Below are 44,935 nucleotides of genomic sequence, written 5' to 3' on the forward strand. Positions count from 1 at the left end.
AAAAATTCGTTTTTCTAACATTTTTTTCCACCTACAATAAAACACAAAAAAAAAACCCCGGCCGCACCACACCCCCCCCCCGCGGGCCCGCGCCCCGCGGCCCCCCCCCCCGCCGCATGGAAGGAAGTGCCGTGGCCTCCCCACGACTGCTGCGCAGATGTCTGTTCGCCGCCCTGTCCGCCGTGCTGGTCGCGTCCGCCGCGACCGGTGCGGCGCACGCGGACCCGCCCGAGGCCGCCGCCGCGGTGGCCTTTTCCGACACGTTCGACGGGCCCGCCGGTGCCGCCGTCGACCCCTCCAAGTGGCAGACCGAGACCGGCGACAACGTCAACAACCATGAGCGGCAGTACTACACGCCCGGCACCCGCAACGCCGCCCTGGACGGCCAGGGCCATCTGGTGATCACCGCCCGGCGCGAGAACCCGGCCAACTACCAGTGCTGGTACGGCACCTGCCAGTACACCTCGGCCCGGCTCAACACCTCCGGCAGGTTCACCGCCCAGTACGGGCACGTCGAGGCACGGATGAAGATCCCGCGCGGGCAGGGCATGTGGCCCGCGTTCTGGATGCTGGGCACGCCGGTGAACTGGCCGGACTCGGGCGAGATCGACGTCATGGAGAACGTCGGCTTCGAGCCCTCCACCGTGCACGGCACCATCCACGGGCCCGGCTACTCCGGCTCGGGCGGTATCGGCGCCGCCTACTCCCTGCCGGGCGGCCAGGCCTTCGCAGACGCCTTCCACACCTTCGCCGTCGACTGGGCACCGGACTCGATCACCTGGTCCGTGGACGGCACCGTCTACCAGCGGCGCACCCCCGCCGATCTCGGCGGCAGGACCTGGGTGTTCAACAAGCCGTTCTTCCTGATCCTGAACCTGGCCGTGGGCGGCTACTGGCCGGGCGACCCGGACGGCTCGACCTCCTTCCCGCAGGCGCTGGTCGTCGACTCGGTGTCCGTCACGACCGGCGACACCCCCACGGGGACGGCGATCAGGGGCCTGGCCGACAAGTGCGTGGACGTCGCCGGCGCGAACCCCGCCAACGGCACGCCCGTTCAGCTCTACGACTGCAACGGCACCGCCGCGCAGCAGTGGACCGTCGGCTCCGACGGCACCGTCCGCGCGCTCGGCAAGTGCCTGGACATCACCGGCAACGGCACCGCGGACGGCTCGACCGTCCAGCTGTGGGACTGCACCGGCGGCCCCAACCAGAAGTGGACCGTCACCGGGGCGCACGACATCGTCAACCCGCAGGCGAACAAGTGCCTGGACGTCACCGGCAACGACGCGGCCAACGGCACCCGGCTGCAGATCTGGACGTGCACGGGCGGCGCCAACCAGAAGTGGACGGTCGGCTGAGCCGTCGGCTCAGTGCTTCGTCCAGGTGTACTTGTCGCCTCCCACCCAGCGGATCAGGTCCGGGTCGTCGAGGTCGTGGATGGGGATGCCGTACGAGGCGGCGGCCTCCAGTACGTCGGTGACGGCCCGGGCCTCGCCGATGACCTGACCGTCGATCTCCACGATCCGGAAGGGGGCCTCGCCCGGCCTGCCCGGGCACACCCCGAGCACCAGAACCCGTGGATGGGCGATATGCGGAACTCCTTGTTCGGTCATGCCATAGAGCGTAGAACGCGAGACGGACGGTGACCCGTCAACGCCCGCTCTCCAGCAGATCCAGCACCGGCCGCTCGACGGCGCCTTGCGTGGCCGGACGGCCGAAGTCGCCGTGCTCGCCCAGCCGGGTGAGCGCGTCGGCGATCGTGACGTCCCGCTCGAACAGCTCGAGCACCTTCGGGTCGATGTAGGAGGCCCGGCACACGGCAGGCGTGTTGCCCAGGTAGTGGCTGACCTCGCGGACCGCGCGGGCGATCTGCCGGCGCCGGGCCGCGGGGGTGGCACGAGCCTGCGCGGTGGGGACGGACAGCGCGACGGCGGCGAGGACCGTGGCGTGCCAGGTGCGGAAGTCCTTCGCGGTGATCTCCGTCCCGGACAGCCGCCTCAGCGCCTCGTTCAGGTCGTCGCCGTGCAGATCGTGCCAGGCGCCCCGGTCCCGGTACACGAACAGCCGCTCCGCACGACGCCGGCGACGCGCCAGGGACCGTACGACGGCGTGCGCCTGTTCGTCGACGAGGGCCCGTACGAGCTCGACGCCCCCCTTGGCCGGGTAACCGAACTCGATCTCACCACGGCGGCAGGTGACATGCTCGCGCAGCATCGTCGTCAGGCCGTAGGTCTCACTCTGCCTGGTGTGCCGGTCGCTGCCGATGCGGAAGAAGCCCAGGTCCAGCAGACGCACGGCGCAGGCGGTGACCCGGGCCCGGCTCAGTCCGCGTCCGGCGAGGTCGATCGCCACCTTGGCGCGCAGTTCGGGCAGGGTACGGGCGACCTCGCGGACGTGTTCGTGCTTGGCCTGCTCCTGCCGCGCGCGGAACGCCTCGTGGTAGAGGTACTGGCGGCGTCCGGCGTCGTCGGTGCCGACGGCCTGCAGATGCCCGTTGGGCCAGGGGCAGATCCACACGTCCCGCCAGGCCGGCGGGATGACCAGGCCGCGGATGCGGTCGAGATGGGCGGGGTCCTTCAGGGGCGCGCCGGTCTCGTCCCGGTAACGGAAGCCGCGCCCGCAGCGGACGCGGCTGAAGCCGGGACGGTCGCAGTGGCTGGTGCGCAGTCTCACGGCCGCCCGCTCAGGGTCGCCGCCAGTCGTCACTGCCGAGATGCGAACCCGCCTGCGGCCCCATCCGCAGCATGCCGCCGTCCACGCTCCAGGACGCGCCGGTGACATACCCGGCGTCGGGCCCGGCCAGGAAGGCGATCACCGCGGCCACCTCGCGGGCGTCACCGGGCCGGCCGAGCGGAATGCCCGGACGGGGCTCGGTGCGCACGTCGCCGTCCTCCTGGCCGGTCATCGGCGTGGCGATCTCACCCGGCGCGACGGCGTTGACGGTGATGCCGTACTCGGCGAGCTCCAGGGCCATCACCTGGGTGAGCAGTCCCAGACCGCCCTTGGCCGCGCAGTACGGGGCCGCGCCGACCCTCGGCTGATGCTCGTGGACGGAGGTGACATTGACGATGCGGCCGCCGTCGCCCTGCCGGATCATGTGCCGAGCCGCCCGCTGCCCGCACAGGAACGGGCCGACCAGATCGACGTCGAGGACCTCGCGCACGGTGTCGAGGTCCAGATCGAGGAACGGGGTCATGGTGCCCGTACCGGAGTTGTTGACCAGGACGTCGAGGCGGCCGAGCCGTTCGCACAGCTCGTCGACCGTGTCGGCGGCCTCGGGCAGGCCGGTCAGGTCCAGGTGGGCCACCTCGGCCCGCCGCCGGTGGGCGCGCACCTCGTCGGCGGTCTCCTCGGCGCCCTTGCGGTCGGTGTTCCAGGTGATGCCGATGTCCATGCCCGCCTCGGCCAGCCGGACGGCCGTGGCGCGGCCGATCCCCGAGTCGGAGCCGGTGACCACTGCCACCTTGCCGGAAGCTGATGGGGACATCGCCGACCTCCTGATCGTCGCTGCGGGTGGGGCATCGCAGTACCCCGGGTGAGCGGGCACAAACCGTGCGAGATCCGTGCGGCCGGGGAACCCTGGAGCCATGGATCCCGTCGAGGCACTGGACCGGATCGCCTTCCTGCTGGAGCGGTCCCTGGCGCCGACCTACCGTGTCCGCGCCTTCCGTACGGCCTCCCGCGTGCTGGCGAAGCTGCCCGCGGACGAGGTGCGCGACCGGGCCGCCGCCGGGTCGCTGGAGTCGCTGAAGGGGGTCGGCCCGAAGACGGCCCAGGTCGTCCAGGAGGCACTGGCCGGGCAGGTGCCCGGCTATCTGCGCAAACTGGAGGACGAGGCCGGGGCGGCGGACGAGGACCGGGCGGGCGCGGAGCTGCGGGCGCGGCTGCGCGGGGACTGCCATCTGCATTCGGACTGGTCGGACGGCGGCAGCCCGATAGAGGAGATGGGACGGGCCGCCGCGGCGCTCGGGCACGAGTGGGCTGCCCTGACCGACCATTCGCCGCGGCTGACGGTGGCGCGCGGGCTGTCGCCGGAACGGCTGAGGGAGCAACTGGACGTGGTGGCACGGCTGAACGAGACCTGGGCGCCGTTCCGGCTGCTGACCGGCATCGAATGCGACATCCTCGAGGACGGCTCCCTGGACCAGGAACCCGAACTGCTCGAACGGCTGGACGTGGTCGTGGTCTCGGTGCACTCCAAGCTGCGCATGGACGCCCGCTCGATGACCCGGCGCATGGTGGCCGCCGTCCGCGACGAGCACTCCGACGTGCTCGGGCACTGCACCGGCAGGCTGGTGACCGGGCGGGGGCGGCCCGAGTCGGAGTTCGACGCGGACGAGGTGTTCGCCGCGTGCGCCGAGACGGGCACCGCCGTGGAGATCAACAGCCGGCCCGAGCGGCTGGACCCGCCTCGGCGGCTGCTGCGCCGCGCGGTTCAGGCGGGCGTGCTCTTCTCGATCGACACCGACGCGCACGCGCCCGGCCAGCTGGACTGGCAGATCCTCGGCTGCGCCCGCGCCGAGGAGTGCGGGGTGCCGGCCGAGCGGGTGGTGAACACCTGGGCGCTCGACGACCTGCTCGCCTGGACCCGCAGGCGGCGCACGCCGACGGGCGTGACGGGCCCGTGACGTGGTACTCGAGCGGAGAGCGAGCAAGGGAGAGCGCATGGAACGGGCGGCCGTGTTCGACGTCGACGGAACCCTCGTGGACACCAACCACCTGCACGTGGCGACCTGGTGGGAGGCGTTCCGGCAGGCGGGCCACCAGGTGCCCATGCATGCCATCCACCGGTCCGTCGGCCTGCCCTCGGAGGATCTGATCGCCCGGGTGCTGGGCGAGGAGCGGGACAAGGACCACGACGGCGAGCTGAGCGCCGCGCACAAGACGCTGTACGCGCAGTACTTCGAGCGGCTGCCCGCGCTGGAGGACGCCGGCCGGCTGCTGCGACGGCTCGATCACGACGGTTGGCGGGTCGTGCTGGCCACCTCCGCGAGCGGCCCGGAACTGTCCGCGCTGCGGCGCGCGCTCTCCGCCGACGAGCCGATCCACGCGACGGCCAGCGCCGACGACGTCGAGGAGGGCAAGCCGGCCCCCGAGCCCGTCGAACACGCCCTGGAGCTCGTCGGGGTGCCCGCCGAACGGGCGGTCTTCGTCGGCGACACCGTGTGGGACATGCGCGCGGCCACCCGGGCCGGCGTGCGCTGCGTCGGCGTGCTGTGCGGCGGAATCCCGCGCGCCGACCTGGAGGAGGCGGGCGCCGAGGCCGTGTACGACGATCCCGCGCACCTCCTGGCCGACCTGGACGGCAGCCCGCTGGCCTGAGTACGGCACGTCACTGTGCCCGGCCTGCTGTGGTCCGCCGGTCTTCGGTTACCCGCACCGGATGTTGCGAGTGAGTGAAGCGATACGACGATCAGTACAGGGCGCGCAGTGGACCGGCGTCGGACGGAACGTGCGGGCGGCCTGGCGCTCGCCGGGCCGGGAGCGGGATCTGGTCGTGCAGTCGCTGAAGGCCGCGGGGGCGGCGGTGCTGGCGTGGTTCGTGGCGAGCGACGGCATGGGCGACCCGATGGCCCTGATGGCTCCCTGGGCGGCGGTGGTCCTGGTGCAGGCCACCGTGTTCAGCTCCCTGCGGCGCGGGGCCCAGCAGCTCGCGGCGATCTGCACCGGCACGGTGTGCGCCTCACTCGCCCACGCCGTCATCGGGAACACGCTGGGCGCGCTGGCGCTGTGTCTGCCGGTGCTCATGCTGATGTCCAACTGGTCCCGCTTCGGCGACCAGGGGATCTACGGCGCCACCACCGCGCTGTTCACGCTCGCCGCCGGCAGCGTCACCGCGGCCACGGTCGGGCATCGGGTGGGGCAGGCGGCGCTGGGCGCGGTGATCGGGATCGCCGTCAACGCGCTGGTGCTGCCGCCGATCCATCTCCGGGACGTACGGGAGAACCTCGCCGCCCTCGCCGAGGAGGCGGGGGACGTGCTGCGGACGATCGCCGACGACATGCGGCACGAGCGCCGGGACACGGCGACCGTGTGCGGCTGGGAGCACGGCGCCGCCCGGCTCGAACGCCGGCTGGAGGCGGTGCGCTCGGCCCGCCGCTGGAGCCGGGAGAGCGTGCGCCTGACCAGCAGGCCGCTGCGCAGACTGCGCCGGCTGCCCTCGGACATACCGCCCGTCAGCGAGGACGAGCGCTGGAGCCGGATCACCGGACACGTGGCGACACTCACTCGCACCCTCGCGGTCGCCGCCGAGGACGAACGGACGCCCACGGCGCCCGACGCCCCGGTGCTGCACACCTACGGGCGGCTGCTGGAGCTGATCGCGCGGGCCTGCCACGCACAGGGGCGCCGACTCCTCGACGGGCCCGGAGAGGAGGAAGTGGACGAGCGGGTCGAGGACACCCGGCGGGAGCTGCACCGGCGGCTGCAGGAGGGGCTGCGGGCGCAGGCCCGATACGGGGCGGACCGCACGACGGTCCTCGGGTCGCTGCTGCTGCAGGCGGAGAACCTGTGGGCGGACACCGTTCCGGCCACCGCGCGCGGGTGACTCAGATCACCGTGAAAGGATCCCAACGGCGGAACACCACACGGTAGTTCGCCGTTGAACAAGCCGTGGGTGCGGATGGGACAGTGTCCCCGGGCCTCACCATTCGCCCACAGGGACGATCGTTCGGCTGAAGCCCTGTGGAGCCCTTCGCCGAGAGGCGACCGCCATCCGTGCCCACCCTTCGACGGCCCCGACCGAGATTCCCCCGTCCGGTCGGGGCCCTTCCGCATCCGGCCCCGGTCCCGGCTTGACTTCGAGCGCACTTCACTTCGTAGCGTTCACGGCATGACCACTGCACAGCACAAGATCGGATCCGGATTCGGCGCGACCAGCACCGCGGACGACGTCCTGCGGGGCGTCGATCTCACGGGGAAGCTCGCGCTGGTCACCGGCGGCTACTCGGGCCTCGGCCTGGAGACGACCCGGGCCCTGACCGGGGCGGGCGCCCATGTCGTCGTCCCGGCACGGCGCCGGGCCACCGCCGAGGAGGCGCTGGCCGGGATGACCGGCGTCGAGGTGGACGAGCTGGACCTCGGGGACCTGGAGAGCGTGCGTTCCTTCGCCGACCGGTTCCTGGCCTCCGGACGGACCGTCGACATCGTGATCAACAGCGCCGGGATCATGGCGTGCCCGGAGACACGGGTGGGTCCGGGCTGGGAGGCGCAGTTCGCCACCAACCACCTCGGTCACTTCGCCCTCGTCAACCGGCTGTGGCCGGCGATCGCGGCGGGCGGCGCCCGCGTCGTCTCCGTCTCCTCCCGCGCCCACCACTTCTCCGGCATGCGCTGGGACGACGTGCAGTGGACGAGTGGCTACGACAAGTGGGAGGCCTACGGCCAGGCCAAGACCGCGAACGTCCTCTTCGCCGTCCACCTCGACCGGCTGGCCCGTGACGCCGGTGTCCGCGCCTTCTCCCTGCACCCCGGCGGCATCCTCACGCCCCTCCAACGGCACATCCCCAAGGAGGAGATGATCGAACGCGGCTGGATCGACGCGGACGGCAACATCCTCAACCCGCAGGGCTTCAAGACCCCGGAACAGGGCGCCGCCACCCAGGTGTGGGCGGCGACCTCCCCCCAACTGGACGGCCTGGGCGGCGTCTACCTGGAGGACTGCGAGATCGCCGAGATCGCCCCGCCGGACGAGTCGACCACAACGGGCGTCCAGCAGTGGGCCGTCGACCCGGCCCAGGCATCCCGCCTGTGGGACCTGTCGGCACAACTGACGGGCGTGAACGCCTTCGCCGCGTAGGGGAAGGAGCGGCGCCCGGGGGGCGGACTCAGTCCGTCATGAACTGCCTCAGATCCGCGGTGAGTTGCTCGGCGTGGGTGGCGAAGAGGCCGTGGCCGGCGTTCTCGTAGACCTTGAGGGTGGCCTCGGGCAGGAGGCGGGCGGCCCGGTGGGCTGTCGTCTCCAGGGGGGCCGAGGTGTCGTGGGTGCCGTGGATCACCAGGGCCGGCAGGTCGAGCTTGGGGAGTTCGGCGGTGACGTCGACGACGGCGATCAGCGCCTGGACCGCGGCCGTGGAGCGAGGCGTGGAGATCAGGGCGCGGTCGACGATGTGGTCCCGGTACGCCGGGGACACGTCGTTGCCGGGGCGGTCGACGGCGAAGAAGGCGTCGACGCCGTCACGGAAGAACGCCGCCCGGTCGCGCCGGCAGACCTCGTTCGCGGCCCGCACCACGTCCTGGTCCACGCCGTCCGGGTTGTCGGCGGTGCGCACCACGCCCGGCGCGATCCCGGCGACGAAGACGACCCGGGCCACCCGCTCCGTGCCGTGCCGGGTGAGGCAGCGGGTGATCTCGACGCTGCCCATCGAGTGACCGATCAGGGTCGCCTCCCGCAGGTCCAGGTGGTCCAGAAGCCCGTGCAGGTCGTCGGCGAGGGTGTCGAGATCGAACCCGCCCCACACGTCGTCGGAGCGGCCGTGCCCCCGACGGTCCAGGCCCACGCAGCGCTGGCCTTCCTCGGCGAGCCGGGGCAGCTGGAACTCCCACATCTCCGAGCCCAGGTAAGCGCTGTTGACGAAGACGGCCACCGGTCCGTCGGCCGGTCCGTAGTCGACGTAGTGCAGCCGCGTACCGTCGGCGGGGCTGGCGAAGTACGGCATGGGACGTCCTCCTGGGATCCGGTGCGGTGGGTACGTCCCTCATGCTTCCGCGCGGCACCGAGCGGGTCGATTACCTCCGACGTCATGAACCCCGCACCGGCCGGGTACTCGGTCCCTCCCCCCTGGAAGGGAGTCGATCGTGAGCGGCACGACGGGCAGCAGGATCGTGGTCACGGGCGCCACCGGCAACGTCGGTACCAGCGTGGTGCGCGCCCTGGCCGAGGAATCGGACGTCGGCTCCGTGCTGGGGCTGGCCCGGCGGATACCCGAGTGGTCCCCGCCCCGGACGGACTGGTCCCCGGTCGACCTGGCGTCGGAGCGCACGGATCTGGCCAAGGTGTTCGCGGACGCCGACGCGGTGGTGCATCTGGCCTGGGCCTTCCAGCCCACGCACGATCCGGCGGTGACGTGGCGCACCAATGTCCTCGGCAGTATCCGGGTGTTCGAGGCGGTGGCGAGGGCGGGGGTGCCGACCTTGGTGCACGCCTCGTCGGTCGGGGCGTACTCGCCGGGGCCGAAAGGACGCGCGGTCGACGAGTCCTGGCCGACGCACGGGTGGCCGGACGCGGCGTACTGCCGGGAGAAGGCGTATCTGGAGCGCGCCCTGGACACCTTCGAGCGGGAGCATCCCGAGGTGCGGGTGGTGCGGATGCGGCCGGCGTTCCTGTTCAAACGGGAGTCGGCGAGCGAGCAGCGCCGGATCTTCGGCGGACGGTTCGTGCCGGGGCCGCTGGCGCGTCCGGAGATGCTGCCGTTCCTCCCGGACATCCCGGGACTGCGGGTGCAGGCACTGCACACCGACGACGCGGCCAGGGCGTACGTCCTGGCGCTCGCCGAAGAGGTCCGCGGCGCCTTCAACCTGGCCGCGGAACCGCCGGTCGACGCGGAGATGCTGGGCGAGATGCTGGGCACGCGCCAGGTGCGGCTCCCCCGCGCCGCGGCCCGCAGGGCGATCGCCGCCGCCTGGGGACTGCACCTGCTGCCCGCCTCGCCCCACCTCTTCGACGCGGTCCTGCGGCTGCCCCTGATGGACTGCACCCGCGCCCGCACGGAGCTGGGCTGGCAGCCCGAGCACACGGCGACGGAGGTCCTTCAGGAGTTCCTGCACGGTCTGCAGCACGGGGCGGGAGCCGACACGGAGCCACTGCGCGGACGCAAGGTCGGATGAGGCCCAAGACCCGGGTGTGAGCCGAGGGCTCACACCCCTTCTTCTCCGACCTCTTCGTCGTCGAGCCTCTCCCTCTGGGGCACCACCGTGTACTTCGGGTCCTTCGCCGAGGCCACGCCCGCCGCGAACACGCCGAAGCGGGTGCAGGCCGAGCCGGCGAGGAGGGCGAGACCCGAGGCGATCGCCGGACCGCGGCGGCCGCCGAAGGCCACCGCGCCGAGACCGCCGGCCGCCGTCAGCACCCGGGCCGCCCGTAGCAGGTTTCCGGCCCTGCCCTCCTTCCAGGTCTCCGCGACCATCCCCAGCCGCCGCTCCCCGGCCTTCTCCACCGCCGCGTCGGCCAGCGCGGCCAGCCCCGCGGCGCAGCGCGCCGGCGCGTTCTCGCCGGTGGGACCGACCGCCAGGGCCATCCCCGCCGCCGCGGCCGTCGCGGAGGCGCCGAAGAGGTACGGCAGCTCACGGTGGGCCCCGTGCCAGGCCGGTACGGCGGTGTCCGCGGCCAGCACCCCGGTGTACGTGGCGACCGCGGGCCCCAGCAGTGCCGCGGCGCCGGTTGCCGCGCCCCCGAGCCGCGGCAGCCGGCCGGTCACGGCGCTCGCCGCCGCCGCGCCCGCCGCCGGTCCGTAGACCGACAGCAGCCAGGACCCCACGCTCATGGGCGAGGTCGGCTTGAACACCCGCAGCATGTTCGCGAACCGGCCGGGCCGGCCCAGGTCATGGATCAGCGCGGCCGCGGACAGCGAGATCGCGCCGAGCGAGGACACCTTCAGCGCCGTGGCGGTCGTCGTACGGCCGGTCAGGTGCGCACCCGCCGCGAGCACCGACCCGGCGCCCGCGAGCCCGCCCAGGAAGAAGTACCCGGCGATGTCGGGGGCGGCCCAGGACGGCGCCTTGATGACGGGACGGCCGTAGTACGACTGGAATTCCGCGCGCGGCACCATCACCTGCTCGCCCCGCCGGCGCCTGCGCCCCGAGCGCTGCGGGCGTTGCGAAACGGTCATCGTCGGCCCCTTCCCGCGAGCGCGAAGCAGGCCGCGACCCCGCCCAGCAGGGACAGGGCGGCCGCGCCCGCGTGCTTCCACATGGCCGGCAGGTCCCGGGTGGTGACGACGGGGTCCGGCGGCAGCCCGTACACCTCCGGCTGGTCCAGCAGCAGGAAGAACGCGCCGTCGCCGCCCACGCCGTTGTCGGGGTCGTCGCCGTAGAGCCGGGCCTCGGCGACGCCGGCCTCGTGCAACTGGTCGACCCGCAGCGCGGCTCGCTCGCGCAGTTCGTCCAGCGGCCCGAACTGGATGGACTCGGTGGGGCAGGCCTTGGCGCAGGCCGGTTCCTGTCCCGCGCCAAGGCGGTCGTAGCACATCGTGCACTTGAACGCCCGTCCGTCGTGCGGGCGTTGCTCGATGACGCCGTACGGACAGGCCGGCACGCAGTAGCCGCAGCCGTTGCAGATGTCCTCCTGCACGACGACCGTGCCGAACTCGGTGCGGAACAGCGAGCCGGTGGGGCACACGTCGAGGCAGGCCGCGTGGGTGCAGTGCTTGCACACGTCGGAGGACATCAGCCAGCGCAGTTCCCCCGAGTCGTCGACGGCCGTCTCCTGGGCGGTCGCCCCGCCCTCGACGACGGGGAGTTCGGTCCGGCCGTCGGGGCGCGGCTGCTCGATGAAGGCGACGTGCCGCCAGGTGGAGGCGCCGAGCGCCTGGGTGTTGTCGTAGGACATGCCGGTCAGGGACAGGCCGTCCTCGGGGATGGCGTTCCACTCCTTGCAGGCCACCTCGCAGGCCTTGCAGCCGATGCAGACGGAGGTGTCGGTGAAGAACCCGACGCGTTCCTGGCTCACTTGCGCACCTCCGTCCCGGTGGTCTCGGTGATGCCGGCCCGCCGCCGGTACTCGGCGACCAGTTTCGGCAGGTCCGGTCCGCGCGGCCGGCGGCCGGGAAGGATGTCGGCGGACAGCGCCTTGTCCTCCTGGATGTGGGCGTTGGGGTCGAGGGAGATGGAGGTCAGCTCGTTGGCCGCGTCGCCCGGGGAGACCCCGTTGGGCCCCCAGTGGAAGGGCAGCCCGATCTGGTGGACCGTGCGGCCCTGCACCCGCAGCGGGCGGATCCGCTCCGTCACCAGCACGCGCGCCTCCACGGCGTTGCGGGCGGTGACGACGGTGGCCCAGCCGCCGTTCTCCAGGCCGCGTTCGCGGGCCAGTTGGGGCGAGACCTCGCAGAAGAACTCCGGCTGCAGCTCGGACAGGTACTCGGACCAGCGGCTCATGCCGCCCGCCGTGAAGTGCTCGGTCAGCCGGTGCGTGGTGACGACGTACGGGAAGACGTCGGCGCCCTTCTCGTCGCCGCTGGGGTGGTAGCGGTTGCCCTCGCGGGGCATCAGCCGGCGCACGGGGCTGCGCGGGGTCGACGGGTACAGGGCGTTGGGGAAGGGCGAGTCCTGGGGCTCGTAGTGGGTCGGCAGCGGACCGTCCTCGAGACCCGCCGGGGTGTAGAGCCAGCCCTTGCCGTCGGCCTGCATGATGAACGGGTCGTCGCCGCGCAGCGCGTCGGGGCCTTCGGCGTCCTCGTCGGGCACGTGGTCGGGGGCCCGGTCGGGCACGAAGTCCGGGACGTCATGGCCGGTCCACTTCCCGGCCTCCGCGTCCCACCAGAGGTACTTCTTGCGTTCGCTCCACGGGGTGCCGTCGGGGGCGGCGGAGGCGCGGTTGTAGAGGATGCGCCGGTTGGCGGGCCAGGCCCAGGCCCATTCGGCGGCCACCCAGTCCTGCTCCGAGCCGGGCTTCTTGCGGGCGGCCTGGTTGACGCCGTCGGCGTAGACACCGCAGTAGATCCAGCAGCCGCAGCGGGTGGAGCCGTCGTCCTTCAGCTCGGTGTAGGCGCTGAGGGGGCCGTTGTCGGGGCCGTGGCCGCTGATCTCGGCGAGGACGGCGTCGGCGACCGGTTCCTCGAACTCGCCGGTGACCGGGTAGTCCCAGGCGAGGTCCTGGATCGGCCGGTCCATGGGGTCGGTGGAGTCGGCCAGCCGTTCCTTGACGCGGCGACCCAGGTGGTACATGAACCACAGGTCGCTGCGCGCGTCGCCCTCCGGTTCCACGGCCGCGTAGTGCCACTGCACCCAGCGGTTGGTGTTGGTGAAGGAGCCGGACTTCTCGGTGTGGGCGGCCGCCGGGAAGAAGAACACCTCGGTGCCGATGTCCTCGGTGCGCAGCTCGCCGCTCTCGATCTCGGGACCGTCCTTCCACCAGGTCGCCGACTCGATGAGGGAGAAGTCGCGTACCACCAGCCACTCCAGGTTGGCCATGCCCAGGCGCTGCAACCGCGTGTTGGCGGAGCCGACGGCCGGGTTCTCACCGAGCAGGAAGTAGCCCTTGCAGTCGCCGTCGAGCTGGGCCATCACCGTGTCGTAGGTGGAGTGGGAGCCGGTCAGGCGCGGCAGGTGGTCGAAGCAGAAGTCGTTGTCGGGGGTGGCGGCATCGCCGTAATAGGCCTTCAGCAGGCTCACGAGGTAGGCCCGCATCTCCGACCAGAAGCCCTTCACCGTGCGGGTCGTCTCGATGAAGTTGTCGAGGTTCATGTCCTGGTGCGCGTGCGGCATCGGGATGTAGCCGGGCAGCAGGTTGAACAGGGTCGGGATGTCGCTGGAACCCTGGATGGAGGCGTGGCCGCGCAGCGCCTGGATGCCGCCGCCGGGGCGGCCGATGTTGCCGAGCAGCAGCTGCAGGACGCACGCGGCCCGGATGAACTGGGAGCCGGTGGTGTGCTGGGTCCAGCCGACGGCGTAGCAGAAGGCGCTGGTGCGCTCGGGGCCGGAGTTGCGGGTCAGCTCGTCGCACACGCGCCGGAAGGTCTCGCGGGGGATGCCGCAGACGTCCTCGACCATCTCGGGGGTGTAGCGGGCGTAGTGGCGCTTGAGGACCTGGTAGACGCAGCGCGGGTGCTGAAGGGTCTCGTCGGCGGGGGCGCGGTGCCCGGTGCGGGCGCCGCCGGAGCCGTGCGCCTCGGCGCCGGCGGCCTTGCGAGTGCGATCGTCGTACTGCTCGTCGGCCTCGCCCGCGGGCTGCTGGATCTCCACGCCCTCGTACTGCCAGGTGCTGGGGTCGTAGTGGGCCTTGTCCGCGTCGAGTCCGGAGAACACGCCGTCGAGGTCCTCGGTGTCCTGGAAGTCCTCGCTGACCAGGGTGGCGGCGTTGGTGTACTTCAGGACGTACTCGCGGAAGTCCTTCTCCTCGGTCAGGACGTGGTTGATGATGCCGCCGAGGAAGGCGATGTCGGTGCCCGCGCGGATCGGGACGTAGAGGTCGGCGAGGGCGCTGGTGCGGTTGTAGCGGGGGTCGACGTCGATGATGCGGGCGCCGCGCTTCTTGGCCTCCATCACCCACTGGAAGCCGACCGGGTGGCACTCGGCGAAGTTGGAGCCCTCGATGACGATGCAGTCGGCGTGCTGCAGGTCCTGCATGAAGGTGGTGGCGCCGCCGCGGCCGAAGCTCGTGCCGAGTCCGGCGACCGTCGAGCTGTGACAGACCCGGGCCTGGTTCTCCACCTGGACCACGCCGAGGCCGGTCAGCAGCTTCTTGATGAGGTAGTTCTCCTCATTGTCCAGCGTCGCGCCGCCGAGGCTGGCGATGCCCATGGTGCGGGCGGTGCGCATCCCGTCGCGCTCCCACTCCCAGGTCTCGCGCCGGGTGCGGATCACGCGCTCGGCGACCATGTCCATCGCCGTGTCCAGGTCGAGGGTCTCCCAGTCGCCGGAGTACGGACGGCGGTACAGCACCTGGTGCTCACGGGCCGGTCCGGTGGTCAGCTGGAGCGTCGCCGAGCCCTTGGGGCACAGACGGCCGCGGCTGACCGGGGAATCGGGGTCGCCCTCGATCTGGACGACCTTCTCGTCCTTCACGTACACCTGCTGGCCGCAGCCGACCGCGCAGTACGGGCAGACGGACTGCACCACCCGGTCCGCGCGGTCGGTGCGCGGGCGCAGGCTCTCGGTGTACGGCGATTTCGCGGCGGCACCCCGGCCCGTGCGGTCGGTGCCGGTGAGCTGACGGTAGACGGGCCAGGAGCGGACCCGGTCGCCCATACCCATGATGGCTCCCTGTCGCGGTCAGGCGGAGGACTCGTCCGGCGCGGGATGTTCGGGGTGGACGGTGGCCGAGCGGGGGCCGTCCTGGCGTCCCGTGCCGGCCTCGTCGGTGTCGGGCGTCTCCGACTCGTTCTCCGCGCCGGCGGGAAGCGGGATGTCCAGGGGATCCTCGCCGTCACGCACCTGCTGGTCCGGCAGATCCCTCGGCACGGGCTCGCCGCCCCGGCCTGTGTCACGCCGATCGGCCACGGCGCACTCCCTTCACCTCGTCGGGCGAGACGCGAGTACCTCCGGCCGCGACCGGCGAAACGTGCGTATGCGCGGATGAGTGCGGTGCAGGAACCGGGCGACGGCCTCGGACCCGTGCCTGTCGGCCGGCTTCGCCGTCTCACAGAGCCTCGCCTGGCAGGTGACCGGCCGGGCGTGGGTGCTGCGCCAGTGGGAGCGGCACGGCGTCCCACCACGAGCGTCGGGTCGAGCAGGACGATCTGCGGCGCGTCCGATCCCGGTGCGGAGCGCCGTCCGCTGCGAGCGCCGGCCCGCGACCAGGAGGAGGGCAACGGCCCACCGGCGCGTCGCGGCGCCCTCAGTGGGGAGCGCGCTCCTCCAGTGCCGTCCGCCAGGCCGGGACCGGCCCCTCGGGAGCCGGCTCCAGGCGCCGCCCGCCACGGGCGAAGAAGTCGGCGAGCGGCAGGATCGCCGCACCGACGGTGACCGCGTCCGGACCGAGCCGGCCCAGGTCGATCGTGACCTTCTCGGCCGGGTGCCGCAGCGCGTACGAGGCCGCGTGCCGGCGCACCGCGGGCAGGAACCGCGTACCGAGCTGGAGCCCCGCCCAGCCGCCGATGAGGATCCGCTCGGGCTGGAAGAGGTTGATCAGGTCGGACAGTCCGGCGCCCAGGTACTCGGCCGTCTCCTCCAGTACGGCGAGAGCGACCGGGTCGGCCGTGCCTCCCTCGGCCGGGTACGCGGCGGCCAGCATCGCGGTCAGTGCCGTCTCCTCGTCGGTGCCCTCCGGCGGCCGTCCGCCCTCCTCGCGCCAGCGCTCCAGCAGGGACTCGGCCCCGGCGTAGGCCTCCAGGCAGCCGAGCGCGCCGCACCGGCAGCGGCGCCCCCTGACCCGTACCGTCAGATGCCCCCACTCCACGGCCCGGCCGTGCTCCACCTCGGGGGTGACCAGGCAGGCGCCGACGCCGGAGCCGAACAGGACGACGATCGCGTTGTGGGCCCCGCGTCCGGCGCCGAACCACATCTCGGCCTGGCCGAGGGTCTTGGCGCCGTTGTCGATGAAGTAGCGGACGGTGTCCGGGAGTCCGGACGTCGAGCGGAGCAGCGCCTCCAGCGGGACCGCGTCCCAGCCGATGGTCTGCCCGTGCACGACGGCGCCGCGGTCGGGGGTGTGCTCGACGATGCCGGGGACGCCGATGCCGACGCCCAGCAGCCGGCCGGCGTCGACTCCGGTGCCGGCGAGCACCTCGGCGATTCCGTCGCGGATGTGGCCGACGATGACCTCGACCTCGTACCGCTGCTGGATGAGGGGCCGTTCGGCGCGGGCGAGTTCGGTGAGGGTGAGGTCGAACAGCTCGACGCGGACGCGGGTCTCGCCGACGTCGACGCCGATCATGTGGCCGGCGCCGGGTGCCACGCGCAGCAGGGTGCGGGGGCGGCCACCGTCGGAGTCGACGCTGCCGGCCTCCTCGACCAGCCCGTCGGCGACCAGGTCCGCGACGACGTTGCTCACCGAGCCGGAGCTCAGCCCGGTGACCGGGCCGAGCTCGAAGCGGCTCAGCGGCCCGTCGAAGTAGAGCCGCTGCAGCACGGCCGTGCGGTTGGCCCGCCTGAGGTCCCGTACCGTGCGCCCGTTCCGCCCCGCCATGTGGCTCCTTCCGAACCCTGTCCGAGCTGCAACATACCTCTGCGGGCGGGCCCGGCGCGACATTCCCCCAACCCTTAGTTCACGTTGTGAGCTAAGAGACGGGGCTCTGCGGCGAGCTACGCGGCGGAGCTGGCGGCCAGGTCCTCGATCTCGTCCAGGGCCGCGACGAGTTCGGGGGCGACCCGTTCCTGACGCCACTCCTCGTTCTCCAGTCCACGCGGGACGACCTCGGTCAGCATGATCAGGTAGAGGTAGGCCCGGTAGAGGGCGAGTCGCAGGAGAGCCCCCCGGTCGAACTCGGTCCGGCCGCCGGCCTCGCGGTAGCCCGCCAGGAATGCCTCGTCCTTCCTGATGTCCCCGAGCAGCGCCAGGGAGACGAAGTCGGCCAGCGGGTCGCCCCAGAACATGCGCTCGCCGTCGATCAGGCCGCCGATGCGGGGCTCCCGCGCCGAGCGGTCGAGCAGGATGTTGCCCTGCCACAGGTCGAAGTGGACGAGGCGCGGGACGGTGACCGCGTCGAGCGCGCCGTAGGCGCGGCGGACGGCCCGGGCCACCTCGTCGACGGGGCGGGGCAGCCGGGCCCGGTACTCGCGGGCGTCGTCCAGGACGGCGTCCAGCATGCCGGCGAACGCCGTGCGCCAGTCGGCGGTGAGCGGACCGAGCGCCCCGGACGGATATCCGAACGCCGTCCCGGTCACCCGGTGCAGACGCGCCACCTGGCGTGCCAACTCGGTCCGCAGCGGCGGCCGTTCGACCGGCGGCAGCGAGTCGTCCCAGGGGTCGCCGGGGCACGCGGTCATCAGCAGCACCTCACGCTCGACGTCGTGCGCGATCACCCGCGGTGCGGGCACGCCGGCCTGCTCGGCGCCCCGGTAGAACTCCGCCTCCGCGACGAGCAGCCGGCGCTCGTGGCGCAGGCCGGGGGTGTTCGGCGCGACCTTGAGCACATAGCGGACGCCGTCGGTCAGCCGCAGTTCCTCGACCGTGTTGTAGGTGCCGCCGCTCAGGGGGCGCAGCTGGGCGAGTCGGCCGGGCGGGATGTCCGCGCCCGCCAGGATGCTTCGGGCCCGCTCCCAGGAGTCCACCACCGTGCGCCCACCTCTCCCTGCCGGTCAGCCCGCGGCGTACACGTCCTCGACGTAACGCCCGTCCATCACGAGTGCGTCGATCCACTCCTCGGCCGCCACCGTGTCCGCGCCCGCCGTGCGATCACGGAACAGGGTACGGAACGCCTCCGGCACGCCGGGCGCCTTTCTCGAACCGTCGCCGCAGGCGCGCACACCCCGGCCCCGGTGGCGAGCGACGCCCACACCTCGTCGGCCTCGCCGGCGATGCGGTGCCGCACGAAGGTCCCCGCGGCGGCGAAGGCGGGGCGGAGCGAGACGGCACCGGCCCTGTCCGCGCGGCACGGAGCTCGTCGGCGTGCGGGAAGTCGACGTCGGGTGCGTCACGGCCGAAGCAGCAGAGAACAGGGGCGAGTTCGGCGCCCGCCGCGCTCGCCGCGGTGCGGTCGGCGACGGCACCCCGGAAGGGGGCGAGGCCCGTTCCCGACGGGATCGTGATCACCGGGTGACGTGGCCGGCGATGCGGAAGGCCTCCCAGCAGGGCGGGATGTTCGCGGTCAGTTCGCGTTCTCCGGCTCGGGCGGGGCGGCGGTCGTGGCCCGTGGGATGAGCCGGGTCGGCAGGACGACGTGCCGGCGGTGGTCGGTGTCGGCCTCGCCGATCAGCTCCAGGGCGAGTTCACCGGCCAGCCGGCCCATGCGCGCCGGGGACTGGGCGACCGTGGTCAGGTCGAGCCAGTCGGCCACCGGCTGGTCGTCGAAGCCGAGGACGGACATCCCCTCCGGCACCGCGATCCGGGCCCTGCGCAGGGTCGCGATCAGGGCGGCGGCGAGTTCGTCCTGCTCGGCGAAGACGGCGGTCGGCGGCTCGCGCAGGCTCAGCAGCTCCCCGAGCGCCTCGGCGACGCCACGTCCGTCGGCGACCCGGGCCGCCACCACCAGGGAGTCGTCCAGCGGGACGCCCGCCTCGGTGAGCGCCCGCTGGTAGCCGAGCAGCCGCTCGTGCGAGCTGAAGGCGAACCCGGTGGCGCCCACGGTCTGCATGAAGGCGATCCGGCGGTGACCCAGGTTCAGCAGGTGCCGGGTGCCGTTGCGGGCGCCGGCCACATCGTCGACGTACACGCTCGGGCGACCCTCGGCGTGCTGGCTGACGTAGATCACGGGCATCCCGAGGGCGTCCAGGCGCGTGCTCTCCTCCTCGGTGAGGTCGAAGGAGAACACCAGCAGCGCGTCGGCGTTGCGCCGGGCCGGCAACCGCTCGAAGAACGCGGCCCGTTCGGCGAGGTCGGGTATGACGTAGACGGTCAGCTCCATGTCGGCCGCGCGCAGCAGCGGGCCCAGGCTGGACAGGGCCGAGCCCATGAACCAGGAGTTGAGGGTGGGCACCAGCGCCGCGACCACTCCGGTCCTGCCGGTCACCAGGCTGGAGGCGTGCCGGGAGACGGCGAACTCCAGCTCCCGCGCGGCCCGTTCGACGCGGGCGCGGACCTGCGGCGACACGTTGGTCAGGCCCCGCAGGGTGCGGGAGACGGTGGAGACGGAGACCCCGGCCCGTTCGGCGACGTCGGCCATCGTGGGGTGCCGTCGATCGGCTGGCATGCGCGGACGCTAGCACAGGCGTACGGAAGCCGTGGCAGCGCTGTCACGGGCGTTACCGGCACGTAGCGCATTGACGGTGCGGCCCTTCAGACCTCAAGCTTGCAAGCGTTGTCACAGCCGAGGAGTGCGCACCTTATGTCCACCCACCACGCACCCTGGTGGCGCGACGCCGTCATCTACCAGGTCTACATCCGCAGCTTCGCCGACGGGAACGGCGACGGTGTCGGCGACATCGCCGGCATCCGCTCCCGGCTGCCGTATCTGAAGTGGCTCGGCGTCGACGCCGTCTGGATCAATCCGTGGTACCGGTCTCCGATGGCGGACCACGGTTACGACGTGGCGGACTTCCGTGAGATCGACCCGTTGTTCGGCACGGTCGCCGAGGCGGAACAGCTCATCGAGGAGGCGCACCGGCACGGGATCCGGGTCATCCCGGACATCGTGCCCAATCACACCTCGGATCGGCACGTCTGGTTCCAGGCGGCGCTGGCGGCCGGTCCGGGCAGCCCGGAGCGGGAGCGCTACGTCTTCCGGCCGGGCCGCGGACCGGACGGTGCCGAGCCGCCCAACGACTGGGCCTCCGCCTTCGGCGGCCCGGCCTGGACCCGGCTGCCCGACGGCGAGTGGTATCTGCACCTGTTCGCCCCGGAGCAGCCGGACCTCAACTGGCAGCACCCGCAGGTCCGCGCCGAGTTCGAGTCGATCCTGCGCTTCTGGTTCGCCCGGGGCGTGGACGGTTTCCGCATCGACGTCGCCCATGGACTGATCAAGCATCCGGAACTGCCCGACCTGCCGCCGCGCCGGGCGGACGACGGGCCGCGGGAGCACGTCGACCATCCGCACTGGGACCGCGACGAGGTGCACGACATCTACCGGGCCTGGCGCCGGGTGGCCGACGAGTTCCCCGGCGACCGGTGCTTCGTCGCCGAGGCATGGGCGGACACACCGGAGCGGCTGGCCGCCTACGTCCGCCGGGACGGCCTGCACACCGCGTTCAACTTCGACTTCCTGATGTCGAGTTGGGACGCGAAGGACCTGCGCTCCGTCATCGACGACTCCCTCGCGATGCTCGGGGCGGTGGGCGCGCCGGCCACCTGGGTGCTCTCCAACCACGACGTCGTACGCCATCCAAGCCGCTACGGCCGCAAGGTCGTTCGGCGGTGGACGGTGAACGAGCCCTACCGGCCCGAGGGCCCCCTGGACCTGGAGCTGGGCACCCGTCGGGCCCGCGCGGCGGCCCTGCTGATGCTGGCGCTGCCCGGTGGTGCCTACGTCTACCAGGGCGAGGAGCTGGGGCTGCCGGAGGTGGAGGACCTGCCGGAGCAGGTGCTGCAGGACCCTGTCTGGGAGCGGTCCGGGCACACCGACCGGGGCCGCGACGGCTGCCGGGTGCCGATTCCGTGGTCGGGTCGGAGTGCGCCGTACGGTTTCAGCCCTGACGGCGCGCGGGGCGAGCCGTGGTTGCCGCAGCCGGAGGTGTGGGCCGAGCTGAGCGTGGAGAAACAGAAGCGGGACGAGCGCTCCGTGCTGGCGCTGTACCGCGCGGCGCTGCGGCTGCGGCACGAGCATCCCGCGCTCGGCGACGGCGACCTGGAGTGGCTCGACGCCCCCGCCGGGGTGCTGGTCTTCCGCCGGGAACCCGGATTCGTGTGCGCGGTCAACCTCTCCGCTGAGCCCTGTCCGCTGCCCGAGCACTCGTCGGTGCTGCTGGCCAGCGGCCCGGTGGAGGACGGTGTGCTGGGGCCTGACCAGGCGGTCTGGCTCGCCACCGACGCATTCACACCCGTGCCCGCCGCATGATCGTGTAATGCGGCGGGTTGCGCCGGGTGAACGGGAGCCGTGCGATGTGTACGGCGTGGTCGTCCTGGCCGATCCGGCAATGGCGGCCGAGCGCGGTACGGCGAGCTCACCGCCGCCCGGTCATCGACTCCGTCGAGGACGCACCGGCGCCGCTGGTGATGCGAACCGCCCCGAACTGGCGTCCAGGGCCTATGCGCTGGGCGTGCCGGCACCCGGGGCGTGGCCGCCCGGAGCGCAGGCCGTGCCCGCTCCCTCCGGTGCGCCGAAGCGGGCGAGGGTGTGCCACACCATCTTCAGGTCCTGCGGTTCGTGGCGGCCGGTGCGGGCGCCGTCCCCGATGATCCGTGGATCGACCACGCCGTCCTGAGCGATGAGGGCGCCCAGCTCCACGAACTCCCGTCCGCGGTAGTCCGCGTGCTCGCGCAGCTCTGCCACCGTCAGCCGGTAACCGGGGTGCCACTCGACGGGGCCGGGCAGCAGGCGGGCCGCGGCCTCGACCGGCGTGCCGCGGTAGCTCGCGTCCAGGACCAGGGCCTCCACGTGCCCGGCGAGGGTGACACCGCCGTGGACCTGGGCCTCGATGTAGTCGTTCAGGGCGTCCTGCTCGTCGGCCTCGGCGAGCGCGACGAGGGACATGCCGGCGGCCACCCCGAAGTCGGTCGGCTCGGCCGCGCTGTCGGGATAGCAGAAGGTGGCGCGGGCCAGGGCGTCGCCGGTGAGCCGGAAGTGCGAGGAGCCGAACCGCGGGGCGGCACCGACCACTTGGCGGCGAAAGTTCAGGGCGCCGTAGACGGGCCGCTCGTGCGGGTCGGCCTCGTCGTAGGCGCCGCCGAAGATCCGGCTCTCCCAGCGCCGGCGGTCGCCGCCGGGGTGCGCGGTCAGGCCGCCGTTGCTGGTGCCGGTGACGAACTGCGAGTGGTAGGCGCCGTCCTGGGCCAGCGCCCGGAGGATGGGCAGCCCGCCGATCAGCCGGTCGGGATGGAAGTTCAGCGTGATCCGCACCTCGGCACCGACGGCCGGGCCCGTCGAGCGAGACGCGACATGGCGCAGCGCCTGCCGCGCCCGCTCGGACAGGACGTTCGTGCGTTCCACCGTCGGCTCCTCCCCCGGGCCGCCCGTTCTCGGCCGGAGCTCAGAGGTCGGCCACGGCAAGCACGATCTTGCCACGGTTGTCGCGCCGCTCCAGCGATTTATGGGCCCTGCGGGCCTCGTCGAGGGGTACGACGGTCTCGACCGGGACCCGGAACGCTCCGGAGGCGACGCGTTCGGCCAGTTCGCGCAGGTCGGGACGGGGGTCGTAGCCGTGGATCTGGAGGTTGGTGAGCTGGAAGCCGAGGATGGAGACGTTCTTGGGGTAGAAGTCGCGGGTGTCGATGGTGCTGGGCTCCAGGGCCACGTTGGCGAGCGCGACGACCCGGCCGCCGTCTCCGACCTCGCGCAGACTCCGCTCGAACGCCGGGCCGCCGACCGTGTCGAGGACGACGTCGGCACCGCGCCCGTCGGTCAGCCGCAGCACCTCCTCGACCTCCGCCTCCCCGGAGTGGGCCGATGTGTCGACGACGTCGTGGGCGCCGAACTCCCCCGCCCAGGCGGCCTTTTCGGCCGACCCGGCGAGCGCGACGACCCGCGCGCCGGTCTCGGCGGCGATCTGCACGGCCGCGCTGCCGACCCCGCTGGCGGCGGCCTTCACCACCACCGTGTCGTCCTTGCCCGCCCGGGCGAGCCGCCGCACGCAGTACCAGGCCGACAGAGAGGCGACAGGCAGCGCGGCCGCCTCGACGAGTCCCACGCCCTCGGGCAGGGCGGTGACCTGAGTGGCGGGCACGACGGCCAGCTCGGCGTAGAAACCGGGGGCGTTGACACCGTCCAGCGCCATGACCCGCTGTCCCACCGCGAGTTCGGTCACCCCTTCCCCCACCGCCGCGACGACACCCGCCGCCTCCACACCCGGGATCAGCGGCGGCCGGCCGGCCCGGTGGTACTTGCCCGCCCTGATCAGCGCGTCCGCACGGTTCACCCCCGCGGCCACGACCCGCACCAGGACCTCACCGGGACCCGCCACCGGGTCGGACACCTCGACCGGCACCAGCACCTCGGGCCCGCCGAACTCGTCGATCCGTACCGCACGCATTACGCACCTGCTTCCTGTCACAGCCGCACACCCGACTGACACCGGTTGAAGTGGTGTCACTCTCCGACACCTGTTCAACTGGTGTCAAGAGGCTCTGCCGACATGACGACACCTCATGAAGCGGTGTACGCTCCGCTCATGACCGGCACCTCGCCCGCCGATCCGGCGCTCGCGTTCCCCTTCATCGGCGGCCGCCCCTGCCTGGACTTCGTGGCGACGCTGGGCCGACGGCACGCCACCCCGCTGGAACGGCTCCCGGATCCGGCCGCGCTCGCCCGCTGGTTCGCCGAGGCGGGGCTGGCGGTGGGCGACGAGCCCGCGCGCGTCACCGCCCGGGAGCTGGCGGACGCCCGCCTCCTGCGCGAGGCGCTGTACCGGGTCGTACGAGCCTCGATGGCCGGGCGGCAGCCCGAGGCCGCGGACGTCGAGCTGGTCAACGCGGCGGCGGCCCGACCCGACCTCGCGCCTCAGCTGGGCCCCGAGCCCTGGTCGGCGCGGCAGCCGGTCCGGGCGACGCTGGCGACGGTGGCCCGGGACGCCGTACTCCTGGTGCGCGGTCCCCTGCTGGAGCGGGTCAAGAAGTGCGAGAACCCGGACTGTTCCCTGCTGTTCCTCGACGACTCCCAGGCGCGACGGCGCCGTTGGTGCTCCATGGAGCGGTGCGGCAACCTCGCGAAGGTGGCCGGATACCGGTCCCGCAGCCGGGCCGCCCCCGCGCAGTGAAGGCCGACCGGTCGTGGACCATCCGGGGCTCGGCAGTTCTCGGGGTGCGGGTGACGATCCGCGGCTGGTGAGCCCGTGGCCGGTGCGGTTGTCGCGCTTCAGGAGGAAGCAGGCGTCCAGTGCGGATCCCGGCCGAGGAAGGCCAGCAGCGCCTCGGCCCTGTCGTAGTCCGGCGCAACCGTGAGGGCGGGCGCGAACACCCGGTACGCGTCACGCAGCCGATCGACGAGGTGGTCCGCGGCCGGCCAGATCCCCTCCGCCAGTTCCGCGCTCAGCGGCCGGTCCTGGCCGGTGGCGACGGCGACGTCCCAGGCGTGCACGGCCGCGTCCATGGCGGCCGCCCCGGCGGCGAGCGGCAGGGGCAGCGGGCCCAGGGGCGTCGGCACCCGGCCGGCGTCGGACGGCAACCCGGCGTAGGCGTCGGCCACCTGACGCAGCGCCTTGTCGAGTTCGCCCGTCGGGTCACCGTCGAGAGCGTCCGCGGGGTGGAAGGGGTCCGAGTCGGGCCGGCCGCCGGTGATCGCCAGGCCGTAACCCTGCTGGTCGATGCGCGCGTGGTTGAGGACCTGCCGGACCGTCCAGTCGCCGCACGGCGTCGCCGCTCCCCAGGCCGACGCCGGCACCCCGGCGACCACCTCACCGAGATAGGCGTGCGCGCGTGTGAGAACCTCGAAACTCCGGGTGTCCGCCATCACCGTTCTCCCCTCTTGCCGTCCTTCGACCGTTGCCAACAATCTAGGTCTCCTTGCGGACAGTTACGGTCCGCAACGAGCACGAGCGCCGAGGAAGCCAAGAAGCCAAGAAGCCAAGAAGCCAAGGAAAGAGGATCAGCGCCAGGTGCCAGATGTACGTGCGTGGACGGCGCCGCTCGTCGAGTTCGTGAAGCGGCGCCGGGACCCCGTGGTGGTGCAGACACTGCGGTCGGCCGTCGCGGCGACGGTCGCCTACGTCGTCGCCCTGCGCCTGAGTCCCGAGGCCGCACCGCTGACCGCGCCACTCACCGCGCTGCTGGTCGTCCAGGTCACCCTGTACGCCACCCTCACCAACGGCATCCGCCGGGTCAACGCGGTCGTGGCCGGTGTCCTGGTCGCGATCGCGTTCAGCCTGCTGGTGGGCCTGACGTGGTGGAGTCTCGCCCTGCTGATCGTGGCCTCGCTCGCGGTCGGACGGCTGGTCCGGGTCGACGAGTACGTGCCGGAGGTCGCGATCAGCGCGATGCTGGTGCTCGGCGTCACCACCGTCGGCGACACCGCCTGGGCCCGGATCGTCGAGACGCTGATCGGCGCGGTGGTCGGGATGGCCTGCAATCTGCTGCTGGCGCCGCCGGTGTGGGTGGACGAGGCCGGCGAGTCGATCGAGGGGCTGGCCCGCCGGGTGCGGCGCCTGATGCTGCGGATGGGTGAGGAGGCCGCGGGCCGTACTCCGGTCGAGCACGCGACCGAGCGGCTGTACGAGGCACGCCGGCTCGACCACGACATCGTCGAGGTGGACGCGGCCCTCCGACAGGCCGAGGACAGTCTGCGGCTCAACCCACGCGTACGCGAGGGCCTGCTGCACCGGGTGGTGTTGCGCACGGGGCTGGACACGCTGGAGATCTGCACGGTCGTCCTGCGGGTGCTGGCGCGCACGCTCACCGACCTCGCCAAGCAGCGTGATCCGGAGCCGCTGTTCGCGCCGGAGACGGGGGCCGCGGTGGAGCGGCTGCTGTCCGAGATCGCGGACGCGGTGGTCAGTTTCGCGGTCCTGGTCACCACCAGCGTGAGTGTCAGCGCCGAGTCGGCCGAGGCTCGGCTGACCGCCGAGCTGCGGCAGGCCGCGGCCACCCGGGACAAGCTCGCCCAGCTGCTCCTCGAGGAGGTGCAGCGCGACGCCCGCACCTGGCACCTCTACGGGGCCGTGCTGACCGAGGTCAACCGGATCCTGGACGAGATGGACACCGAGCACCGCTCCCGCCGGCTGCTGGAGGAGCTGGACCGCACCTCCCGTGAACAGCGCGAGCGTATGCCGCGGCTGACCAGGCTGCGGGAGAGCCTGCGCGACAGCGGGCGGCTGCGAGTGCCGGAAGTGCTGCGCCGGAACCATGACGAGGACGCCCGTCGTTCTAGGTGACGTGACCGGATACGAGGGGGCTGGCGGATGAGCGGTGAGGCCGTGCGGATCGACGGGGACGTGCTGCGGCTGCCGGGCGGGGCGGCGGTGCGGTTCATGCGCACGCTGCGGCTGCCCGAGACGGGCACCCATCCGCTGCCGCCGGGGCTCGGTCAGTTCCCGGTGCGCCGGATCGCCGACTACCCCGACACGGTGCCCGAGCAGTGGCGCGCGCGGGGCGGTGTGATGCTGCCGGTGTATCTGCGCGAGGCGATGTGGCTGAGCTTCTCCGGCACCGCCGAGCCGGCCGCCCTGCAGGTCGGGGTGGGCAAGGTGTGCGCGGTCTCGGGCGAGCCGTGGAGCGACCGGCTGTCCCGGAACCCGCAGAACTACCTCGTACTGCCGCGCCAGCCCTGGCTGGACGGCATCAACTCCGGCAAGGGCACGGTCCGCCAGTTCGTGGCCGTGCCGCTGGGCCTCGGGGCGACCGTCGAGGGCCAGGTCACCGGCGAGGAGGTGTGGGGCGGCGTACAGCTGCAGTCCTTCCCGCTGAGCGGGCCGAAGCTCGCCGAGTGGCGGGAGGCGGAGCGGCGCCGGGCGCGGGCGTCGCGCAGGATGACGGCGATGGGCGGCTACGACGCGGCGATGCCGATGGCGGCGGCACCGCCTCCCGCCCCGGGCGCGGCCCCGGCCGCCGCGGCGATGGGGCTGGGTGTCGGCGGCTCGATGCGGCAGGAGGTCTACGAGGACGACCGGCCGTTGTCGGACTGGGCCGAGGAGCCGGCGGGGCGCGTGTTCGTGCACCTGGTGACGCCGCCGGAGTGGCGCCGTATCACCGGCGAGGCGCCTCCGCCGTCGCCGGTGGACCGCGCGGCGTACACGCGCGCGGGCCTGCCCTGGTTCGACTACTACGACCAGGACGCGGCCGATCTCGATCCGACGGACACGCTGGAGGCGGTGAAGCCGGTCGGCGACTGGCTCGGCGACGACCACGATCCCTGGCAGCCCCCGACGCCGCACCAGGTGCAGCAGTTGGGTGACGCCCCGGGCAAGCCGGTGCAGGACGGCGACTGGTAGAGCACCGGTCCGCCCCGGCGACGGTCGGGACGAGCCGGACACCCGCCCGCCCCACCTCGGCCGACCCGGCGACCAGGCCCGGCTGCGCCTGCGGCACGTGCGGCAGGGCAGGCAGCTGCGGAATCCGTCCGGCAGGCGCGGGACATCCGGGACGTCCGGCACGTCCGGCTGGTGGGACTTGCCCCGGCCGGGTCCGGCCGGGGCGGCGCGCGGCGGGAGTTCGGGTTGCGCCCCGCGCAACGAAGGGTGCCGGTGTTGCACGGGCCGGGGCGTCCGGGTCATGGTGGCTAGTCACGATCGGGCGAGTTACCGGCTGAGGTGCGGGCATGGGCAGTGGGACAGGAGCGGCGGGCGGCGGCTGGAGCAGGCGTCGCTTCGTCGGCGCGCTCGCGGGAGCCGCCGCGATCACGGCACTGCCCGCGCCCGCCCCGCCCAAGGGCACCCCGGACGCCGAACCCGCGGCCGCCGTCACCACACCGAGGCCGTCGGCCAAGCCCTCCACACCCCGCCCCACGCCCCGGAAGTCCGGGCCGCGCCCCCTCTACATCGGCACCTACACCTCCGTCGAGGGCGGCGGCAGGGGCGTCGGACTCGCCACCTACGACCCCACGAGCGGCCGTGTCACCGGCGCCGGCACCCTCACCGGAGTGCCCGATCCGTCCTATCTGGCCGCGCATCCGGACGGCCGCACGCTGTACGCGGTGGACGAGCGGGACGACGGCGCCGTGACCGCCGTACGCCTCGCCGACCGCAAGGTCCTCGGCAGCCGCGCCACCGGCGGGTCCGGGCCCTGCCATCTGTCGGTGCATCCGAGCGGCCGCTGGCTGCTGAGCGCCAACTACGGCTCCGGCAGCGTGGCCGTGCACCCCGTCGACGGCTCGGGCGCCCTGGGCAAGCGCGCCGACCTGGTCGTGCACTCCGATCCGGCGCCGGGTCCCGGCCAGCAGGGACCGCACGCCCACCAGTTCATCACCAGCCCCGACGGCGGCCATGTCCTCGCGGTCGACCTGGGCACGGACACCGTCTACACCTACCGCCTCGACGAGCGCACGGGCCGGCTCACCGAGGTCGCGCAGGCACATACCCGGCCCGGCGCGGGTCCGCGCCATCTCACCTTCCACCCGGGCGGCAGGCACGCCTATCTGGCCAACGAGGTCGACGACACGATCACGGTCTGCGCCTACGACCCGTCCAGCGGGCGGCTGACCATCGGCGCACCGCAGTCCACGGGCTCCGGTCCGGGCACCAATTACCCGGCGCAGATCCTGGTGACCCGCAACGGCTCGTTCGCCTACCTCGCCAACCGCGGCGACAACACCCTGGCGCGCTACGCCGTCGAGGCGGACGGCGCCCGGCTGCGGCTGCTCGGCACGGTCCCGGTGTCGGGCGACTTCCCCCGACAGATCGCCTTCTCGACGGACGGCGGGCTGCTCTTCGCGGCGAACCAGAAGTCCGGCACGGTCAGCGTGTTCCACGTCGACGACAACAGCGGTGAACTGCGGCTCGCGGGCGCCCCGTTCGCCTCACCGGTCGCGGTCTGTGCGCTGCCGCTGTAGGGCACGCGGGCAGGAGGCGGCGCTCGCCTGGGAGAGCAGGGCGTGCATGCGCTCGGTGAGCTGACCGACGTCGTCGGCGGGGGTGTGGAAGGGCAGGCGTACGTCGCCGTGGGCGCGGTTGCGTTCGATGCGCAGGGTCAACCCGTGCCGGTCGACGGCGAGGGGCTGGACGCGGAGGGCGCCGTGCAGACTGGCGTGGTCGACGAGGCGGGTGAGCCGTTCGACCGCGTCGGCGTGGCAGTCGGCGAGGTGGGTCAGCAGATGCGCCTCGGCGAGGGCGAGCGGGTCGGGCGCCGCGGCGGCGAACTCGTCGAGGTCGACCACCACCGTGCCGGCGGGCTGCCGCAGCACGATCCGGGTGGGGCGGAAGGCCAGTCGGTCGTCGTCGGGGACGAGGCATCCCGCGAGCCAGAGCCGGGCGCGGATCCGGCTGCGCACCGGGACGGGCGCCGCGTCGGCGAACTCCAGCACGGCGGACGGCTCGCCACGAGGTGCGCAGATCGCGGCCGTGAGCAGCGCGCCGTCCTCGGGCACGCTCAGCAGGACCCTGCCGTCCTCGGCCACGGTGTGCGCGCCGACGAGCTCCTCGCGCCCGCCCTCGGCGGTCACCGCGCAGGACCACGCGGTGGCGACCACCGAACGGGCCCGTTCGGCCGCGGAAGGCGCGGCCGTCCAGCTCTGGCTGTCACCCATCCCGAAATCCTCCTTAGGTAAGCCTTGCCTAACCTATCGAAGATCGAGGTGCACGCCAACCAATCGGGGTGCACGCCAACCACGGGAGGGCCCGAGCGGCAGATCGTCAGGGCGCGATGACGCCCAGCAACGCCCGGGCACACAGATCACGGACCTGCTCGCGGCTCAGCTCCGAGCCGCGCAGCCACTCCAGGCAGACGGCCGTGGTGAAGGCCAGCCAACCCCGGACCGCGAGCTGCAGATCGGGACGCGCCCCGGCGACCGGGCCGAACTCGGGGTCCGCCTCCAGCGCCGCGAGGATCTGACGCTCCTGCGCGGCCAGCGCCCGTTGATAGACCCGGCGTACGGCCTGGTCCCCGGCGGCGTCGGCACGGTGGAAGGCCCGGAAGCCGTGCGCGTGGGCCTCGACGTACTCGAGATACGTCTCCAGCCCCGCCGCGAGCTGCTCGCGCAGCGGGACGCCGGGCACGGCCGCCGTCATCCGCAGCATGCGCTCGCTCTCACGCTCGACGACGGCCGCGAAGAACTCCCGCTTGGTCGGGAAGTAGTGGTAGAGCAGCCCCCGGGAGACACCGGCGATCTCGGCGACCTGCTCGATCCAGACGTCGTCGTACGGACTCTCCGAGAACAGCCGCGCCCCCACCGACAGCAGCTGCTCCCGGCGCTCACCGGTGCTGAGCCGGCGGCGCGTGCGCCCGCCCTGGTTCGCGGCCATGTCCGCACTTTACTTGACGCCGGTTCAACAGCGGGACCAGACTGGGCACGCTATTGAACCCACGTACAACGAGCTCAGTCGCCGCTGGATCAAGGGAGATCGCGTCATGGCGCAGACCACGACAGGGGCGGCGCTGCCGGGCGGGTTCCGCAGTGCCGAGCAGGGCTGGCCGGAGCTGCACCGCATCCCGCATCCGCCGCGCCGGCTCCCGCTGCTCGGTGACGTGCTGGGCGCCAACCGGGCCACCCCGCTCCAGGACTCCCTGCGCTTCGCCCGCCAACTGGGGCCGATCTACCGGCGCAAGGCCTTCGACCGGGAGTTCGTGTTCGTCTGGGGCGCCGATCTGGTGGCCGACCTCGCCGACGAGTCGCGGTTCGCCAAGCACGTGGGCCTCGGCGTCGCCAATCTGCGGCCCGTCGCCGGAGACGGACTGTTCACGGCGTACAACCACGAGCCGAACTGGCAGCTGGCCCACGACGTGCTGGCCCCGGGGTTCAGCCGGGAGGCCATGGAGGCGTACCACCCGATGATGCTGGCCGTCGCCGGGCGGCTGACGGACCACTGGGACCGGGAGCAGGCGGCGGGGCGGGCGGTGGACGTGCCCGGGGACATGACCAAGCTGACCCTGGAGACCATCGCGCGGACCGGGTTCGGCCACGACTTCGGCTCCTTCGAGCGCTCCCGGCCGCACCCCTTCATCACCGCGATGGTGGGCACGCTCACCTACGCCCAGCGGCTGAACTCCGTTCCCTTCCCCGGGCTGCTCCGGCGGGCCGCCCAGCGCAACGCGGCCGACATCGCCTTCCTCAACCGCACGGTCGACGATCTGGTCCGCGCGCGGCGCACGGCGGGCGGTGACGGCGACCTGCTGGACCGGATGCTGGAGACCGTCCACCCCGAGACGGGTGAACGTCTCGCCCCCGAGAACGTCCGCCGGCAGGTCATCACCTTCCTGGTGGCGGGCCACGAGACCACCTCCGGCGCCCTCTCCTTCGCCCTGCACTACCTCTCCCGCCACCCCGAGGTCGCCGCCCGGGCCCGAGCGGAGGTCGACCGCGTCTGGGGCGAGACTCCGACGCCCGGCTACGACCAGGTGGCCAAGCTCCGGTATGTACGCCGGGTCCTGGACGAGTCGCTGCGGTTGTGGCCGACCGCGCCCGCGTTCGCCCGCGAGGCCGTCCAGGACACCGTGCTGGCCGGACAGCACCCGATGCGCCGGGGTGCCTGGACGCTGGTGCTCACCCCGATGCTGCATCGGGACCCCGCGGCTTGGGGCGCCGACGCCGAGCACTTCGACCCGGACCGCTTCGACCCGAAGGCGGTACGCTCCCGCCCCGCGCACACCTTCAAGCCGTTCGGCACCGGAGCGCGGGCGTGCATCGGCCGGCAGTTCGCGCTGCACGAGGCGACCCTGGTGCTGGGCCTGCTGCTGCGCCGCTACGCGTTCGTCCCCGAGCCGGAGTATCGGCTGCGGGTGACCGAGCGGCTCACCCTGATGCCGGACGGGCTGCGGCTGCACCTGGACCGCCGTACAGTGACCGCCGGTGCGGCGACCACGGTCGAGGAGGCTCCGTCAGAGCTGCGCTGCCCAGTGCACCGGGCGGGTGACTGAGCCCGGCAGCCGGGTGCCTGCGCTCCCCCGGGCCGCGTTGAGCTGGGGCTGGGTCAGGAAGAACGCGCCGGTCAGATCGGCGCCGGTGAGTTCGGCGTCCCGCAGGTCGGCGCCGATCAGGTCGGCGCCCCGCAGGTCGGCGCCCGTGAGGTCGGCGGCTATCAGATAGGCGCCGCGCAGATTCGCCCCGCGCAGGTCGGCGCCCTTGAGGCGGGCGCCGATGAGATCGGCCCCGCGGCGGTCCTTCCTACGGCCCCGGACACCCGCCCGCGTCAGCTCGCTCGCCTCCAGCAGCAGGACGTTCACCGTCTGCCGGTGCGCGCCGACGTCCAGCACGGCCAACCGGTCCGGGGTCTGACCGGCAAGGCTCTCGGTCTCCTCCAGGAGGCGGCGCAGCTCTGCGTGGAGGGGGCGGGCGGCCGGCAGGGTGAGCGCCTCGCTGAGGTACCACAGCAGCTCGTGCAGCTGCCGTACGACCGGGAAGACGTCGAACATCAGCCGGGCCTGCTCCCGCGAGCCGGTGCGCCAGTCCTGTCCGCCGAAGGTGATCTGCGAGACCTGCTGCCCGGCGCCGAAGCAGTCGTAGACCGTGCAGCCGGTGAACCCCTTCTGCCGCAGCGTGGCGTGAATGCCGCAGCGGTGATCGCCCCGCAGGTTCGGGCAGGGTGTGCCGGCCTGTTTGTCGATCGCGAAGTCGGCGGAGGCGGCGAAGGGCAGGGCGACACAGCAGAGCCCGAAACACCGCTCGCAGTCGGCCCGCAGGTCGGCGCGGCCGAGGGTCTGATCTGGCATATCGCACATGGTATCGACCAGGCGGCTCCCCCGAAGGGCACCCGCCCCGGCGTCTAGGTCTGCCGTGCCGCCTCGGTGGCCTCGATCTGCTCCCGCAGCCTCGCGATCTTCTCCTTCTTCGCCTCGATCCCGCGGACGATGAGCCGCAGATGGGCCGACGACTCGGGTACGGCCGCCTCGAACTCCGCGAGTCGCCGCTGCTCCACGGCGAGTTCGGTTCTGAGCCGGGACGCGGGGTCCGCGGGCGGGGGCGGGAGGCGGCCGTTGAAGATCACGTTGTACTTGGGGCGCTCGGTCCAGACCGCCTCGCGCTCGGCAGCTTCCGCGTCGTCGGGATAGCCGATGCGTATCCCGATGACCTGCGGACCCCACGGCTGCTCCCGCAGGTGTGTGCGCGCCCGGGTGAGGGGAGCGACCGATATGCCGACGTACAGCAGGCCCTCGAGGCCGTAGAGCCGGTACAGCGCGATCCGGCCGCCGGCATGCAGGCTGCCCTCCTCGTCGAACAGGCCCCGCAGGAATTGCGCGTCGACGTCGCCCATGACACGACCCCCTTCGCGTGTTCACGCCGCCACGCCCCACGGTCCCACGCGGGTCCGACAGCGGGCCTTCCCGGCCTCCACGAATCGGCCGAACCGAACCTCACCGATGAGTTTCCGGGCCTGTGGGGGTCTTCTCATACAGCGGAAAACAAACTCGGCCACCACGGATACGAGCCCACTTCAGGCGGGAGCCAGACGGATCGAGGAGAGAGATCATGTGCAGCCACCGGCCTCCGTGCCCCAGCGCAGACAGCCCCGCCCACCACACCGCCGCCGTCGTCGCGGCCCACCCGGAACAGGGGTGGAGCCTGCTGTGCAACGGGACGATCGTCTTCGACGACACCGGCGAACTCCTGCCTGACGGGCGGGTCGTGAACCCGTACCGCACCCTCGGTCCCCTGGCCGTGGCGGCCTGAGCGCTCAGTCGAGCGCGCCGCCCAGATCGAGCCGGGCCAACCGCTAGGGGGCGTTGAGGATGCCGACCTCCCCATGGACCAGGGACATCCGCATCGAGTGCGCGAACTACTGGAAGAACAGGGCCTGTTCGGCCACGCTCTGCGCACCACCTTCGAGGCGGCGCGCAGCAGGACGTCGGGGTCCAGGATCGCGACCAGCGCCTCGAAGTCGCCCGCCCGGGCGGCGGCCATGAACGCGTCCACGGCGTGCCGCTCCCGGCCGAGCTCGGGCTCCGCCGACGGAGTGGCGCCCCGCACCCGGCGCCGGGACGCCGACCGCTCGGCCGGCTCCAGCGTCTCGAGGACCACCAGCAGCGCGAGCCGCGCCCACTCGGCCAGGAGGACCTCCCGCTCCGGCTGGATCCGCGCCAGCGGTGTGATCACCGGATCGGGCACGAACGCCTCGCCCATCGAGTCCTCGCGGCGCCTCCTCCCAGCGGCACAATGGCTGCGGTGAGGAGGTGTGTGGCGGTGGCCGAGCGGATGATCGACGCGCGTGGTGTCTCCCTGTGCACCGAGTCCTTCGGTGACCGGTCGGACCCGCCGGTGCTGCTCGTCATGGGGACCGGAGCCTCGATGCTCTGGTGGGACGAGGGGTTCTGCCGGATGCTCGCCGCGGGCGGACGGTTCGTGATCCGGTACGACCATCGCGACACCGGCCGGTCGGTCACCTACGAGCCGGGCCGCCCCGGATACACCGGTGCGGATCTGATGCGCGACGCCGTGGGGGTTCTGGACGCCTACGGGATCGAGGCCGCCCATCTGGTGGGGGTCTCGGCCGGAGGGGCCTTGGCGCAGCTGGCGGCGCTCGACCAGGCGCCTCGCGTTCTCTCGCTCGTCCTCATCAGCACCTCCCGGGCGGTGCGCGGAGGTCGCGAACTGCCCCCGCCGGGGCAGGAGTTCGTGCGGTTCGTGTCGTCCGCGCAGGTCGACTGGGAGCAGCGGGCCTCGGTGGTCGACCACCTGGTCGAGTACGCACGCGTGCTCGCGGGAGAGCGGCGTCCGTTCGACGAGGCCGCCGTCCGGGACCTCGTCCGCCGTGACGTCGAGCGTGCGCGTGACGTCGCCGCCGTGCAGAACCACGACCTGCTGGCCGAGGGCGAGCCCTCGCGTCAACCGCTGTCGTCGATCGCGGTACCCACGCTGGTGATCCACGGAACCGCGGATCCGCTGTTCCCCCTCGCCCATGGCGAGGCGCTCGCCGAGGAGATTCCCGGTGCGCGGCTGCTGGTCCTCAAGGACGCCGGGCACGGGGTCGACCGAACCGACAGGGAGACGATCGTGTCCGCGGTCATCGCGCACACCGCGACCGGCGAACGGCGTTGAGCACGTTCTGCGCGGTCACGGGGCGGACGGGTGAATTCGGCCGGCGTGATGTCATGCCTCGTCGCGGGTGAGGGCGAGCAGCCGGTCCAGGACGCGGGGGCCGCCCGCGCGGACGCCGTCGTGCTCGAACTCGTTCGTCACCCAGGTGCGCAGGCCCCGGATCGTCCGGGCCGTCTCCAGGGCGTGGGCCGTGTCGACGTACATGTCGTCGTGGTAGACGGCCGCCGCGGCCGGGACGTCGTTGGCGGCGAGGCGGGCGGGGTCGTACAGCGGCGGCCAGTCGGTGCGGGCGGCGAGCAGTCCGGCCGTTTCACGCAGGGGCCGCAGTGCCGGATCGCAGTCGAACATCCAGGGGTGGATCGATTCGCCGGTGAAGAGCAGGGGGGTGTCGCCGGCCAGCGTCTTGGGGGCGTCGAACTGCGGGAACTCGGCCCGCACCCGCTCCGCCGACCAGGCGGTGGGGCGCTCGTCCTGGCCGTAGACCGCCTCGTGGACGAGGGCGTACAGGGGGTGGCTCGCGAACGACAGGCTGCCCTGCACCTCCTCCTGGAAGGCGTCGGAGAGGGCCATGCCCTGCGGAGTGCGGACGAAGGCGTGCTCGAGGAGGTGGTGGAGGCGGTGGCTGCCCTCGCTCCCGCCGAGCATGATGCCGAGGGACTGGAAGGCCTCGACCGTGAGGCGGTAGCCGTTCGGCAGGGTCACCTCGTGGGTGAGCAGGTGGTCGGCGATACGGCGGGCCCGCTCGATGTCCTGCGGGTAGCGGGCGTAGTGGGCGCCGACCTTGCGTTCGATGCGGGGGTAGGCGGCCCGGTACACGTCGTCGGCGTGGGCGTCGAGGGAGGGCAGACCGCCGGTGATCACGGCAGCGGCCAGGCCCTCGGGGGCGCTGGAGAGATAGGTGACCGCGCAGAAGCCGCCGAAGCTCTGGCCGAGGACCGTCCAGGGGGCGCCGCCGGTGACCTGCGGGCGGATGGCCTCGCAGTCGCGGACGATCGCGTCGGCGCGGAAGTGGGCGAGGTAGTCCGCCTGTTCGGTGGGGCCCCCGCGCAGCGGGAGGGTCTGGCGGTTGGCGGGCGTGGAGTGGCCGGTGCCGCGCTGGTCGAGCAGGAGGACGCGGTACTCCTTCAGGGCCCGCCCGAGCCACGCCGGCTTTCCGACGAAACGATTCGCCCCGAATCCGGGACCGCCCTGCAGATAGACCAGCCAGGGCAGGTCCTGCCGTACCTTCTCACCCGCGACGACCTCACGGGCGTACAGCTCGATGGACTCCCCCGCCGGGTCGTCGTGGTCGAGGGGCACGGTGAAGTGGCGGTCGGTGAGGACGACGCCGGGCTGGCGGTACGTGGCGCTCAACTGATCTCCAGGGACGGACGGACTTCCGGTCGCGTCCCACTTCACCACAAGTTCGTCCGTCGGCCGACCCCGCGGATCATGAAATCCTACTGAACAGGCGATCAGCGGGCCGAGAGACTCGAACGCCGTACGACCAGCTCCGGCTGGAGGACGACACGCCGGTGCTCGTGCCGCCTGCCCCCGCCCTCCGCCTCCGTCTCCTCCAGCAGCAGGTCCGCCGCCAGGGCACCCATGGTGACGGCGGGCTGCCGTACCGAGGTGAGCGGGACGGCGGCGGCGGCCGCGAACTCGATGTCGTCGTAGCCGACGATGGCGAGGTCGTCAGGGACGGTGATGCCGGCCGCGTACATGGCCTGCAGTACGCCGAGGGCCAGCAGGTCGTTGGCGCAGAAGACGGCGCTGGGGCGGTCGGCGAGGCCGAGCAGACGGGCGCCGGCGTCCCGGCCCGCGGCCACGTCCAGCCGCTCGGTGGGCAGCTCGCGCAGGCACTCGGGGCCCAGGCCCGCCTCGGCGAGCGCGTTCAGGGCGCCCGTGCGGCGGTCGCGGACCTGGTTGAGGCCGGGCGGACCGCTGACGTACGCGATGGAGCGGTGCCCGGCGTCGACCAGGTGACGCACGGCGAGCGCACCGCCCGCCACGTCGTCGACGGAGACCGAGCACTCGGTCGTCCCCTCGGCCACCCGGTCGACGAGGACGAAGGGGATGTTGTGCCGGCGGAACGTCTCGATGTTGCGGCCGGTCGCGTCGGCGGGGGTGAGCAGCACGCCCCGCACCCGCTGCTCGGCGAAGAGCGACAGGTACTCCGCCTCCTCACCGGCGCTCTGCGCGCTGTTGCAGACCATCACGCCGAGCCCGGCGTCGCGCGCGGCCCGCTCCGCCCCGCGCGCCACGTCGACGAAGAACGGGTTGCCCATGTCGAGCACGAGCAGCCCCATGATCCGGCTGCGGCCCGCGCGCAACTGGCGCGCGGACTCGCTGCGGACGTACCCGAGCCGGTCTATCGCGGACTGCACCCGTGCCCGGGTCTCCGTCGCGACCGTGTCCGGACGGTTGATGACGTTGGACACCGTGCCGACGGAGACTCCGGCGGCACGGGCGACGTCCTTGATACCCACCGACTGGGCCATCAGGCAGGGACCTCCAGAGGAACGCGGGACGGCGGGAAGAAGACCTTCACATTACCGTCATCGCCCCGCACATCGGCGCCGGTCACGAGGGCAGTGCGAAGTCGACGACATGCAGCGCCGACGGGGTCGTGCCGCTCGACTTCTCCTGGTACATGAACGACAGGACGTTGTCGTACCTCACCCGCGGCTCGTCGATGACGACCTCGCCGAAGGCGTTGAGATCACCGCCGTCGTACAGCAGTGTCCAGTCGGTGTACCCGGACGCCTTCGACGCGGCGGCGATCCGGCCGAACGGGAAGACGGCGTAGGCGTTGTCGTACGTGTCCAGGACCAGCTTGGTGCGCTGGCTGGAGTTCAGGGCCACGGGGATCTCCGTCTTCTGCCAGGTGCCCGACGCGTTCTTGCGGACGTGGAAGGCGCGGCCGTTGGCGGTGCGGTCGGCGACGTAGTTCGTGGTGCACTGGCCGAAGCGGCCGGGGACGTAGCTGATGATCGCGTGCGGGAGGCCCGTGGAGTCCGTCCACTGGCTCTCCTGGTTCATCAGGGAGTGGTCGGGGTTGAGGGAGTCGACGACCAGTCCGGAGTCCGTGACGGCGACGGTGTCCGCGGTGCCGGTGGTGGCGACCAGGCTGCCCGCGTCGTTGCGCCAGGTGCGGCCACGGTCGGTCGAGTAGACGTAACCCGTGTCGTGGTTGGTGATGCCGCCGCTGTTGCACATCACGGCCGCGTTCTGCTCACGCCAGGTGAAGAAGGAGTGCAGTCGGCCGTTGACGTCGTAGTCGATGCCGTGCAGATACATGTTGCGGGCCGTCGAGGAGCCGTGCGAGCTGGTGTACGTGCCCGTGGAACCGGACCACTCCCCCAGCGCCGTCCAGCTCGAACCGTCGTACTCGGCAAGGGCGTTGCGGCCGTTGCCGGAGATGCCGACCCGGTAGCTGAGCTGGAGCTTGCCCTCGGGGGTGGAGACGAACTGGGGGTAGGTGAACTGCGAGGTCAGGGCCAGGCCGTCCAGGGACGTCTGGACGGAGCCGAAGACCGACGAAGTCCAGCCGGTGGTACCGGGGTTGTCCAGCAGCCCGGCGACGGACTTCACGTAGAAGTAGCCGTCGCTGTGCGAGTCCATGTTCAGGTGCAGCCGGCCGTCGACCTCGGAGACGCCCATGGAGATGACGTTGTGGGAGTCGCTGGTCTTCAGGACGTGGGAGAGGGTGACGGTCGACCAGCTGCTCGCGCCGAGGGCGCGCCGGCCGACCACGGCGTTGCCCGTCGAGGTGTACCAGGCTGCGTACTGGTAGCCCTTGTAGGTCAACAGGCCGTTCTTCTGGAACGAGTTGTTGTTGACCAGACCGTCGTAGGAGACGAAGAAGACCGCCTGGGAGTCGAGTTGGGTGGTGCTCTTCCTGCTGACGGAGGGGCCGGGATCGGCGGCCCGTGCGATGCCCGGTGTTGCCACGGCCGCCAGTATGGCGGTGGCGAGCACGGTGCGTCTTCTCATGAGCGGCTCCAGCGAGGGGGCGGGGACGATCGGCGAGGGCGGTCAGGCGAGGTGGAACACTTCCGTGAGCGGTTTCATGGCCTCGTCGGGCCGGGCGCCGTCCAGCGACTCGAAGAACGGCGCCATCTCCGCCTGCCAGCGGGCGTTGACCTCGGTGGCCTCCATGCCGGCCTGGGCGGCGGCGAAGTCCTCGGTCTCCAGATAGCCCACGAGCAGGCCGTCGTCGCGCAGGAAGAGGGAGTAGTTGTGCCAGCCGGTGGCGGAGAGCTCCTCGAGCATCTCCGGCCACACGGCGGCATGGCGTTCGCGGTACTCGGCGAGCCGGTCCTCGCGGACCTTGAGGAGGAAACAGACGCGCTGCATGAAGTACCAGCTTCCGAACGGGACGAAGGGGCCTAGAAGTTGAACTGGTCGATGTTCTTCGCGGTGAACACGGTCGGCTTGCCGAGCGTGATCACGCCGTCCTTGCCGATGGTGTACGTGGTCGAGCCGGCCTTGAACGTCTCACCCTCCTTGCCGGTGATCTGACCGGAGGCCAGCGCCACGGCGGTGCGGGCGGCGAGGTCGCCGAGCTTCGCCGGGTCCCACAGCTCGAAGCCCTCGACGGTGCCGTTCTTGACGTAGTTGCGCATGTCGTTGGGGGTGCCGAGGCCGGTGAGCTTGACCTTGCCCTTGTACTTGGAGCCGGACAGGTACTGGGCGGCGGCCTTGATGCCGACGGTGGTCGGGGAGATGATCCCCTTCAGGTTCGGGTACTGCTGCAGCAGGCCCTGGGTCTGCTGGAAGGACTGCTGGGCGTCGTCGTTGCCGTAGGCGATCTTGACCAGCTTGATGTTCTTGTACTTGGGGTCCGCCAGCTCCTTCTTCATGAAGTCGATCCACACGTTCTGGTTGGTCGCGGTCTGCGCGGCCGACAGGATCGCGATCTCGCCCTTGTAACCGATCTGCTGGGCCAGCAGCTGCACCTCGGTACGGCCGAGGTCCTCGGCGGAGGCCTGCGAGACGAAGGCGTTGCGGCAGTCCGGCTTGGTGTCGGAGTCGTAGGTGACGACCTTGATGCCGTTGCTCATGGCCTGCTTCAGCGCGGTGCACAGGGCGCCCGGGTCCTGCGCGGACACTGCCATCGCGTTCACCTGCTGCTGGGTGAGCGTGTTGACGTAGGAGACCTGCCCGGAGGTGTCGGTGGCGCTGGAGGGGCCGACCTCCTTGTACTTGCTGCCGAGTTCGGTCAGCGCCTTCTCGCCGCCCTTGTCGGCGGAGGTGAAGTAGGGGTTGTTGACCTGCTTGGGCAGGAACCCGACGGTCAGCCCCTTCTTCAGCGCGGCGTTCGGGTCGGCCTTGGCGGTGGAGGTGGCCGCCTTGTCGTCACTCTTGGAGTTGTTCTTGGTGGTACCACCACAGGCGGTGAGGGCCAGGGCGAGGGAGGTTCCGGCGGCGAGCGCCGCGCAGGCACGACGGAGGGATGACTTACGCATGGCGGATTCCTTTTGACGAAGGGTGAGTACGACGCGCCCTGAAGGGGCGCGGGGCGGAGTCGATGTGCGGCTCCGCCGCGGGGCGCGACCAGCCACGACGGACCCGCAGCTGAAAACCGGTCTAACCAGCGGAACGTGCCGCTCGTGCGACAGCGACCTGCCGAGCGACCCTGGGACCGAGCACGGAGATCACGAGCAGCACACCCGTGACGACGATCTGCGACTGTGCCGAGACATTGAGCAGGCTCATCACGTTCTGCAACGCCCCGAGCAGGAAGACACCGGCGATCGCACCGCCCAGCGTCCCCTTGCCCCCGTCGAAGTCGATGCCGCCGAGCAACACGGCGGCGACGACGGACAGTTCAAGACCCGTGGCGTTGTCGTACCGCGCACTGGCGTAGTGCAGCGCCCAGAAGATCCCGGTCAGGGACGCCATCAGTCCCGTCGCCATGAACAGGATGAGCTTGTGGCGCTTGACCCGGATCCCGGCGAACCGCGCCGCCTCCTCACTCGCGCCGATGGCGAACAGCGACCGCCCGAACGGCGTGGCGTGCAGGACGACCACGGCGATGACGAGCAGTACGAGGAAGGGCAGGAAGGCCTGCGGGAGGAACGTGTTCCCGAGCCGTCCGGCCGCGAAGTTCAGGTACTGGGAGGGGAAGTCGGTCACCGCGTCGGAGCCGAGCACGATCTGTGCGATGCCCCGGTAGGCGGCGAGGGTGCCGATGGTGACGGCGAGGGAGGGCAGTCCGAGCCGGGTCACCAGCAGGCCGTTGACCAGCCCGCAGACCAGGCCCAGCAGCAGGCACAGCGGGATGATCGTCTCGATCGCCATGCCCTCGTTCCACAGCTTGCCCATCACCGCGCCGGACAGACCGGCCGTGGAGGCGACGGACATGTCGATCTCACCGGAGACGACCAGCATCGTCATGGGCAGGGCGACCAGGGCGATCGGCAGGGTGTTGCCGATGAGGAAGGAGAGGTTCAGGGCGTTGCCGAAGCCGTCCACCGTGCCGAACGACAGCAGCAACAGCACGACCAGGAGGGCGCCGACGACCGTGTCCCAGCGGACCGCGCGCGTGAGCGAGTCAGGCATGGCGGGCGTTCCCCTTCTGCAGGGCCGTCTTCTTCGCGGCCGACTTCTTCAGCGCGGAGGCCACGCGCAGCGCGACGATCCGGTCGACCGAGATGGCGAGGATGAGCAGGATGCCGTTGATGGCGAGCACCCACACCGAGCTGACACCGAGGGCGGGCAGCACGCTGTTGATGGAGGTCAGCAGCAGGGCACCAAGCGCGGCGCCGTACACGCTGCCGGAGCCGCCGGTGAAGACGACACCGCCGACCACGACCGCGCTGACGACGGTGAGTTCGTAACCGGTTCCGGTCCCGGAGTCGACGTTGCCGAAGCGGGCCAGGTACATGGCGCCCGCGAGGCCGGCGAGTGCGCCGCAGAAGGTGTACGCGGCGAGGATCCGCTTGCGGACCGGGATGCCGGCCAGCCGCGCGGCCTCCGGGTTGGAGCCGAGCGCGTACAGCTCCCGTCCGCTGCCGAAGCGCTTGAGGTAGTACGCCGTCGCCACCAGCACCGCCAGCGCGATCAGCGCCAGCCACGGCACCGCGGAGATGCCGCCGGAGCCGAAGTCCACGAAGCCGCCCGGCAGGTCGGCCGCCGTGATCTGGCGGGAGCCGACCCATATGGAGTCGATGCCACGGATGATGTAGAGCGTGCCCAGGGTGACGACGAGGGCCGGGACCTGGCCGAGGCTGACGAGCAGACCGTTGAGCAGGCCGAAGCCGATGCCCAGCAGCACCGCCAGGACGACGGCGACGACCGCGTTCCCGCCTCCGTGGAGGTAGTCGCCGGCGGCGAAGGCTGCGATGCCGAGGGTGGAGCCGACGGACAGGTCGACGTTCCTCGTGATCACCACCAGGGACTGGCCGGTGGCGACCAGGACCAGGATGGTCGCGTTCAGCAGCAGGTCCTTGATGCCCTGTTCGGACAGGAAGTCGCTGTTGCCGATCTGGGTGATGACGATCATCACCAGGAAGACGACCAGGATGGCGAGTTCGCGCATCTTGAACACGCGGTCGACGAGCCGGGTGCCGCTGGACCTGGGCACGTCGGCGACGGGGGTTTCGCTGGGAGTGGTCACCGTCATGCGGCGGCCCTCCCGGTGGCTGCGGCCATCACGGTTTCCTCGGTGGCTTCGGCGCGTGGGATCTCGGCGGCGAGGCGGCCCTCGTGCATCACGAGCACGCGGTCGGCCATGCCGAGGATCTCGGGCAGGTCGGAGGAGATCATCAGGACGGCCACGCCGTCGGCGGCCAGCTCGCTGAGCAGCCGGTGCACCTCGGCCTTGGTGCCGACGTCGATGCCTCGGGTGGGCTCGTCGACGATCAGCACCTTCGGCCCGGTGGCGAGCCACTTGGCGAGGACGACCTTCTGCTGGTTGCCGCCGGACAGGGTGTTGACGGTGTCGGCGATCCGGGCGTACTTCACCTGGAGCTTGACCGCCCAGTCGAGGGAACGGCTGCGCTCGGCGCCCCGGTCCATGAGGCCGGCCCTGACGGTCGTACGGAGGCCGGTGAGGCCGATGTTGCGCTCGATGGACATGTCCATCACCAGGCCCTGGGCCCGCCGGTCCTCGGGGACGAGGGCGAGGCCCGCGGCCATCGCGGTGGAGGGGGCGCCGTTGGTGAGCTTGCGCCCCTCGACCTCGACCTCGCCGGCGTCCCAGCGGTCGATGCCGAAGACGGCGCGCGCCACCTCGGTGCGACCGGCGCCGACGAGTCCGGCGAGACCGACGATCTCTCCGTGGCGCACCTCGAAGGAGACGTCGGTGAAGACGCCCTCCCGGGTCAACCGCCGTACGCTGAGGGCGACTTGACCGGGCTTGACGTCCTGCTTGGGGTAGAGCTCGTCGAGGTCGCGGCCGACCATGCGGCGCACCAGGTCGTCCTCCGTCATGCCCTCGATCGGCTCGCTGGAGATCCAGGCGCCGTCGCGCAGGGTGGTGACCCGCTGGCAGATCTCGAAGATCTCCTCCAGCCGGTGCGAGATGAACAGCACAGCGGCGCCCTGTTCACGCAGGGTGCGCACGACACCGAAGAGCCGGGCGACCTCGCTTCCGGTGAGGGCGGCCGTCGGTTCGTCCATGATCAGGACGCGGGCGTCGAAGGAGAGTGCCTTGGCGATCTCGACGATCTGCTGGTCGGCGATGGACAGGCCGCGCGCCGGGCGGTCGGGGTCGAGTTCGACCCCGAGGCGCTGCATCAGCGCCAGGGTCGCCGCGTGCGTGGCCTTGTGGTCGATCCGGCCGAGGGCGCGCCGGGGCTGGCGGCCCATGAAGATGTTCTCGGCGATCGAAAGGTCGGGAAAGAGCGTGGGCTCCTGGTAGATCACGGCGATGCCGGCGTCGCGGGCGTCACCGGGGCCGTGGAAGACGACGGGCTCACCGTCGAGCAGTACCCGGCCTGCGTCCGGCCGGTGCACCCCGGCGAGGGTCTTGATCAGGGTGGACTTGCCCGCACCGTTCTCACCGGCGAGGGCGTGCACCTCGCCGGGGAACAGTTCCAGGGACACGTCCCGCAGGGCACGCACGGCGCCGAAGGACTTCGAGATGTCCTCGAGCGCCAGCACCGGGGCCGGACCCGCGTCGGACGGGTGGGTCATGAGGGGCTCCTCGACGATGCTCCAGGGGACCCTCGGGAGGTCCTCACGGCGTCGTGAAAGGTTTCAACTTGGTTGCCGGGACGTTAGGCGCGGCGAGCTTGTCACGTCAATGGGTGAGCCCCGAAAAAATTTCGAGAGTCCTTCGAGAGCCAAAGGTCACGGTCAGGCCACGGGCAACAGGGTGTGCGCGAACGCTTGACACCCTGCACAACCGGCCTAAGCTTCCCCTCCTGAATCGATTCATACTGAAGCCTTCCGACCCGACGTCACAGGAGCCCTGAAGTGACCGAGCTCGCCGCGGTGAAGTCCGCGCTCAAGACCCAGGCAGTCGAGACACCGTCGTGGGCGTACGGGAACTCGGGGACCCGGTTCAAGGTGTTCGCCCAGCAGGGAGTTCCCCGTACACCGCAGGAGAAGCTGGCCGACGCCGCGCAGGTGCACGCGCACACCGGTGTCGCGCCGACGGTCGCCCTGCACATTCCGTGGGACAAGGTCGACGACTACGGTGCTCTGGCGAAGTACGCCGAGGACCACGGCCTGAGGCTGGGGGCGATCAACTCCAACACCTTCCAGGACGACGACTACAAGCTCGGCAGCATCTGCCACCCCGATGCGGCCGTGCGCCGCAAGGCGGTCGACCACCTGCTGGAATGCGTCGACATCATGGACGCCACCGGCTCCCACGACCTCAAACTGTGGTTCGCCGACGGCACCAACTACCCCGGCCAGGACGACCTCCGCGCCCGCCAGGACCGCCTCGCGGACGGTCTGGCCGAGGTCTACCAGCGGCTCGGCGAGGACCAGCGGATGCTGCTGGAGTACAAGTTCTTCGAGCCCGCCTTCTACTCCACCGACGTCCC

Annotated in this window: 41 protein-coding genes and 2 pseudogenes; 15 read left to right on the plus strand and 28 right to left on the minus strand. The window is 72.0% G+C overall.

Annotation, left to right across the window (positions count from 1 at the left end):
• The first annotated feature begins 131 nt into the window (after window positions 1-131).
• A complete protein-coding gene (locus ABZ453_RS24010; protein ID WP_359017482.1) occupies window positions 132-1,358 on the plus strand; it encodes an RICIN domain-containing protein in 1,227 nt (408 codons plus the stop codon).
• A 9-nt stretch (window positions 1,359-1,367) separates the two neighbouring features.
• On the opposite strand, the gene ABZ453_RS24015 is transcribed toward ABZ453_RS24010, so the two are convergent.
• From ABZ453_RS24015 to ABZ453_RS24025, 3 genes are read right to left on the minus strand one after another with little or no spacing between them, the layout of a single operon-like run.
• Entirely contained in the window at window positions 1,368-1,613 is a 246-nt protein-coding gene (locus ABZ453_RS24015; protein WP_359017484.1) for a hypothetical protein, read from the minus strand.
• Window positions 1,614-1,650: 37 nt separating this feature from the next.
• Window positions 1,651-2,673, minus strand: a complete 1,023-nt coding sequence (locus ABZ453_RS24020) for a DNA topoisomerase IB (protein ID WP_359017486.1) — start codon at window positions 2,671-2,673, stop codon at window positions 1,651-1,653.
• A 10-nt stretch (window positions 2,674-2,683) separates the two neighbouring features.
• Complete coding sequence (locus tag ABZ453_RS24025) at window positions 2,684-3,487, minus strand: SDR family oxidoreductase (protein ID WP_359017487.1); 804 nt, start codon at window positions 3,485-3,487, stop codon at window positions 2,684-2,686.
• A 100-nt stretch (window positions 3,488-3,587) separates the two neighbouring features.
• Between ABZ453_RS24025 and ABZ453_RS24030 the strand changes: the two genes are divergently transcribed.
• The 4 genes from ABZ453_RS24030 to ABZ453_RS24045 all read left to right on the plus strand — a co-directional run bounded on the left by ABZ453_RS24030 (window position 3,588) and on the right by ABZ453_RS24045 (window position 7,798).
• Entirely contained in the window at window positions 3,588-4,628 is a 1,041-nt protein-coding gene (locus tag ABZ453_RS24030) for a PHP domain-containing protein (RefSeq protein WP_359017489.1), read from the plus strand.
• A 37-nt stretch (window positions 4,629-4,665) separates the two neighbouring features.
• Window positions 4,666-5,322 carry an HAD family hydrolase gene (locus tag ABZ453_RS24035; protein WP_359017491.1) on the plus strand — a complete coding sequence of 219 codons (657 nt, stop codon included), beginning with the start codon at window positions 4,666-4,668 and terminating at the stop codon, window positions 5,320-5,322.
• Between the two features lie 61 nt (window positions 5,323-5,383).
• Window positions 5,384-6,547: an FUSC family protein gene (locus ABZ453_RS24040; RefSeq protein ID WP_359017493.1), complete on the plus strand. Its 1,164-nt coding sequence runs from the start codon at window positions 5,384-5,386 to the stop codon at window positions 6,545-6,547.
• A 285-nt stretch (window positions 6,548-6,832) separates the two neighbouring features.
• Window positions 6,833-7,798, plus strand: coding sequence for an SDR family NAD(P)-dependent oxidoreductase (locus ABZ453_RS24045; RefSeq protein WP_359017495.1), 966 nt, complete (start codon window positions 6,833-6,835; stop codon window positions 7,796-7,798).
• Between the two features lie 28 nt (window positions 7,799-7,826).
• On the opposite strand, the gene ABZ453_RS24050 is transcribed toward ABZ453_RS24045, so the two are convergent.
• On the minus strand, window positions 7,827-8,657 hold the full coding sequence (locus ABZ453_RS24050; RefSeq protein WP_359017497.1) for an alpha/beta hydrolase: 831 nt from the start codon (window positions 8,655-8,657) through the stop codon (window positions 7,827-7,829).
• Between the two features lie 139 nt (window positions 8,658-8,796).
• Here ABZ453_RS24050 and ABZ453_RS24055 point away from each other — a divergent pair, with 139 nt between their 5' ends.
• On the plus strand, window positions 8,797-9,825 hold the full coding sequence (locus tag ABZ453_RS24055) for an SDR family oxidoreductase (RefSeq protein WP_359017499.1): 1,029 nt from the start codon (window positions 8,797-8,799) through the stop codon (window positions 9,823-9,825).
• A 29-nt stretch (window positions 9,826-9,854) separates the two neighbouring features.
• Here ABZ453_RS24055 and nrfD read toward each other — a convergent pair whose 3' ends face one another.
• The 8 genes and pseudogenes from nrfD to ABZ453_RS24095 form a co-directional block, all read right to left on the minus strand.
• Window positions 9,855-10,826, minus strand: coding sequence for an NrfD/PsrC family molybdoenzyme membrane anchor subunit (gene nrfD / locus ABZ453_RS24060; RefSeq protein WP_359017501.1), 972 nt, complete (start codon window positions 10,824-10,826; stop codon window positions 9,855-9,857).
• On the minus strand, window positions 10,823-11,665 hold the full coding sequence (locus ABZ453_RS24065; RefSeq protein WP_359017503.1) for a 4Fe-4S dicluster domain-containing protein: 843 nt from the start codon (window positions 11,663-11,665) through the stop codon (window positions 10,823-10,825). Before ABZ453_RS24065 ends, nrfD begins: the two co-directional genes overlap by 4 nt.
• Window positions 11,662-14,907: a formate dehydrogenase gene (fdh, locus tag ABZ453_RS24070; RefSeq protein WP_359017505.1), complete on the minus strand. Its 3,246-nt coding sequence runs from the start codon at window positions 14,905-14,907 to the stop codon at window positions 11,662-11,664. Before fdh ends, ABZ453_RS24065 begins: the two co-directional genes overlap by 4 nt.
• Before the next feature lie 18 nt (window positions 14,908-14,925).
• A complete protein-coding gene (locus ABZ453_RS24075) occupies window positions 14,926-15,153 on the minus strand; it encodes a hypothetical protein (RefSeq protein ID WP_359017507.1) in 228 nt (75 codons plus the stop codon).
• 337 nt (window positions 15,154-15,490) lie between these two features.
• Window positions 15,491-16,780 (minus strand): ROK family protein, encoded by a 1,290-nt coding sequence (locus ABZ453_RS24080; RefSeq protein ID WP_359017509.1) that lies wholly within the window; start codon window positions 16,778-16,780, stop codon window positions 15,491-15,493.
• 116 nt (window positions 16,781-16,896) lie between these two features.
• Window positions 16,897-17,868: an aminoglycoside phosphotransferase family protein gene (locus ABZ453_RS24085; RefSeq protein WP_359017511.1), complete on the minus strand. Its 972-nt coding sequence runs from the start codon at window positions 17,866-17,868 to the stop codon at window positions 16,897-16,899.
• A gap of 24 nt (window positions 17,869-17,892) precedes the next feature.
• Window positions 17,893-18,405: pseudogene (locus ABZ453_RS24090) on the minus strand (reductase); the annotation flags it as partial.
• The gene (locus tag ABZ453_RS24095; protein ID WP_359017513.1) at window positions 18,402-19,442 is read right to left on the minus strand and encodes a LacI family DNA-binding transcriptional regulator; all 1,041 of its coding nucleotides are present in this window, start codon (window positions 19,440-19,442) and stop codon (window positions 18,402-18,404) included. The gene ABZ453_RS24095 and the pseudogene ABZ453_RS24090, both read right to left, overlap by 4 nt.
• A gap of 135 nt (window positions 19,443-19,577) precedes the next feature.
• Here ABZ453_RS24095 and ABZ453_RS24100 point away from each other — a divergent pair, with 135 nt between their 5' ends.
• Window positions 19,578-21,242, plus strand: coding sequence for a glycoside hydrolase family 13 protein (locus ABZ453_RS24100; RefSeq protein ID WP_359017516.1), 1,665 nt, complete (start codon window positions 19,578-19,580; stop codon window positions 21,240-21,242).
• 189 nt (window positions 21,243-21,431) lie between these two features.
• Here ABZ453_RS24100 and ABZ453_RS24105 read toward each other — a convergent pair whose 3' ends face one another.
• Window positions 21,432-22,334 (minus strand): DUF3626 domain-containing protein, encoded by a 903-nt coding sequence (locus ABZ453_RS24105; protein ID WP_359017518.1) that lies wholly within the window; start codon window positions 22,332-22,334, stop codon window positions 21,432-21,434.
• A 40-nt stretch (window positions 22,335-22,374) separates the two neighbouring features.
• Window positions 22,375-23,373, minus strand: a complete 999-nt coding sequence (locus ABZ453_RS24110; protein ID WP_359017520.1) for a zinc-binding alcohol dehydrogenase family protein — start codon at window positions 23,371-23,373, stop codon at window positions 22,375-22,377.
• Between the two features lie 138 nt (window positions 23,374-23,511).
• On the opposite strand from ABZ453_RS24110, the gene ABZ453_RS24115 reads away from it, so the two are divergent.
• Window positions 23,512-24,096 carry an ABATE domain-containing protein gene (locus ABZ453_RS24115; RefSeq protein WP_359017522.1) on the plus strand — a complete coding sequence of 195 codons (585 nt, stop codon included), beginning with the start codon at window positions 23,512-23,514 and terminating at the stop codon, window positions 24,094-24,096.
• A gap of 98 nt (window positions 24,097-24,194) precedes the next feature.
• Here ABZ453_RS24115 and ABZ453_RS24120 read toward each other — a convergent pair whose 3' ends face one another.
• Window positions 24,195-24,788 (minus strand): TIGR03086 family metal-binding protein, encoded by a 594-nt coding sequence (locus ABZ453_RS24120; protein ID WP_359017524.1) that lies wholly within the window; start codon window positions 24,786-24,788, stop codon window positions 24,195-24,197.
• Between the two features lie 145 nt (window positions 24,789-24,933).
• Between ABZ453_RS24120 and ABZ453_RS24125 the strand changes: the two genes are divergently transcribed.
• From ABZ453_RS24125 to ABZ453_RS24135, 3 genes are all read left to right on the plus strand, one after another.
• Window positions 24,934-26,205: an FUSC family protein gene (locus ABZ453_RS24125; RefSeq protein ID WP_359017526.1), complete on the plus strand. Its 1,272-nt coding sequence runs from the start codon at window positions 24,934-24,936 to the stop codon at window positions 26,203-26,205.
• Window positions 26,206-26,232: 27 nt separating this feature from the next.
• Entirely contained in the window at window positions 26,233-27,261 is a 1,029-nt protein-coding gene (locus ABZ453_RS24130) for a hypothetical protein (RefSeq protein ID WP_359017528.1), read from the plus strand.
• A 326-nt stretch (window positions 27,262-27,587) separates the two neighbouring features.
• A complete protein-coding gene (locus ABZ453_RS24135; RefSeq protein WP_359017530.1) occupies window positions 27,588-28,817 on the plus strand; it encodes a lactonase family protein in 1,230 nt (409 codons plus the stop codon).
• On the opposite strand, the gene ABZ453_RS24140 is transcribed toward ABZ453_RS24135, so the two are convergent.
• Both ABZ453_RS24140 and ABZ453_RS24145 read right to left on the minus strand, forming a co-directional pair.
• Window positions 28,785-29,510 (minus strand): DUF2470 domain-containing protein, encoded by a 726-nt coding sequence (locus ABZ453_RS24140; protein WP_359017532.1) that lies wholly within the window; start codon window positions 29,508-29,510, stop codon window positions 28,785-28,787. The genes ABZ453_RS24135 and ABZ453_RS24140 overlap by 33 nt on opposite strands.
• A gap of 106 nt (window positions 29,511-29,616) precedes the next feature.
• Window positions 29,617-30,225 (minus strand): TetR/AcrR family transcriptional regulator, encoded by a 609-nt coding sequence (locus ABZ453_RS24145; protein WP_359017534.1) that lies wholly within the window; start codon window positions 30,223-30,225, stop codon window positions 29,617-29,619.
• A gap of 106 nt (window positions 30,226-30,331) precedes the next feature.
• On the opposite strand from ABZ453_RS24145, the gene ABZ453_RS24150 reads away from it, so the two are divergent.
• On the plus strand, window positions 30,332-31,837 hold the full coding sequence (locus ABZ453_RS24150; RefSeq protein ID WP_359017536.1) for a cytochrome P450: 1,506 nt from the start codon (window positions 30,332-30,334) through the stop codon (window positions 31,835-31,837).
• Here the strand turns inward: ABZ453_RS24150 and ABZ453_RS24155 are convergent.
• Entirely contained in the window at window positions 31,799-32,629 is an 831-nt protein-coding gene (locus tag ABZ453_RS24155; protein WP_359017538.1) for a pentapeptide repeat-containing protein, read from the minus strand. The two genes, ABZ453_RS24150 and ABZ453_RS24155, sit on opposite strands and share 39 nt — an antisense overlap.
• Window positions 32,630-32,682: 53 nt before the next feature.
• Window positions 32,683-33,171 (minus strand): GIY-YIG nuclease family protein, encoded by a 489-nt coding sequence (locus ABZ453_RS24160; RefSeq protein ID WP_359017540.1) that lies wholly within the window; start codon window positions 33,169-33,171, stop codon window positions 32,683-32,685.
• A 215-nt stretch (window positions 33,172-33,386) separates the two neighbouring features.
• Here ABZ453_RS24160 and ABZ453_RS24165 point away from each other — a divergent pair, with 215 nt between their 5' ends.
• Entirely contained in the window at window positions 33,387-33,587 is a 201-nt protein-coding gene (locus tag ABZ453_RS24165; protein WP_359017542.1) for a DUF5999 family protein, read from the plus strand.
• Between the two features lie 162 nt (window positions 33,588-33,749).
• Here ABZ453_RS24165 and ABZ453_RS24170 read toward each other — a convergent pair.
• Window positions 33,750-34,052, minus strand: a pseudogene (locus ABZ453_RS24170) (RNA polymerase subunit sigma-70); the annotation flags it as partial.
• Window positions 34,053-34,079: 27 nt separating this feature from the next.
• Here ABZ453_RS24170 and ABZ453_RS24175 point away from each other — a divergent pair.
• Window positions 34,080-34,952: an alpha/beta fold hydrolase gene (locus tag ABZ453_RS24175; protein ID WP_359017544.1), complete on the plus strand. Its 873-nt coding sequence runs from the start codon at window positions 34,080-34,082 to the stop codon at window positions 34,950-34,952.
• A 51-nt stretch (window positions 34,953-35,003) separates the two neighbouring features.
• Here the strand turns inward: ABZ453_RS24175 and ABZ453_RS24180 are convergent, their stop codons facing one another.
• The 8 genes from ABZ453_RS24180 to ABZ453_RS24215 all read right to left on the minus strand — a co-directional run bounded on the left by ABZ453_RS24180 (window position 35,004) and on the right by ABZ453_RS24215 (window position 44,075).
• Window positions 35,004-36,305 (minus strand): alpha/beta fold hydrolase, encoded by a 1,302-nt coding sequence (locus ABZ453_RS24180; RefSeq protein ID WP_359017546.1) that lies wholly within the window; start codon window positions 36,303-36,305, stop codon window positions 35,004-35,006.
• Window positions 36,306-36,406: 101 nt separating this feature from the next.
• On the minus strand, window positions 36,407-37,432 hold the full coding sequence (locus ABZ453_RS24185) for a LacI family DNA-binding transcriptional regulator (protein ID WP_133043553.1): 1,026 nt from the start codon (window positions 37,430-37,432) through the stop codon (window positions 36,407-36,409).
• An 82-nt stretch (window positions 37,433-37,514) separates the two neighbouring features.
• Window positions 37,515-38,927: a BNR repeat-containing protein gene (locus ABZ453_RS24190; RefSeq protein WP_359017549.1), complete on the minus strand. Its 1,413-nt coding sequence runs from the start codon at window positions 38,925-38,927 to the stop codon at window positions 37,515-37,517.
• Between the two features lie 42 nt (window positions 38,928-38,969).
• Window positions 38,970-39,290 carry an L-rhamnose mutarotase gene (locus tag ABZ453_RS24195; protein ID WP_359017551.1) on the minus strand — a complete coding sequence of 107 codons (321 nt, stop codon included), beginning with the start codon at window positions 39,288-39,290 and terminating at the stop codon, window positions 38,970-38,972.
• 32 nt (window positions 39,291-39,322) lie between these two features.
• Window positions 39,323-40,402 carry a rhamnose ABC transporter substrate-binding protein gene (gene rhaS / locus ABZ453_RS24200; protein ID WP_359017553.1) on the minus strand — a complete coding sequence of 360 codons (1,080 nt, stop codon included), beginning with the start codon at window positions 40,400-40,402 and terminating at the stop codon, window positions 39,323-39,325.
• A 121-nt stretch (window positions 40,403-40,523) separates the two neighbouring features.
• Entirely contained in the window at window positions 40,524-41,498 is a 975-nt protein-coding gene (locus ABZ453_RS24205; RefSeq protein WP_359017555.1) for an ABC transporter permease, read from the minus strand.
• Window positions 41,491-42,561 (minus strand): ABC transporter permease, encoded by a 1,071-nt coding sequence (locus ABZ453_RS24210; protein WP_359017557.1) that lies wholly within the window; start codon window positions 42,559-42,561, stop codon window positions 41,491-41,493. Before ABZ453_RS24210 ends, ABZ453_RS24205 begins: the two co-directional genes overlap by 8 nt.
• The gene (locus ABZ453_RS24215) at window positions 42,558-44,075 is read right to left on the minus strand and encodes a sugar ABC transporter ATP-binding protein (RefSeq protein WP_359017559.1); all 1,518 of its coding nucleotides are present in this window, start codon (window positions 44,073-44,075) and stop codon (window positions 42,558-42,560) included. The genes ABZ453_RS24210 and ABZ453_RS24215 overlap by 4 nt, the downstream gene beginning before the upstream one ends.
• A 282-nt stretch (window positions 44,076-44,357) precedes the next feature.
• Between ABZ453_RS24215 and ABZ453_RS24220 the strand changes: the two genes are divergently transcribed.
• On the plus strand, window positions 44,358-44,935 hold a 578-nt coding region (locus ABZ453_RS24220), incomplete at its 3' end, for a TIM barrel protein (protein ID WP_359017561.1).

The sequence above is a fragment of the Streptomyces sp. NPDC005799 genome, assembly GCF_040630525.1.
Lineage (GTDB): Bacteria > Actinomycetota > Actinomycetes > Streptomycetales > Streptomycetaceae > Streptomyces > Streptomyces griseorubiginosus_B.

Bases quoted from the DNA above. Each gene is read 5' to 3' on its own strand.
- ABZ453_RS24015 (WP_359017484.1), bottom strand. From the start codon at position 1,613: ATGACCGAACAAGGAGTTCCGCATATCGCCCATCCACGGGTTCTGGTG.
- ABZ453_RS24025 (WP_359017487.1), bottom strand. From the start codon at position 3,487: ATGTCCCCATCAGCTTCCGGCAAGGTGGCAGTGGTCACCGGCTCCGAC.
- ABZ453_RS24030 (WP_359017489.1), top strand. From the start codon at position 3,588: ATGGATCCCGTCGAGGCACTGGACCGGATCGCCTTCCTGCTGGAGCGG.
- ABZ453_RS24035 (WP_359017491.1), top strand. From the start codon at position 4,666: ATGGAACGGGCGGCCGTGTTCGACGTCGACGGAACCCTCGTGGACACC.
- ABZ453_RS24040 (WP_359017493.1), top strand. From the start codon at position 5,384: ATGTTGCGAGTGAGTGAAGCGATACGACGATCAGTACAGGGCGCGCAG.
- ABZ453_RS24045 (WP_359017495.1), top strand. From the start codon at position 6,833: ATGACCACTGCACAGCACAAGATCGGATCCGGATTCGGCGCGACCAGC.
- ABZ453_RS24050 (WP_359017497.1), bottom strand. From the start codon at position 8,657: ATGCCGTACTTCGCCAGCCCCGCCGACGGTACGCGGCTGCACTACGTC.
- nrfD (WP_359017501.1), bottom strand. From the start codon at position 10,826: ATGACCGTTTCGCAACGCCCGCAGCGCTCGGGGCGCAGGCGCCGGCGG.
- fdh (WP_359017505.1), bottom strand. From the start codon at position 14,907: ATGGGTATGGGCGACCGGGTCCGCTCCTGGCCCGTCTACCGTCAGCTC.
- ABZ453_RS24080 (WP_359017509.1), bottom strand. From the start codon at position 16,780: ATGGCGGGGCGGAACGGGCGCACGGTACGGGACCTCAGGCGGGCCAAC.
- ABZ453_RS24095 (WP_359017513.1), bottom strand. From the start codon at position 19,442: ATGCCAGCCGATCGACGGCACCCCACGATGGCCGACGTCGCCGAACGG.
- ABZ453_RS24100 (WP_359017516.1), top strand. From the start codon at position 19,578: ATGTCCACCCACCACGCACCCTGGTGGCGCGACGCCGTCATCTACCAG.
- ABZ453_RS24110 (WP_359017520.1), bottom strand. From the start codon at position 23,373: ATGCGTGCGGTACGGATCGACGAGTTCGGCGGGCCCGAGGTGCTGGTG.
- ABZ453_RS24115 (WP_359017522.1), top strand. From the start codon at position 23,512: ATGACCGGCACCTCGCCCGCCGATCCGGCGCTCGCGTTCCCCTTCATC.
- ABZ453_RS24120 (WP_359017524.1), bottom strand. From the start codon at position 24,788: ATGGCGGACACCCGGAGTTTCGAGGTTCTCACACGCGCGCACGCCTAT.
- ABZ453_RS24130 (WP_359017528.1), top strand. From the start codon at position 26,233: ATGAGCGGTGAGGCCGTGCGGATCGACGGGGACGTGCTGCGGCTGCCG.
- ABZ453_RS24135 (WP_359017530.1), top strand. From the start codon at position 27,588: ATGGGCAGTGGGACAGGAGCGGCGGGCGGCGGCTGGAGCAGGCGTCGC.
- ABZ453_RS24140 (WP_359017532.1), bottom strand. From the start codon at position 29,510: ATGGGTGACAGCCAGAGCTGGACGGCCGCGCCTTCCGCGGCCGAACGG.
- ABZ453_RS24145 (WP_359017534.1), bottom strand. From the start codon at position 30,225: ATGGCCGCGAACCAGGGCGGGCGCACGCGCCGCCGGCTCAGCACCGGT.
- ABZ453_RS24150 (WP_359017536.1), top strand. From the start codon at position 30,332: ATGGCGCAGACCACGACAGGGGCGGCGCTGCCGGGCGGGTTCCGCAGT.
- ABZ453_RS24155 (WP_359017538.1), bottom strand. From the start codon at position 32,629: ATGCCAGATCAGACCCTCGGCCGCGCCGACCTGCGGGCCGACTGCGAG.
- ABZ453_RS24160 (WP_359017540.1), bottom strand. From the start codon at position 33,171: ATGGGCGACGTCGACGCGCAATTCCTGCGGGGCCTGTTCGACGAGGAG.
- ABZ453_RS24165 (WP_359017542.1), top strand. From the start codon at position 33,387: ATGTGCAGCCACCGGCCTCCGTGCCCCAGCGCAGACAGCCCCGCCCAC.
- ABZ453_RS24185 (WP_133043553.1), bottom strand. From the start codon at position 37,432: ATGGCCCAGTCGGTGGGTATCAAGGACGTCGCCCGTGCCGCCGGAGTC.
- ABZ453_RS24190 (WP_359017549.1), bottom strand. From the start codon at position 38,927: ATGAGAAGACGCACCGTGCTCGCCACCGCCATACTGGCGGCCGTGGCA.
- ABZ453_RS24195 (WP_359017551.1), bottom strand. From the start codon at position 39,290: ATGCAGCGCGTCTGTTTCCTCCTCAAGGTCCGCGAGGACCGGCTCGCC.
- rhaS (WP_359017553.1), bottom strand. From the start codon at position 40,402: ATGCGTAAGTCATCCCTCCGTCGTGCCTGCGCGGCGCTCGCCGCCGGA.
- ABZ453_RS24205 (WP_359017555.1), bottom strand. From the start codon at position 41,498: ATGCCTGACTCGCTCACGCGCGCGGTCCGCTGGGACACGGTCGTCGGC.
- ABZ453_RS24210 (WP_359017557.1), bottom strand. From the start codon at position 42,561: ATGACGGTGACCACTCCCAGCGAAACCCCCGTCGCCGACGTGCCCAGG.
- ABZ453_RS24215 (WP_359017559.1), bottom strand. From the start codon at position 44,075: ATGACCCACCCGTCCGACGCGGGTCCGGCCCCGGTGCTGGCGCTCGAG.